Raw genomic sequence first — 57,671 nt, forward strand, 5'->3', positions numbered from 1 at the left:
ATTGCTGGAACTTTCAAACGTACCGGCAATATGGAAGAAGATATTAAAATCGCCGAACAGCTTAAAAACGATCCAAAAGAATCAGCTGAACATGTGATGCTTGTCGATTTAGCAAGAAATGATTTAAGCAGACACTGTAGCCATGTCGAAGTAAAATCATATAAAGAAGCACAGTACTATTCGCATGTCATTCATTTAGTATCCAAAGTATCGGGCAAATTAAAGCCCGGAGTCAATCCCTTTGACGTTGTTGGCGATACTTACCCAGCGGGCACACTAAGCGGCGCCCCAAAGCACATGGCCCTTACACTGATAGACAGATATGAAGGTCAACAACGTTCGTTTTACAGCGGTGCGATTGGCTATATGGGTTTCAATGGTGACTTTAATCATGCCATTATGATCCGTTCATTCTTAAGCAAACAAAATCTACTGAACTACCAAGCGGGCGGTGGTATTGTACTCGACTCAGACCCTGAGATGGAATTACAAGAAGTAAATAATAAAATAGCAGCTTTGAGAAAAGCTTTAGAATTAGCAGAGACGTTATGATTAGACCGTTAGCATATTGTGATAACTTATCACACATACGTAGTTCAATTGATTGTATCGACTACAGAATTATAGAGCTTCTTGCACAGCGCGCTGAATATGTTCAACAAGCCGCTCACTACAAATCGTCACTAGAGGAGGTAAAGGCTGAGCAAAGAGTCATCAACATGCTTGAACAAAGAAACGAATGGGCATACTCCTTTAATATTGAAGGAAAACTAGTTGAAAGTATATTTCAATCTATTATCAATCATTTCATTAATAAAGAAACAGAAATTTTCCATGAGCAATCATAAAATATTAGTAATCGATAATTACGATTCTTTCACGTACAATTTGGTACACCTATTACAAGAGTGCGATCAAGAGTATACCGTATGGAGAAATGATAAATTCAAATTAGAAGATGTAGCTGCTTTCGATAAAATTTTATTATCTCCAGGTCCCGGTATTCCTGAAGAAGCGGGCTTATTATTAGATGTCATTCGCGCATATGCTGATACCAAGAGTATTTTGGGTATTTGTTTGGGACAACAAGCAATTGCAGAGGTTTTTGGAGGCAAATTGTATAACATGCCTCGACCACTTCACGGTGTTGCGACAGATTTAATTATCACCGATCCCGCTGAATCATTATTTGAAAATTATAGCAATCACAGCAAAATTGCCAGGTATCACTCTTGGGCAGTCGAAGCTTCCTCCCTACCCGCATCTTTAAAAATAACAGCAACTGATGAAGATGGTGTTATTATGGCACTATCTCACACAACGCTGGACGTAAAGGGGTTACAATTTCATCCCGAATCTGTCTTAACAGAAAATGGGAAACAATTAATTGAAAACTGGTTAAAAAAATAGAAATGACAATTTTAGATAAAATAGTTGAAAGAAAGAGAATTGAAGTCGCTGAATCAAAATCCAAGGTATCGATTGAAGAATTAAGTCAATATCCACTCTTTGATAGAACTTGCTATTCACTAAAAGAATCTGTTCTTGATCCACAGCGTACTGGTATTATTTCAGAATATAAAAGAGCGTCTCCTTCCAAAGGCATAATTAATGACACCAACAGTGTTGCCGAGGTCGTCCAAGGGTATCAAGAAGCTGGAGCATCAGCTATTTCTGTGCTGACAGATGCCGATTTTTTTCAAGGAAGTTTAGACGATTTAAAAGTAGCCAGAGAAGTATTGACCATTCCATTACTGCGTAAAGAATTTATTATTGATAAATATCAAATTACCGAAGCCAAAGCTTATGGGGCTGATATTATATTATTAATAGCCGCATGTTTGAAAGTAGAAGAGATACAAGAACTATCAAGCTATGCAAAATCTTTAGGTCTAAATGTACTTTTAGAAGTTCATAACGAACAAGAATTAAAAGACAATTTATTTGATACAATTGATGCCATAGGTGTTAACAACCGAAATCTAAAAGATTTTTCAGTATCACTTACACATTCTTACGATTTAGTCAACAAAATTCCTGATCATTATATAAAAGTATCTGAAAGCGGGATCTCAGATCCGAGCACAATTCGTGAATTAAAAAATATTGGTTATCAGTCGTTTCTTATTGGTGAAAACTTTATGAAAAGTACCGATCCGGGCAAGGCATTAGCTAAATTTGTACAAGAAATATCAAAATAATTTAAAACGAATCTAAATAAGAGTATATTTGCTATCTTAAATCACAGATTAAGTAGCAGCTTCTTATTTTGGAAACAAATATTTTTATCATAAATAAAGAAAACTTTGAGCAAATATACCTGCAGTACTGGGAGGGTATGTTTGCTTTTTGTTTGAAAAACATTCAAGATGAAGAAGTCGCAAAAGAAATTGTGCAGGAAGTATTTAAGTCTTTATGGGAACGTCGCGATAGCCTTAGACTGAAAGAAGTAGAGCGTTATTTGATACGCGCCGTAAAACTAAAAACATTTGAATACATTCGTAACAAAGTTACTCGTCAGCAACATTTAGAAAATTTCACTACTAATAAACAAAACTATTATGTGGAATATCCATTGATTGCCGAGGAACTGTCACAAAAAATATCAAAATTGGTCAATGAACTGCCTACTCAATGCAAAAAGGTTTTTCAGATGAGCAGAGATCAAGGCCTTACGAATAAAGAAATTGCCACGAAACTGTATATTTCAGAAAGAGCTGTAGAATATCATATTTCCAAGGCTTTAAAAACGTTAAAAATGGAATTAACGGATTATATTAATTAAATGATAAAGAATTCCTGTATTTTTGTCATAAGTAAATATTGCGATGCAAGTTGATCATAAGTTGATAGAAAAATATCATTTGAACCAATGCACTCCAGAAGAACGAAATCTTGTGGAAGAATGGCTTATAGATGATACTTTAGACTTTCCCTCGCTTTCCATTTCTCAAGCAGACAAGTCCCATATCCAGTCAGAAATTTGGGAAAACATCAGTCCGCATCTCACGGAATCTCCCGTAATAAAAAATGAAAACCTGATTAAAAAACGGTTTCGTTATATCGCTATCGCTGCTTCTCTACTTATTATATTTGGTTTCTATATATCTAAAAATAATATAGATAAGGAGATCAGTTATGCCATATTTGACAATAGCACCGGTCCTAATTCAAAATATTTTGATAAGAATAACTATGAACTTATATTAGGAAAGCATGCTACCGCCAAAATTAATATCGAAACAGGAGAATTTTTCTCATTAGGTACCATGGTGATCATACCTAAGAAAGATTTTGAGTTTAATTTTACAGGTACTAGGGAGAAAAAAGAGCTGAAAAATGGGGAAACTTATTTTATCCTTAATTCTAAAAACACAGGTAAGCAAATTATTCTTTCCCAATCTGAACTTACTTTCTTAGCGCCTACGATACAAAACCAACTTAAATTACAGTTTAACAATATATAGTCGCCCATATTAATATCTTCTTTCATGCAATTAAAACCTATTTCTAAATTTCTACTTCTTTTATTAATAGTTGTTTTTATTGGCTGTTCTAGTCGGGACCAAACTAGTCGTCCGAACGACAAATACAGTCTCTATATCATGAATAAGAATTTAGGCAATACAATTGTCACAGTCAATTCTCTTGATTCAGGGATAGTTGATATTCTTAAGCAAGGTATCAATTTACCTACGCAATATTTTGATCGCAGCATTATCATTCATGACGGTTATTTCTATCACATAAAAAATGCAAAATTTCGCAAATTTGAAATTAAAGAAAATGCATTATCAGAAATAGCTGCCATCGCAATGCCAGATGAATATATAGAAAATATGAATTGGCAAGGAAAAGACACATTATTGATTTTTACAGTTGATAATAAAACCTACAGCAAACTGCATTATTATAAAATAGATGTTAAGAAGTTTGAAGTTCTACAAAAAGAACAAATAGCGTTACCCCCGGCCCCATCCAATTTTTCAACGGTATCAATTGGATTCAGCACCTTGCATAACAAAAATTTGATCCTCGGATATACCTATAATAAAGTCATCAATGAAACAGACTTTACAACAATTGACACGATGTATTTTGCGACACTAGATCCACAGACATTACAAATAAAGTCCATAAATAAAGATAGTAGATCTACTTATCCAGGCGGCATCAATACCGTACAATCCTATAGCTTCCATGATGAAATAGGGAATTTTTACTTTATGAGTTGTCCTGGAATTGCACTAGGAAACAATCTGACTAAACCGACAGCAATCTTTAGAATTGAAAAAAATAGTTCCATGATCGATCCTGACTATTGCATCAATTTAACCGCAGCCACAAAAAATCATGCCTATGGCATGTGGTATCTAGGAAATAATGAAGCAATCATCCGCAGTGAAAGAAAAGATCGCTATACTGATTTTAGTGATCATCATTCCACGTATCAATTTGAATATTATCGAGTAGATCTTTTGAAAAATAAGGTCACTAAGTTAGATCTCCCTTTTGATAAAGGCACCCGTAAGGAATCTGTACTTGTCGAGAATGGCAAAGCTTATATAACCATTGATGACAAAGATGATAATCATCAAATCTGGATATATGATATCAAGACAAAAAAAATCAATAACGGATTAAAACTGAACCATGAAACCAATTTCATTGTTCGTGTTGATAAATTGAATTAATTTTTATTAACAAAAACAGATCGTTATAAATTGGTATGCATTTCTCTAGGGTTGACTCTTATTAAATTTAGATTCAGCTATCAGATGTAGTAACGTCAATAGATTAAGATTAACCTACTTCTCCGATTTATAGTATATAGCTTCAGAAAAATATCAAGCTATGATTACTACATGACCTAATATCACAGTAAATAAACTGAACTCCTTCAAATATCTATCTTCAGAACATTCTGCTTTTAATTAAATCCCTCTTATAAATCATCACTATAGCTATAATAATAGCAATTGATAGTTCCTTATTTCACTTAATTACTCCAATATTTATAAAATATGGACTAATTATAGTGCTATCATTTAGGCGACTAGCATATTTATCCATATTTTTCACGCGCTGACCTTCGGTAAATGTAGAGTTACGCAACATCCTTATGTATAATTAATCTAAATAAAGGGATGTTAAAATTAAAAATTATATGGTTAAATCTATTCTTAATCATATCGCTTACTTCTTACGCACAGCAGAAAGGGGAACTTAAGGGAAAGGTAAGCACGAATTCAAATGAACCGATAGAAGGAGCAACTATTACCCTGATAGGAACAAGCCAAGTTACACAAGCAGATAAGAATGGATTATTTTCAATCAAAAACCTTGCTTTTGGCAACCATACGATACGGATTTCAGCTGTTGGGCATCAAGCCAAAGACAAAGCATTCCACATGAGCCAATTAACAACAGAATTGTCCACGATCCACTTGACCACACAACATACCACAATGGATGAGGTAGAGATTGTTGCACGGTCAGAAGCCCAGGAAGTACAACAACAACCCTTTAATGTTACAGCTATAGATGCCAAGAAATTGTACAATACGACTATGGATATTGGGCAAGCTCTTAATCGAGTTTCTGGCGTGAGATTACGCGAGTCTGGTGGTGTCGGATCAAACATGTCTTTTAGCTTAAATGGATTTTCCGGAAATCAGATTAAGTTATTTTTAGATGGTATACCGATGGATAATTTTGGATCATCTTTCCAATTAAACAATATTCCTATCAATTTTGCTGAACGTGTAGAAGTATACCGAGGAGTCGTCCCCGTATGGTTAGGAGGCGATGCTCTGGGTGGAGCAGTTAATATCGTGACAAAAAACCAACCAGGCAAATATATCGATGCTTCCTATTCATTTGGATCATTCAATACCCATAAATCTTCTGTCAATACCGGTTACGTAGCTGACAACGGATTTACAATGACATTATCTGCATTCCAAAACTATTCGGATAATAATTACTGGGTAAATGTAAGGTCATATAACTTCGATACGGAGAAATATTTTCCTGCCGAAAGAAGAAAACGTTTTCACGATACTTACAGAAATGAAACCTTGATCTATAATATAGGAGTTTCAAATAAAAAATATGCAGACCAACTTCTGTTTGGAATTACACTCGGTCAAAATAAAAAAGAAATCCAGACCGGTAATACCATGGAAGATGTATACGGTGGTAGAGAAAGTCTGGGGAATATTGTTCAACCTACATGGAAGTATATCAAGAAAAATTTATGGACAAAAGGTCTTGATGTTACTCTAAATGCACGTTACAATTTCGGTCAGGAAAGAAGTTTAGATACTGTACCTCGAAAATTCACTTGGACTGGAGAAAGTAGACCTAAAAATCCGGATCAACCCAATGCACCAGGAGGAGAAAATGAATTAACAGATTACCGCTATAAAAACAATAATGGCAATCTTACGGCTAACATTTCTTATGCAATCAATGATCAGCACAGCATCATGATCAATCATTTGTTGACAACATTTGATAGAAAGGGTAAAGATCATTATTATCCAGATTTAGAAATTAACAAACTTCCTCGAAAGACAACAAAAAATATTACAGGTATCGGATTCAGAACCGCTATACACGATCGATGGGATGCTAATCTTTTTGTAAAAAATTATAACCAACAAGGAAAATATTTCACAGAAGTCAGTAATCAAGTTTATGAAAACTTAGAAACGACGACCAATAAAATCGGATATGGTTTAGCAACGTCCTATTTTGTCAATAAGGATATTCAATTAAAAGCCTCTTATGAAAAAGCTTACCGACTTCCAGATAATACGGAACTATTTGGCGACGCTTTAGATATAAGCGCTAATCCGACTTTAAGACCCGAGAGCAGTGACAATATTAACTTCGGATTGTCTTATGCTTTGAAATGGAAGGAAAGCAATCAACTCATCATAGATGCCAATTACATCTACCGAAATGCAACAGACTTTATTCGCCAGAGCATTGGGCCACTAACGAGTAGCGGAAAAAGAGAAATTAAAAGTGCCAATTTAAGAAGTGTTCAAAATAATAGTATTGATATCAATCTGAAATATTATTATAAAAATCATGTATCAATTGGTGGGAATATGACATATCAGAACCTGATCAATACGACACAATTTGAAGATGGACAAACGGTAGAGAGCAATATTTACAAAGATCGTCTTCCCAATATGCCATATCTATATGGCAACGCAGACGTGGCTTACTATGTCCACCATGTTGGTAAACAAAATAACACCTTAACAATTGGGTATAATCTACAATATATCCATGAATTCTTTCTAACGTGGCCAAGTTTAGGGACACCATCCCAGAGATATAAAATTCCAGAACAGCTCTCACATGATATCAACATCATCTATTCTCTAGCCTCTGGAAAATACAACATCGCTTTAGAGTGTAATAATCTAACCGATGCCACACGCTACGACAATTTCGAAATGCAAAAACCGAGTAGATCATTCAACATTAAATTCAGATACTTTATACGTACAAAGTAATAACATTCAATAACAATCAAAATTCAATAACAAATAATAAAAATGAAAAAGTTAAACACTTTAAGAATGCTAACATTAGCATGTGGCGTTTTAGCCATTACTGCATGTTCAAAAGACAATCCTTCTGAAAGCGGGATTGATAATGGAAATTCTGAAAAAAAAGAAAAATTTGTTTTTATAGTAGACGGACAGGGTAGTTCTGAGTCTGGAACTTCAGGTAAATATATCTTATCTACAGACAATGTAAATGAGGGTTCCATCAGTATAGTAGGAAATGGTATGCCGGCAACAGAACATTCCTTTATCAATCAGAACAACTACATCTTTGGACTAACATATGGAGGTCAAGGCCCTATAACACCTTATAATATTGACAGCAAAGGTGAATTCCAGAGACTTAAAGATGAACAAGTAAATGCAGAATCTGCGGGTATCTATGGTCATTATGGTGACAAAAACATTATTTTAGGTACAACCAATAGAAGTATTGCAAACCCTGTTGCAACTTTAAGAAATTACGATGCACAAAACTTCTCTATAGCAAATAAAAACACAGTAGACTTATCTAAAGTACTAGGAGGCACCAGAATGGCCATCTGGACGGGTATATTTCAAGTAGGCAATAAATTATATGTTCCTTTTCAATCTGGCGACGGATCAAACAACTGGGGTGGTAATTTTACCACTACCGACACAACCTATATCGGGATATTCTCTTATCCAGAGTTGAAATTTGAAAAAACCATCAGAGATGGTCGTGGTTCACACATAGGAAACTGGTGGGCCCAGCAAGGTCTTGCTGTTGACGATAAAGGCGATGCATATGTGTGGTTCTCTGCAAATGAAGCATCATTAGCCTCTAAAAACAAATCGGGATTCCTAAGAATCAAGAAAGGAACAGATGAATTTGATAAAGACTATTACTTTGATATCGAATCATTAGGAAATGGAAAAATTGCTAGAGGAAGCTATCTTAAAGATGACAAATTTTTAATGACCATCTATAATAAAGGCCAGCAAGCTGAAGGTGTAGGTGGTGGATTAGTCAAATTATATATTGTAGATATCCAAACAAAAAAGATGACAGAAATCAAAGAAATTCCTGCTCATGAGCAACAAGGCTATAAGGATGTCGTATTTGTTGAAAAAGATGGTAGCAAGGCTTACTATACATGTCAAAACTTAGAAGACAAACAATATTATACTTACACGATTGACATCAAGAATGCAACAGCGAAAAAAGGTTTAAAATTTGTCGGAGTAGCAGGTGTTTCGTCAATGAGTAAAATCAATTATTAAAAAAATCCATTTATTCTGTCAAAGTATCCCTTTGACAGAATAAATTTTATCACTTCATACATATTACTGTAAATCATTATGCTCAGCAAAATTAATGCATGGTTACATCTTTGGTTGGGATTAGCGGCAGGTATACCTGTCGTCATCCTGAGTATTACTGGCTGTGTGCTTGTCTTCGAACATGACATCAAAGAATTAACCACCAACTATATTCGAGTAGAAGCACAAAAGTCCGAGGATCAACTCCCTCCTTCTGCCATATATAAAGCAGTCCAAGCCGCTATTCCAGACAAAGAAATCGCTAGTTCATGGTACTACGGTTTAGACAAATCCGTAAAAGTAAGTTTAGATCACTCTGACAGTTTAGTTTATGTAAACCCTTACACCGCCGAGATACTAGCCGTAGTCAACCACGAAGATTTTTTTCATTTCATGGATGAGGGGCACCGTCACTTATGGATGCCAAACAAGATAGGTCGTCAAGTTGTAGGCTGGAGTACATTTATATTCTTTTCGCTATTAATAACAGGACTTATATTGTGGTGGCCAAAAAAATGGAATAAAAGATCTCGGGAACAAAGTTTCAAAATAAAATGGCGCGCTAAATTTAAACGTGTTAATTATGACCTGCATAATGTTTTAGGTTTTTACGCATTGACAATAGCATTAGTGATGTGCCTTACTGGATTAGTGATGAGTTTTCCTTGGATGCGCAAATCCGTGGTATGGCTTAGTGGAGGATATCCAAACAAACCTAACGTCGAACAAGTGGAAAAAGAAACTCCAGATGACCAACCTTTAAATGATGCATTGCTCGTTGCGGATCAAATCTGGTATAAAGTACGACATGAATACGCTCGTCATAATAAAGAAGCAGTTATCGTACACTACCCTGAGGAAGAAGAAAAAACAGTTTATGCTTGTACGGATATGGCAAACGGAACATGGAGAGATTTAAATTTTGATCGCAATACTTTAGAACTCACCGGTCGAAAACAAGGACCTATCGATGATGCGAACACCACAGAATGGCTCATGCGGTCAAATTATGCCCTACATACAGGATTTATTGGTGGAATGACCACTAAAATCATCTACTTTTTAGCTTCACTCATTTGTGCAACTTTACCCATTACTGGCTTCTATATCTGGTGGGGGAAAAAGAAAAAAACAGTAAAAAAATCCAAAAAAGTTCCATCCATAACCACTTAATCTTGCTGACATGTTTCATCACTGTAGATACTTTATTAGTTTATTTTTAGTTTTCACCTTATTTGCTGCATATGCTCAAAATTCTACTACAATCGTTGGTCGTATCATAGATGAAAATGCAGCACCAATCCCATATGCACAAGTAAGTCTACATCATGCTCCTGATGGACGTGTCTCAAAAATTATAGTAGCAGATAGTATTGGAAATTTTACTTTTCCAAATACATCCAATGGAAATTACTATGTGCATATAAAAAACATGACCCACCAAGATCTCTTAACCCCACATTTTAGATTAAGCGAGCACATCAGCAAACACGATCTTGGAAAAATAATGCTTCAACAAAACAATGCCTATCTGGACGAAGTTGTTATCCATAAACGCAAACAATTTATTGAACAGCACCAAGATAAAACAGTATTTAATATCGAAAACTCAGCACTGGCAGACGGAAATAGTGGTCTAGAATTACTCACCAAGATTCCAGGAATCAGCTTGGATGATAAGGGCAGTTTCAGTTTAAAGGGTAAATCAGGAGCCTCTATCATGATCAATGGTAAACTGACCTATCTTTCTGCAGATCAGCTTGCCAATTTATTAAGAAGTACTTCATCAACAGATATTACCAAGATAGAAGTCATGACCAATCCAAACGCCAAACAAGATGCTGCCGGAACCTCAGGCATTATCAATATTGTCCTTAAAAAAGGGGTAAAGCAAGGATGGAATGGGACTGTCTCTGGTAATTTAGGTGCAGGTCGAGGACTACATCTGGGTGGAAGTTTGGACTTGAATTATAGAACCGATAAAGTAAACATCTTTGGAAATTACAATCAATACTTTCAAAATCTAGAGTATTACAATTCATTAACACGCTATTTTTATAAAGATTCACGAAAAGAACCAGAAACTTTTGCTCAACAGGAAAACAAGATACAGCCGAAACTTCGTTCTAATAATTTCAGAGTTGGGATGGACTTTTACTTAACGTCCAAACAGACTCTCGGCTTTCTAGTAAATGGAGGTTTTGGTAAATATCCTAAATATGAACCAACCACCAATCATTTTAGAAACTATACAACAAAAGATCTCATCTGGTCAGCTTCCACTATAACCGAGGGGAAAGAAAGATGGGAAGATATGCTTTACAACATCAATTATAATTGGAAATTTAATGAAAATGGTCACGAACTAAAAGTAGATGTAGATTTTATTGACCACTATTCCAAAATGGATCAAACACTTACTACCCAATATAGTAATGAAAATCAAAATAATATACGCCCCCTATCGTCACGTATCGGTGATATCCCGTCTGACAGTAAAGTATACGTCGCGAAAATCGATTATACCCTTCCATTTAGTGAAAGTTTTAAATTAGAAACGGGTTGGAAAGCAAGCCATATCCGGACAGAGAATGATTTACAGTATGATACTCTTCAAAACGAAAATTATGTTCCCGATCAATCGACAAGCAATCACTTCATCTATAAAGAGACAATACAAGCAGGTTATGTCAATATCTCAAAAACGTGGAATAAATTTTCAACACAAGTAGGATTACGAGCAGAACACACGTCCACCGATGGAGATCAAATCACTTTAAATGAGCAATTCTCTAAAGATTATTTAAAGTTTTTCCCTTCAGCATTTCTATCCTATAGCATCAATAACAATCACAAGCTGCAATTAAGTTACAGCTATCGTGTTGAACGACCTTCATTTTGGAGCCTAAATCCATTCCGTGTGTATACTGATCCTTTCTCCTATTCAGAAGGAAATTCAAAACTAGATCCCGCTTACGAGCATGCATATGAAGCGAACTACACTCTAGCCAACAAATACATATTTACGTTAAATTATGCAGACAGATCAAATGTCGTAAATGAGATCATTGGATTAGATCCTACCAATAATCAGATTACCTACGAAAGACCGGAAAATATTGGCTCATTCAAAAATTTCGGAATATCATTTATGGCACCTACCCAATTTTTTACTTGGTGGACAGCAACACATTTTGTCAACTACTATAGAAATGAATACGAGATTCCACAGGAAGATGCCTTGATCAAACGTTCAGGAAATACATTATCATTAAATACACAAAATAATTTTAAACTCCCAAAAAATTGGTCAATAGAGATTGGTGGAAACTATAATTCCGGATTGACTATTGGTCTAACTGATATCAAAAGTTATGGGGTTGTTTATTCAGGAATACAAAAGAGTATTTTACAAAAAAAAGCAACCATTAAACTTGTAGTCAACGATATATTCCATACTAATAATCGTCGCTATGAAACCATTTCAAATGCCGTTAGATTAATAGGAAGATCTAATCCCGATAGCAGAACAGCTATATTATCTTTCAATTATCGATTTGGAGGATCTGAAAATACAACAAAAAAACGATCAACAGGATCTGAAGATATAAAAAATAGATTGTAAAAAGATCTTAAAATAGCACAACAGAAATCTCTAAAGATACACAAAGAGCTATCAAGTTAAAAGTTGATAGCTCTTTGTGTATATCACCTGTTACAATTAGAGCTCATAAAATCATGATATTCCATTCTAATTATCATATGACATTCATATCAACTATAGCATAAATAGAACTATTTCAAATTTACTATCTTTGTAAAAAAATCAAATATGTCTGTTAAGATTGGTGAAAATATAGATTTAGGAGAATTTCCCTTGTTGCTGGCTCCAATGGAAGATGTGAGTGATCCACCATTCCGTTTTGTTTGTAAGCAAAACGGTGTCGATATGATGTATACCGAATTTATTTCTTCCGAAGGATTGATTCGTGATGCTGCAAAATCACGTAAAAAGCTGGACATATTCGAATATGAGAGACCAATAGGCATTCAGATCTTTGGTTCGGAAATCGAACATATGAGACAGTCTTCCGAAATTTGCACCCTAGCAAATCCAGATCTAATCGATATTAATTACGGTTGTCCTGTTAAAAACGTAGCCTGTCGTGGAGCAGGCGCGAGTTTATTACAAGATATCGATCGTATGGTAGCGATGACAAAAGCGGTGGTAGAAGGCACACACTTACCTGTAACTGTAAAAACACGTTTAGGTTGGGATGACAACACAAAGAATGTTTATGAAGTCGCTGAACGTTTACAAGACATCGGTATTAAAGCACTGTCCATTCATGGCCGTACACGAGCCCAAATGTACAAAGGGCAAGCCGATTGGTCAATGATACGCGATATTAAACGTAACCCACGCATCAAAATTCCGATTTTCGGAAATGGTGATGTAGATTCGTTAGAAAAAGCAGTAGCTTGGCGTCAAGAATACGAGGTAGACGGCATTATGATCGGTCGCGCATCTATAGGTTATCCTTGGATTTTTAGAGAAATAAAGCACTTTTTTAAAACAGGTGAACGCCTAGCTGGACCAACGATCGCCGAACGTGTGGAGGTCTGCAGAACACATTTAGTAAAGTCTATTGAATGGAAAGGTCCCAAAACAGGTATTTTTGAAATGCGACGCCATTATTCAAATTACTTCAAAGGGATACCAGATTTTAAAGAATACCGCATGAGATTAGTGAGTCTACAAACTTTCGAAGAGATTCAAGAAGTTTTAGATGAAATTCAACATAAATTTGTAGAAGAAGCGATCTTTTAAAATCGCTTCTTCTAATTTTTGGCCTTCATTATCCTAGCAATTGTTTTTCTCTCAATAAAAGCAGTTCCTATGATGTAAGCCATCAGCATGATATTGCCAATCCAAAAATTACGATCAAAGGCGGTATAATGAATATAAACAATAACTGTACCCACCAGCATATACGCTCCAATTTTTAAAACCTTATACGGTATTGGATAGTTCTTTTGTCCCCAAAAATAAGACAAAAGCACCATTACAAAGTAAGTTATGGATGTAACATAGATTGCACCTATGTAGCTATATTGGGGAATAAGTATATAACAAAGAATGATAGTAATCAAAGCCCCTATACCTGAAATATAAAGCCCATATCTTGTTTGGTCAGAAAGTTTATACCAGACCGACAAATTCATATAAATACCGAGCATAACATAGTTGAATAAAATAACAGGAATAATAAATAGCCCTGACCAATATTCAGCACTTTTGGCAGGAGATCCACCTTCAATAAAATACTTCAGCCATTCTATATTCACAGATAAACCAATCATGACCATCATCATGGCTATCACAAAATATTCCATGATCATTGCATATACCTTTCTAGAATTTTCATTTTTTGCATAGGAAAAGAAAAAAGGTTCGGCACCTAAACGGAAAGCTTGGACAAAAATGCTCAAAAAGACCGCAATTTTTGCGATAGCACCATAAATACCGACATCCCGATCAGCAATATTTTTCGGAAGCAACTCTGGCATCAGCATCTTGTCAAGATTTTCATTGATGATAAATGAAACATTAGCAATCAATATGGGGAAACTATAACGAAACATATCCCCTAGCAATACCTTATCAATTTTAAAATTAAAAGTTTTAATCTCCGGTAGCAACATCACTAAAGTCAGTCCACTAGCGATAAAATTGGATAAGAACACATAGCCGAGCCAAGAATCCACAAACCAAGATGAAAAATAAGGTGCAGTATCAGGAAAATGTTTAAGTAAATAAGGGATAAAAACGATGAATGTTAAGTTTAACAGAACAAAAGTAATGATATTGACTAGTTTCAATACTCCGTACCGCAGTGGTCTACCATTGGCACGCACCTTAGCAAAAGGAACCACAGCTAGGGCATCTACCACAAGCGTTAGACCAACAAAGTAGACGTAGCTCTTATACTCTCCTACAGAGTCTATATTGTCCTTGGCAAACCAAGCAGCAATATCATTAGAAAAGATCAGAATCGTAGATAGAAAAATCAACGAAGTAAAAATCGTCACAATAAAGCTGTTATTAAAAACTTTAGCCTTATCTTTTTCCTCTACTTTTTGTAAATATCTAAAGTACGTCGTCTCCATGCCGAAAGCAAGGAAAGCATTTATCATCGCAGCCCAAGAATACATGTTCGTAAATATTCCATAAGTGGAAGCTTCAAATTTACGAACGAAAATTGGGGTTAAAACAAAATTCAGGAGTCTGGAAACTATGGTACTAAGTCCATAGATCAGGGTTTGTCCAGCAAATTTTTTAAAAACAGACAAGATAATAAGGATTTATTTGGTTGATTTTTTTAACACTTCAAAATTATTAAAGTTCTTCCAACTCCCCTCTTCACAAGTCATTTCTTGTACCTCAGCCCGTTCGGGACCTTCTGCGCAAAAATCTTTCAAGCAATCTAAGGCAAAATCGTCCCCTTCAGCTTCAATATATACAGAGCCATCAGCTAAGTTTCTTACAAAACCCTTTATGCCCAATTGATCCGCAACAGCTTTAGTTGACAATCTAAAATAAACCCCCTGTACCTTTCCTTTAATAGAAATATTTACATGTTTCATATTAACAAAAGTACAGAAGATTTTGAGTAATTTACTATACTAATCGCTGTACAGTAACTTTATCTGTAAGTCTAAAGTGTTCCATATTCTTCAACAGAACAAGTCCTGGTTTTTTACCAACCTCAATAGATCCAAATTCGCGATCGATATTTAAAGCCTGCGCTCCATTAATAGTTGCCCACTGAATAGATTGTTGAAAATCCAGATTATCAAAATGTTTGTGCAACACCTTCAATTCATCTAGAATCGATAAAGTATCATTGGAAGCTAAACTATCTGTACCAATTACTATTTTTTGGTTATCATTTACAAAGTTTAGAACTTTTGGCAATTGATCTTCAATATAAAGATTAGCTTTTGGACATAAACACCATACGATATCACGACCCATCCGATCAACAAAATCTAGATCTTTTAAAGAGGTAAAAGTATTGTGCACGAGAATTAATTTATTCGGATGAGGCAAATACGGTAGATAAGATTGAATCGAATTTCTCGCTTGAGCCTTAAACAAGTCAGGATTTTTGCCAATAGTCTTAAAAAAATCGATAAAACCACCCGTTTTATACCGGAATAACTTATTCTCATCATCACTCTCTTGATTGTGAATACTTATAATATTTACATCAGAAACTGCCTTCTTAAATTTTTTAAGAAGAATTTTTGAACATGAATAAGGTGCGTGCGGCGTCAAAGAAGAGTGAGCAGGATCAAATTCATGAATCAGATCTTTCGCTTCTTGCAGTTTGCCATCTGCTTCTTCAGGCTCTACACCAAAAATTTCGACAAACGTGTGGTAAAGAATTTTACTCGATTCTTTGATTTTAGAAGTGTTATCCGAATTAACGTGATCCCCAACCGCCACAATTCCATTATTATACATCTCTGCGTCAGCCTCGGCCATAGCCTTATCAATAACTTTCAAAGATGCGCTTCTGCTTGTCATTACTGCAGAGAGAAAAGCTGGTAATCCAGTTTTTTGCGGAATCGTACCCTTCATGTGAGACAATTCTAAATGACAATGCGCATTAATAAATCCAGGAACAATTACTCCTTCAAATTTTTCAATGTGCTGGTCCTTCAATTCAGCTGCTTTACTTTCATAAATTGCTAAAATTTCACCTTCATCATTTACTTTTACCACACCATCTTTGATCGGCAAAGATGTAATTGGTAAAATATAGTTAGCGCTAAAATATTTCATTATCATAAAAACTTAAAAAATCACTTCTGCACTACAGGTTAATGCAAAGTAACTGTGGATACTAACGTTAAAATTCGTGCCAAAATATACTAAATATAATTCTGCGATTCAAAATCAAACCATCATAATATAGCATAAAAATTTACACATGATAAAATTTATAAAAACCTTTTAGCTACATTATGCTATAAAAATTTTAAATAAATTTCAAGTTTAATTAAAATCAATTTATTGCTAAATAATAACCGCAAAGAGCTAAATTATTAAATTTTAGCATATTAGTTCAAGGTAATAAATAAGTTTAATTTCAGCCAATTTATTATCAAAAAATTACATTTTTGGATGACTTTTAAAAAATTTGTAGCTATTTGCTGACGTGATGTCAGCGTTTATCGATCAAAATCCAAAATTTACTTATTCAATGGGATTTTGAACGCACAATATGCTAATCCATTTTTACCATTGCCCACCTCATCTGAATAACTATCGAGTATAGAGATCGAACTCCTATTCATTAAGCAAACTTGCCTAATAAATTAATTACAATTTTACTAAAAGATGAAACTGTCTCCTGAAGTATCAACTTAATATAAAGCAATTACATATAATATTTTTAGTCCTAGAAATATTTAATAACTTCGCAACATCAATAGGGGTGCCTTGTTCCAAGAACACGAATAAAGGCTGAGAATATACCCAACAATACCATGTGTATTGTGCACCTGATCCAGATAATGCTGGCGGAGGGAAAAGGTTAGTTAAATATCAATAAAAACTGTTGTAACCCCTTGCAAGAGTTTGTTTAACTCAAAATTCAATTAAAAAATCATGGTTAAAAATTTAATCAGCACAGTAGTACTAGTAGGAATTACACTTTCTGTATCTGCGCAACACCAATTGTCAATCAAAGTACTCGACATTTCAACAAAAAAAACATTGCAGGGTGCTAGCATTATTTTATCAGATCGTGTCAGTAAACATTCGAAATCTGACCAAAACGGCATCGCTAAATTTTCTGATCTATCAACAGGAAAATACGAATTAATGGTTTCCTATTTAGGTTTCAGCACAGAAAAAAAGCAAATTAACCTACTAGACAATCAGTCTTTTGAAATTTATCTTGAACCATCCAAAATAAAAACAGAAGAAGTTATTGTCCAAGCCACCCGCGCAAAAAACAATTCCTCCACAACTTATAAAAATCTAAGCAAAGAAGATATCGCAAAAAATAATTTTGGACAAGACATCCCTTATTTGCTCGATCAAACACCTTCTGTCGTAATCGGATCCGATGCAGGTGCCGGCATCGGATATACAAGTATGAAAATAAGAGGCTCTGATAATGCCCGTATCAATGTCACCTTAAATGGAATACCCTTAAATGATGCTGAAAGTATGGGGTCATTCTTCGTCAACCTTCCAGATTTTGCTTCTTCGACAGAGAGTATTCAGATTCAACGAGGTATCGGCACATCCACAAATGGCGCTGGGTCATTTGGAGCATCATTAAATATCCAATCCAATACATTGGAAAAAGATGCCTATGTGGAATTAAATAACTCTTATGGTTCATATAATTCTTGGAAAAACACGTTAAAAATTGGTTCAGGCCTATTAAACAATAAATTTGCATTTAACGTACGTCTTTCTCGTATTCTAAGCGATGGTTATATTGATCGTGCATCTGCTGATCTCAAATCATTTTATGTAGATGGAGGTTATTACAGTGACAAACAAATTTTAAAAGCGATTGTATTCTCAGGAAAGGAAAAAACTTATCAATCTTGGTACGGCACACCAGAACCAAGATTGAATAATGATATAGCCGGAATGCAAGACTACGCCATCAATGATGGTTATACAGAAGCCGAAACACAGAACCTATTAAATTCAGGCCGTACCTATAACAAATACTTATATAAAAATCAAACTGACAATTATACCCAGACACATCATCAGTTACACTACAGCAATTTTATCAATGATAAACTAACCTTCAATGCAGCCCTACATTACACGAGAGGAGCAGGTTATTATGAAGAGTACAGACCTGAAGATGCTTTTTCAAAATACAATCTGCCGCCAGTCATCATCGGAACAGATACCATCACCAAAACAGACTTAGTCAGAAGGCGATGGTTAGATAACCATTTTTATGGAGCTACCTATTCCTTCAATTACAATCCCTCCCAATCTATTAAATTAACATGGGGTGGAGCTGTAAATCAATATAAAGGAGATCATTACGGAGAAGTAATCTGGGCAAAATATGCATCTACTAGCAACTTGGGCGACAAATATTATTTAAATGATGCAACAAAAAATGATATTAGTACATTTCTAAAAGCAGATTTTGCGTTAGATAATTGGTTATTATTCGCAGATGTGCAGTATCGCAATATCTTTTACAAAGTTAGAGGTGATGATGATAAAATCAAAGGAATGAATTTTGAACGAACATTCAACTTTTTAAATCCCAAAGTTGGCTTCACTTACCTGATCAATGAACAGGCAAATTTGTATGCATCTTATGCTTATGCGAGCAAAGAACCCGTACGTAATGATTTTGTGGATGTAAAAGGGAACAATCCCAAGCCAGAAAAAATGCAAGATATCGAGCTCGGCTATCGCTTCCGAAATGATGCTTTTAACATCGGAACCAATTTTTATGGTATGTTCTATAAAGATCAGCTCATCCCAACAGGAGCACTTAATGATGTCGGTTCCGCTCTAAGGATGAACATTCCTGATAGTTACCGCATAGGGTTAGAATTTGACGCTGCTTGGAAAATATCGAATCAATTTGAGTGGAAAGCAACTGCTGGTCTAAGCCAGAATAAAATTAAAAATTATACAGATGAAACGAGCGGCGAATTTATCAAAAAGACAAATATTGCTCTTTCTCCTGCAACAATACTATCAAGTGAATTTTCTTATGCTCCAGTCCCTTCTTTTCAGATCGCGTTACTGTCTAAGTATATTTCAAGACAGTACCTAGACAACAGCTCTGCAAAAGAACGAAGTATAGATGCCTCTTTTGTCAACAATGTCAGAGCTAGCTATAGCTTCTCCATACTGGGCGTCAAAAATATAGATCTCGGTTTAACCATTAACAATATTTTAAATGAAAAATATCAAACTAATGGATATACATGGGATTATATGGACGGAAATTCACGAAAATACTTTAATTTCTACTATCCACAGGCAACAACTAATTATATGCTGAGCCTAAATGTCAAATTCTAATTAGAAAAAATACACGCTCATTAGTAGCGTGTATTTTTTTCCTCAACAAGTATCGACTTCTACGATCAGCAGTATATAAACTGCCATTGACATAAGTGAAATCATTAGTTGACATTTTTTTCTTATAATTGCCCTATGCGCGCAGTCATACAAAGAGTTTCCAGAGCACAATGTTCAGTCGACAATAAGATTACAGGTCAAATTGAAAATGGATTACTAATTCTAATCGGAATTGAGGAAGAAGATACCATAGAGGATATGAAATGGATGGCTCAAAAATTTATCAATCTGAGGATATTCAATGACGAAAACGGATTGATGAACAAATCCGTACAAGATATTGCGGGCAATATTTTATTCATTTCTCAATTTACATTATTCGCACAGACAAAAAAAGGAAATCGACCATCCTTTATTCGTGCAGCCAAACCAGATAAAGCTCAACCCATGTATATCGAAATGGCCGATTATCTCAGTACTTTGCTGCACAAAAAAATTCAGCTCGGCATTTTTGGTGCTGACATGAAAATTGATCTACTAAACGATGGTCCAGTAACCATTATAATGAATACACAGGATAAAGAAAATTTCTAATACGATGACCATAAAAGAAGCACAAGAAACCATTGATAAATGGATTACTACGACAGGCGTTCGTTATTTCAATGAATTGACCAATACTGCAATGCTCATGGAAGAAGTTGGAGAAGTTGCTAGAATAATGGCACGACAATATGGAGAACAATCCTTTAAGAAATCGGACAAAGAAGTAAATTTAGCCGATGAAATGGCAGATGTTCTTTTTGTTTTGATGTGTTTAGCAAATCAAACAGGTATCGACTTGACCGATGCGCTCGAAAAAAATTTAGAAAAAAAATCAATTCGTGATGCTGATCGGCATAAAAACAATGAGAAACTAAAAGAACAATAACAAGGTTGTTAGTGATTTAGGTGGAAAATTATTTTTAAAAATAAATACACTAGTTATCAGGTAGACTTTATATATTTGAGGATATTAACTTAAATATATAAACTTTATGGATAAAAATTCTACACAACGATCAACTCTATATCAAATATTACTAACGAGTGCATTAACCGTAACTAGCCTATATTCCTTCTCTCAAGAAGTCATTAGAGGTAAAGTAAGCAATAATGGCATACCATTAAGCAGTGTTACCATTAGGAACACGAGTAATAATACATCAACTAAATCATTAGAAGATGGGAGTTTTAATATTCCAGCATCATCTGGAATCAATACATTAGTCGTATCTCATATTGGCTTTACCACCAAAACCAAAGAAATTACAATTTCACAGGGTACTGACGGTCTAATCAATTTCGAATTATCAAGCGTTTCCTTGGATGAAGTTGTTGTTATTGGATCAAGAGCTCAAGGAAGATCCAATTTACAGACCGTCGCACCCGTAGATGTTATTGACATTAAAGGATTGACAAAAGATGTGGGTCAAGTATCATTAAACCAAATTCTAAATTACGTCGCACCATCTTTCAACTCCAATACACAAACCATATCCGACGGTACAGATCATATTGACCCCGCATCATTAAGAGGCTTAGGACCCGATCAAGTATTGGTGCTTGTCAATGGAAAACGTCGACATACTACATCATTAGTCAATATAAACGGTTCATTTGGTAAAGGATCAGTTGGGACAGATCTAAATGCCATACCAACATCAGCAATAAAAAGAATAGAAATTCTACGTGATGGTGCCGCCGCTCAGTACGGATCAGATGCCATTGCAGGCGTCATTAATATTGTCATTGAAGATAGTGTCGATGAACTACGTGCTTCCGTCACCTATGGTGGATATTTGTCCAAAAATGCAGAGAACAATTACGATGGGCAAAGTGTGCAAGCAAATGTCAATTACGGAATTCCAGTAACTAAAAACGGTGGATTTATCAATTTCTCTGGTTCATACGATTTCCGGCAGCCGACAAATCGGCAAAAAGAGTTTACAGGAACAATTTTCTCAGATTACAATAATCCAAGTTTATATCCTAACCCAACAGGGGTAGATATCACCAATGATGAACTTGCAAGACTCGGTAAAACACGTGCAGATTATGTTTCAAGAATTGGTCAAGCCGAGACAAAAGGGGGATCTTTATTTTTCAATTCAAAAATTCCCTTATCAGAACATTCAGAATTTTATTCATTCGGAGGATTAAATTACAGAAAAGGTACCTCTGCAGCATTTCGTCGACAACCAGCTCAAATTACCCAAAATATCAGTGAAATATATCCAGACGGTTTCCTACCATTAATCGTCACAGATAACTATGATAAATCATTAGCTACGGGAATAAAATCAGAATTTTCAGGTTGGAAAGTCGATCTATCCAATGCTTATGGATCCAATACAATTGACTTTCAGACCCAAAATTCTCTAAACGCCAGTTTGTTAAAAGCCTCTCCTACTACCTTTGATGATGGAGGATATCGCTTTATTCAAAACACAAGTAATTTAGACTTCACCAAATTCTTCGAGCAACCATTAGCAGGAATAAACGTTGCTTTTGGATTTGAACACCGTTATGAAAATTACCAAATTGTAGCTGGAGAAGAATCCTCCTATGCAGATTATGGAAAAGCAATAAAAATTGGTACTGATGCAAATGGCAATCCAATCTTAATACCCAATATCCAAGGAAATGTACAAACACGATTTGCCCAAAATGGCAAACCATATGCATCAGGAGCACAAGCATTCCCTGGATTTAGACCTGACAACGAAGTCAATGAAACACGCTCTTCAGTAGGTGCATATGCCGATGTAGAAGCCAATATAACCACGAGTTGGCTATTAACAGGAGCGCTACGTTTTGAAAATTACTCTGATTTCGGATCAACACTCAATTGGAAATTGGGGACACGTTATAAAATAGATGACATCTTTACATTTCGTGCAGCTGCAAGTACAGGATTTAGAGCTCCATCACTTCATCAACGTTACTTCAATGCAACCTCAAGCTTATTCAATGATGGTGTCATTACCAATTCTGGAACTTTCACAAACGATAGTAGGCCTGCACAATTACTCGGCATACCTTCATTAAAACAAGAGACTTCCCGTTCCTATAGTGCAGGATTAACAGCCAATTATGGCAAATTCAAGGCCACTGTTGATGGATATTTCATAGCCATAGATAACCGCATTATTTATACAGGAACATTTACAGGAAGCAATGCCTCAAATGCAACCGAACAAGACAAGGAGATATATGATCTATTAGCACAGTCCAATGCAACATCAGCACGTTTTTTTGCCAATGCAATTGATACAGAGACCAAAGGTATAGACGTAGTTTTGACTTACAATGAAGATATAGGAAAAGGTAAACTTCGGACCGACCTTTCAGCCACGTTCGTCAAGACCAATATTATAGGAGATATTCATGCGTCCGAAAAACTTGCTGGCAAAGAAAGTATTTATTTTGACAACCAATCGCGCATTTATTTAGAATCAGCAGTACCACGCACAAAAGTAAATCTGAGTCTGAACTACAGCTTAAATAAATTCAATGTGTTCTTGCGCAATGTTTATTTTGGAGATGTTGACGGTGCGACAAACACAGAAGCTGATTACCAGACCTTCAGAGGCAAAATCATTACAGATCTAAGCCTAGGTTACAGCATCACTAAAAACCTACGGTTCACCTTAGGAGCTAATAATCTTTTAGATATTTATCCCGATGAAACTAGAGAAGGATCCGGATTGAGAGGTGCCGGATATTTTATTTATTCCAGAACAGGACAACAATTCGGTAATAATGGTCGTTATATATTTACCAAATTAGCTTTAACACTTTAATCCATTCGTGGATGTAAAAAGGCTGTATCAAGATATTTGATACAGCCTTTTTATTTCTTTACCTTTAATGCATCATATTAATCCCTTCGGAAATGAATTTTACGAAATACCTACATAAAAGAAAACATTATGTGTTATTTACCATTTTACTTATTGGACTAGCACACGTGTCTGCACAAGACAGGGACAAAGAATTCAAATTTCAATATGATCCCAAAGATCTGGTCATGGAAAGTCTATTTCAAAAAATATACGTACTTGATTCTAGAAAAGACACCACCCATTATGGCATCATCAATAAAGGTTTTTTTGGTCAATCCGCAAAAGTTGTGGCTAATCCCTCTCTGGAAACTCAAATACAAAACTATTTAGAAATCATTACCCTTGAAAGTACGCAAAAAGATACTTTGCTTCTGCAGATTCGCCGACTGTCCTTTTCCGAAATAGGTGGTGGGCTCAAGGAAAAAGGATTTTTTGATTTTAGAGCCAATCTTTATCAAAAAAAAGGAAGCTACTATCACCCCATTAGTCGCATCGACAGCAGCTTTCAAGTATCAGGAATAGATGTTTCCAATAAATTATTAAAAAAAGGAAGCCTAATTATAGATACATTCATTCGGTCAAACCTCAAAACACCGACCATAGGATCTGAGGCTTTGACCATTCAAGATCTTCAGAACATCGATTATAAAGAAAAAGAACAATTACCTTTATATGCTGCAGAGCATCTTGTTGATGGTATCTATATGAACTACGAAAACCTCAAATTTCAAAAACCAGATTATCCACTTTTAGATGAAAAAGATAAAAAAGGAAGAATCAAGTACTATTATTATACGAATGAAAAAGGTAAAAAAGTAAAACTTAAAGATTCACAGATCTATGCTATAGTGGACAATGATGAAACGTTTATCTCCACGACCTATGGATACTATCCACTAGTCATGGAAAATGATGAATACTATTTTTACGGATTAGCGACTGAAAATAGTGCCAACATCTTCGTGTCCGCATCCGTTGGTTCAGGATTTGGAGGAGGAATGATCGGTGTTGGAATGGGTTCAGGACCTGCAAATGTTAGAAAATACAAAATAAAAATTGACCATTTAGACGGAAATTTTGAAAAAATACAACCCGTAAACGATTAAACATGAAAACATCAAGATTATATATATGGATAGTAAGTACAGCTGTAGTCATTCAATCCTGCAGTGTATCGCACCACTTAAACAAGCGATCAGAAACATTTGACAAAGCAGCAGTTGTCTCCGCACATCCATTAGCTTCAAAAGTAGGAGTCGATATTTTAAAAATGGGCGGAAACGCTATTGATGCTGCCGTAGCGGTACAGTTTGCATTAGCAGTCGTATATCCCAATGCTGGCAATATCGGAGGTGGCGGTTTTATGGTCTACCGAAGTAGCAAAGGCGAAATCAATGCCTTAGACTTTAGAGAAAAATCTCCTGAAAAAGGCCATGCCAACATGTATTTGGACAATCAGGGCAATGTGATCGAAAACTTAAGCGTCTATGGACACCTTTCAGCCGGTGTACCAGGTTCAGTAGCCGGAATGGTTGAAGCCCATCGTAAATATGGAAAACTAGATTGGAAAAAATTGCTCGCCCCAGCCATTGCATTAGCACAAAATGGCTTTCAAATAACCAAGCAGCAAGCAGAAGAATTTAACCATTTTAAAGCAAGTTTTGAAAAATACAATCCCCATGGCGCCCCTATCATCAGAGCCGAAACATGGAAAAAAGGTGATGTATTTCAACAACCAGAACTCGCCAGTACCATTACAAGAATCGCTGACCAAGGTCGCGATGGCTTTTATAAAGGCGTTACTGCAGACCTCATTGTTAAAGAGATGAAGAGCGCCAATGGTATTATCAGTCACAGTGATTTAGCCAATTATGATGCCGTATGGCGCAAGCCAATTACAGGATACTATCGTGGACATAAAATCATCTGTATGGCACCTCCATCAAGTGGCGGACCTGCATTAGTAGCACTATTGCAATCTGTGGCGCAGTTTCCATTGTCCAAGTGGGGATTTCAAAGTGATTCCACTATTCGCGTTATGGTTGAAGCAGAGCGCCGTATCTATGCCGATAGAGCAACATATCTCGGAGATCCAGACTTCATTCGCGTACCCGTAAAAGAATTGACAGATTCTATTTTCAATAGTAACAGGTTAAAATCGGTCAATTTCAACAAAGCAACAGCAAGTTCCGATGTAAGAGCAGCAAAATTTCCAGGCTATGAATCAGAAGAGACCACCCATTTCAGCATCGTAGATTCAGAAGGAAATGCCGTATCCATCACCACCACATTAAACAACTCCTATGGCTCTCGCGTTTTTGTATCAGGTGCCGGCTTTATTCTAAACGATGAAATGGACGACTTCTCGGTAAAACCGGGAGTACCCAATATCTACGGTCTTGTTGGTGGCAAAGCCAATGCGATACAACCTAACAAGAGAATGTTAAGCTCCATGACTCCAACCATTGTAGAAAAAGATCATCAACTCTATATGGTGGTCGGAACGCCGGGAGGGTCCACCATTATGACCTCGGTTTTCCAGACTATTGTCAATGTCATAGACTTTCATCAAGATGCGCAACAATCCGTCACATCACCACGTTTTCATCACCAATGGTTACCCGATCAAATTGATGTCGAGAAAAAAGCCATTACATCAAAAGTGAGAAAAAGTTTAGTAAACTCAGGATATAAAATTTCTCCACGTGGCAATATTGGTCGAGTAGAAAATATTATAGTATTACCAAACGGAAAACTGCAAACAGGAGCTGATCCTAGAGGAGACGATACCGCTGCAGGATATTAATGTATATCAAAATCATAAAATAAAAAAATCCCGTTACAAGCTGTAACGGGATTTTTTATTTTATTACGTTAAGAAGAATGATCTTACATCATTCCGCCCATGCCACCACCCATTGGAGGAGCACCAGCACCAGCATTTTCTTCTGGCTCATCAGCTAATACACACTCCGTAGTTAATAACATAGAAGCGATAGAAGCAGCATTTTCCAAAGCAACACGAGAAACTTTAGTTGGATCGATTACACCGGCACCAATTAAGTTTTCGAAAACATCTGTACGAGCATTGTAACCAAAATCGCCTGTACCTTCTTTCACTTTCTGAACGATTACGGCACCTTCAATACCAGCATTGAAACAGATCTGACGTAAAGGCTCTTCGATAGCACGTCTGATGATTTCGATACCGATAGTCTCGTCTTCATTAGCACCTTTTAAGCCTTTTAAAGCATCAGTTGCACGAATGAAAGCAACACCACCACCAGCAACGATACCTTCTTCTACAGCTGCACGAGTTGCATGTAAAGCATCATCAACGCGATCTTTCTTCTCTTTCATTTCAACTTCAGTAGTAGCACCAACATAAAGAACAGCAACACCACCAGACAATTTAGCTAAACGCTCTTGTAATTTCTCACGATCGTAATCAGAAGTAGTTGTTTCAATTTGAGAGCGGATTTGAGCAACGCGAGATTTAATATCTTCAGCATTACCAGCACCATTGATGATTGTTGTATTATCTTTATCCACAACAACTTTCTCTGCTTGACCTAAATCTTCTAATGTTGCATTTTCTAATTTGAAACCTCTCTCTTCAGAAATCACAGTACCACCAGTTAAGATAGCGATATCTTCTAACATCGCTTTACGACGATCACCAAATCCTGGAGCTTTAACAGCAGCCACTTTCAGTGAGCCACGGATTTTATTCACAACTAAAGTTGCTAATGCCTCTCCGTCTAAGTCTTCTGCAATGATGATTAATGGTTTACCCGTTTGAACTTGTTTTTCCAAAATCGGCAACAATTCTTTCATGTTACTGATTTTTTTATCATAGATTAAAATGTAAGGATTTTCTAATTCCGCTTCCATTTTATCTGAGTTCGTTACAAAGTATGGAGATAAGTAACCACGGTCAAATTGCATACCTTCTACTGTTTTTACTTCAGTTTCAGTACCTTTAGCCTCTTCTACAGTAATAACACCATCATTACCCACTTTTTCCATTGCTTGTGCAATTAAAGCTCCGATAACTTCATCATTATTTGCAGAAATTGATGCTACTTGTTTGATTTTATTATTGTCTTGACCAACAGTTTGAGATTGCGCTTTTAAGTTCGCTACCACTGCTGCTACAGCTTTATCAATACCACGTTTCAAATCCATTGGATTAGCACCTGCTGCTACAGATTTAATACCTGGAGCTACAATAGCTTGAGCCAAAACAGTTGCGGTAGTTGTACCATCACCCGCTTGATCAGCAGTTTTTGATGCAACTTCTTTCACCATCTGAGCACCCATATTTTCCAGAGCATCTTTCAATTCGATTTCTTTAGCTACAGTAACACCATCTTTAGTGATAACTGGTGAACCAAATTTTTTCTCAATGATGACATTACGTCCTTTTGGACCTAAAGTTACCTTTACTGCATTTGCTAATGTATCAACACCTTTTTTAAGTGCCTCACGCGCTTCAACGTTATATTTTACTTGTTTTGCCATTATTTTTAAATTTTTGAAATTAACATTTGATTCTTACTCGATATCAAGTAATCAAATCTGTTTACTTATGAATTCTATCCTTAAAAAATTAAATAACCGCGTAAATATCAGCTTCACGCATAATTAAATACTCTTTACCTTCAACAGTAATTTCAGTTCCAGCATATTTACCATATAAAACTTTATCACCAACTTTTACAGTTAAAGGTTCGTCAACTTTACCTGTTCCAACTGCTACAACGACTCCTTGAGATGGTTTCTCTTTTGCTGTATCAGGGATGTATAATCCTGAAGCTGTTTTTTCTTCTGCCTGAGCAGCTTCAACTACGACTCTGTCACCGATAGGTTTAATGTTTAATGCCATAATATATTTTATTTTTAGTTTTTTTTGAATGATATATAAACTTCATCAGCAATTATGCCAAAGCACCAAGAACAGACTTTTGAGACAAATTTGCATCGAAAAAGAATAGACTGGCAGGTTTCATTCACAATCGCTGTCAGGCTGTCACTTTCCAAAACTGACAGCAAAAAAAAAGCCTCCGATTTCTCGGAGGCTTTTAATTTCTATAGCACAACTTATTTTGTTGAATCTGTAACAGATTTCTGTGCAGGAGCTTGTTGAGCTGGCGCACCAGGCTTTTGTGTATTATTTAAGTTCAAGGGACTTGCTTGTGCAGGAGCCTCAATTTGATTACCCAAACCACCACCTACAGTAGCTGTTGTTGTTGGAGCCACAATATTGAATGCTAAACAAAAAACCATGATCGCAATCACTAATCCCCAAGAACCTTTTTCTAAAAAGTCACCTGTACGTTTTACACCCATAATATTAGTTCCACCAGCAAATCCTGATGATAAACCTCCACCTTTTGGATTTTGTATTAAAACTAAAAATGATAATAAAATACTAGCCAAAATTATTAGAGCAATTAATATTCCTTGCATTTCTTTATATGTATTAAGTTAATTTCTTTTCTAAATTTAAAATTTCCGACGCAAAGTACGCATTTTTTTCTGGATATTTCAAAACTAATTTTTTGTAAACCTCTATAGCTTTAGGATATAATCCCTGTTCAATATAAATACGAGCTAACGTTTCAGTTACCAAAGAGTATTGATCTTCCGAACTTTTACGCGCCTTATTCTCCAGATTAATCTTATCAGCAGGAGGTGGTTTTATCTGAGGATCCTCTTTGATAAATCGTTCAATCAAATGATCCGTATTTTTCTTCCCTACCTGAAAAGGAACTGTATTTTTAAATTCTTCGCTCAATTTTACTTCAGGAGACTGAAGGTGAAATATGTTCTCGCGAATTTGTTGATCCAATACCTGCGCATCAATTTTCTGTTTAAAACGCGTGACCTGCTGTTCTGCAGGTTGACCCTGATAAACTGGAGGTTTCAAAAATGGTTGATACGTCTCCGCATGATCTAAACGTGTTTTATGTAGCCACCAGAGAAAGCTATAAGGCATTAGCTCATCGTCATATACACTGACACGCTCTTCATCCTTCTCTTCTGCTCCTGAAAGTAAACGCTCCTCATGATCAATAACAGAAACCGTAGCTACTTCCATAACCTCTACTTCATTCGTATCATCCTCTCGGTCAACATCACTATTTTCTAACCGAAAGAAATCATGAGCAACACCAGATTGAATCAGCGCATCCAATTCTTCCTTTCCCGTATCTTCCTTTTCCGCCTCTTCATATACATCGACCACCAGCTGATCGTCTAAAACATCCTCAACAGTATCTTCAAAAGCGATATAGTCATCCACAGACTCGATCTCATCAACCATTTCAGCAGGAGCAGCCTTATGCAAATATTCATATAACCAATTGGGATTGGCTGCATATAATAAGGTAGAAGAAATATTATGCACCTCCCTATTTAACAAATAAAGATGTCTTTCGTACGCAAAACGAAGAGACTGCGCATATGGAAATTTGGCAATCAAGGACAATAAATCAGATTCCGAAAGCAACAAAGGATTATTGATTGCTTGATGAAATAAGTTTATATCTTCTGAAATTCGTTTATTTTCCATAGTTTAATCCACTACCAGTTAGCAAATGCCTTATTGTACACATCTTCCGTCAACATCATAATAATTTCTTTATTCAATGTTTCCTCTTGAGCCGATTGCAATTGTCCAGAAAAATCTTTAAATCTGGTGAAAGACTGTTCAAAATTGTCCTTTTCTATGATTTTATTATGATAACTTACTTTAATCGTTATGGAAAGACGATTTAATGCAGCACGGTCCGTTCCTGCCTCAACAGCAGCAGGACTAATGCTATAATCCGTAATAAAACCTTCAAAAGTAGCATCAGCATTATCATTGACCTGACTTAACCGCGATTGATTACGGATACGCTCTTTTAACGCCTCCGTAAAATTTTGACTTAAAGTCGGATAAACCATTGAAGCAATATTCTCAAAGTACAATACGTTCACAGTTTTCATGCCGTCAGGGATTGATCCCCCCGTAAAACTATATTTCACACCACAACTTGTTACAAAAAATAACATCGCTATAGTCATAAAAACAGGCAACAAACTTGATTTAAGTTTCTTCATAAACGCAATTTATAAATCTAAATTTAAGTCTTTAATTTTTCTGTACAAAGTTCTTTCCGAAATACCCAGCTCTTGTGCAGCAGCCTTACGTTTACCACGATGTTTTTTAAGTGCTTTCTTGATTAAATCAGATTCCTTCTCTGTTAAAGATAAAGACTCCTCTACCTCTTCAGCATCTTGGGTATCATAATTTAAATATCCATCTTGACCATTATTGCCTTTCATCACGTTAGGCTGATGAATGGTCAACGTTTGTGGAGAAGCCGCTAGATGATCTTGCAGACGCTCAGTACCTGGTTCCACCTCTTGGTACAGACGATTGATATAAGGCGAATTTTCATCAAAAGTTGCAGGATTTACACCATTTTGAATCAGTTCAACAACCAATTTTTTCAAATCGACCATATCCTTTTTCATATCAAACAGCACCTTATACAAAAGATCACGTTCCGAAAAATCGTCTTTTCCGCTTTGATTAGCAACTACAGCAGGGAGTGTCGAACGACTTTCCGAAGGAAGATAATTTTGCAAAATGCGAGCATCCACAACACGCTCCTTTTCAAGAACAGCAATTTGTTCCGCAATATTCTTCAACTGACGTACGTTACCAGGCCAGCTATAGGTCATCAACAATTTTTGAGCATCTTCTGTTAACTGTATACTAGGCGAACGGTATTTATCAGAAAAATCAACAACAAACTTTCTAAATAACAAATAAATATCTTCAGGTCGTTCACGCAACGATGGTATCCGCAACGGAACCGTATTGAGCCTATAATACAAATCCTCACGGAACTTGCCATTTTGGACCGCATTAAACACCTCAACATTGGTTGCCGCAACAACGCGAACATTCGTTTTTTGCACTTTTGAAGATCCTACACGAATGTATTCACCCGATTCCAAAACCCGTAATAGGCGAGCTTGCGTACCTAAAGGTAACTCTCCTACTTCATCCAAAAAGATAGTACCACCGTCAACAACCTCAAAATATCCCTTTCTTGCCTCATGCGCCCCAGTAAAAGAACCTTTTTCATGACCAAACAATTCAGAATCAATTGTTCCCTCAGGAATAGCACCACAATTTACGGCAATAAAAGCCCCATGTTTACGCGAGCTTAATTGATGAATAATATGTGAAAAAACTTCCTTACCACTACCACTCTCACCCTGTATCAATACCGAAATATCTGTAGGAGCTACTTGTCGCGCAATATCAATAGCCCTATTAAGTAAAGGTGAATTACCTATAATTCCAAATCGATTCTTAATATCTTGATTATCCATCCTCTAAATTTAATAATAAAGAACCTATATTAAATCCTAATTAGTCAACTATTTTACCTAACAACGTAGCAGAAGTACATGACTCAATAAATACAGTAACGTAATCACCAGCCTTAAAGCGTTCATCTACAGGAAAAATAGCCATTGCATTCTGATCATTACGACCAGCAAAATCTTTATCCGAACGTTTTGAAAAACCCTCTATTAAAATCCGTTGGTTTTTACCCACAAATTGTTGTAAACGCTCAAAACTATGTGCACGCTGTTTGGCAACGATTTCCGTTAAACGGCTTTTCTTTACCTCTTCCGGTATATCATCAGCATAACGTTTAGCCGCTAATGTTCCCGGACGCTCTGAGTAAGCAAACATAAAAGCATAATCATACTTAACATAGTCCATCATGCTTACCGTGTCTTGATGCTCCTCTTCCGTTTCTGTACAAAATCCAGTGATGATATCCGTTGAAATACCACAGCCCGGGATGATGCGATTGATCGCATCGATGCGGTTAATATACCACTCCCTATCATATGTACGATTCATTAATTCAAGTACTCTAGAATTTCCAGACTGTACCGGTAAGTGAATGTATTTACATATATTATCATGACTTGCCATCGTATAAAGGACTTCGTCTGTGATATCTTTTGGATGTGAAGTAGAAAACCGTACACGCAACAATGGATTGACCTCTGCTACTAGTGCCAACAGATTTGCAAAATTAACAGGAGCAATCGCATCCTGCCCCTCCACCGTAGGAGCTGTATATTTATACGAATCGACATTCTGACCCAATAGAGTTACCTCACGATATCCAGCATTAAATAGATCCTGCGCTTCTTTCACAATCGATTCAGCATCGCGGCTACGCTCTCTACCTCTTGTAAATGGTACTACACAAAAAGAACACATGTTATCACACCCGCGCATGATCGATATAAATGCAGTAATACCATTTGTATTTAGACGAACAGGATTAATATCAGCATAGGTTTCCTCACGAGATAGTAATACGTTAACAGATCGATTACCACCATCAACCTGAGCAATCAAATTAGGTAGATCACGATAAGCATCAGGTCCGACGACAACATCCACTAATTTTTCCTCTTCCAAAAATTTAGCTTTCAGTCGTTCTGCCATACAGCCCAATACACCGACGATCATGCCTGGATTGCTTTTTTTAGCAAATTCAAACTCTTTCAATCGATTACGTACACGTTGCTCAGCATTTTCGCGAATAGAACAGGTGTTGATAAATACAACATCAGCCTCTTGATAATTCTTAGTCGTCACAAATCCATCTTCAAGTAAAATAGAAGCGACTATCTCACTATCCGAAAAGTTCATTTGACAACCATAACTTTCGATATATAATTTACGTCCATGACCTTTATCAACATTATTTTCAATTAATAATGCCTCACCTTGACGTGCTTCGTCATGTTCCTTAGTTGTATGCGTTAAATCTAACATAGCTCAAAATTCAAAGACTACAAAGTTAGGAATAAATATTGGATTGATGACAGTTTGTCATATTAATATTGCATGTATATGAATATAAAATCCAACAAAAAAGCGCTGATGATACATCAGCGCTTTTATAAAAATATAAATTATTTTGTAGACCTATTTAGCTTGGTTTTTAGCTTCTTGTTTCATTTGGCTACCAGCAACGATCACGATCTCTACACGACGATTGGCAGCACGACCTGATTCAGTATCATTACTCTCCAAAGGCTCAGAGAAATTTCTACCTTCTGTACGGATACGAGATGAAGATAAACCTTGAGAAACAGCGAAAGCACGAACTGCATTGGCACGATTTTCAGAAACTTTTTGATTTGCATCTAAAGATCCAATATTATCCGTGTGACCAATAACTAAAATATCTGTACCTTGTTCTTTATTTAAAGTTGCCACCAAGTTTTTGATATTTTCTCTAGCAGAAGCCTTCAAGTCAGACTTGTTAAAGTCAAATAAGATACCTGAATCAAACTTCACAACGATACCTTCACCTGCTTGTGTTACTTCAGCTCCTTCAACAGTTTTAGCGATTTCAGCAGCTTGCTTATCCATTTTCTTACCAATCAATATACCAGCAGCACCACCGATAGCAGCACCAGCGATAGTACCGATAGCAGTACTTCCTGCTTTATTACCAATTAAAGCTCCTAAAGCACCACCTGCAACACCACCAATTACGCCACCTTTTGTTGTATTATTTGTATTTTGAATTGTTGAACAGCTTCCAAATAACATTGCTGATGTAGCCACCGTAAGACCAAAAACAGCTAATTTCTTATTCATTTTCATAATTTTAATATCTAAAGTAATATTTTCTTGTATTCTATAGCAACAGTAAACAAACCAAATGCCAAAAAACAAATATTGCCCTATAGGAGCGGATATTAGTAACAAAAATATAGACAGAAATCGACAGCTGCACAACTAAACTTCATTATTTCTCTTGTGTTTTCACCTCAATATCTGGCAATGTAAGCCCCTCGGGTCTTCCATTTTTATTAAAATCAGCTAAAGAACGCTGTACATACTCTAGAAAGTCATAATGTTGCCAATGTTCAACAGTTTCATACGAAGGTCTGTAAATGCGCATAAAAGATTCTAAATCTTTATCATCCAACTTTGTTATTTCTCGAACAGCATCCTTCGAAAAAGCTTTATCAACCTCAAGTTGTCTTTTTTCACTGTCCAAAAAACGACCAAAACGCTTCGCATTCTTTGCTTCACGTCCGAAAAGATTATAGAGAGCAGTAGCAGGACTAGCTAAATAAGTACCGAATTTATTATTACCACCATTATAGACACCCTTTTTCTGATAATCCCGCATCGCTTCATTGAGTTCCGCTTCCTTCGTCTTCCGCTCAATAATAACCGTTTCTAATTTAATTCCCGGCTGGAGTTCTACATAGAAATCTTTCAGATCTCCGATTAAAGTTTTCGCCTCTGAATAGCCTACCTTTGAAAAAGACAAACTATCACCAATAGAAGCCTCAATTAAAAACACACCAAAAGAATTGGAAACAACAGATTTTTTTGTTCTAATATTTAATACATTCACATCAGGAAGACGTAAAGAAGTACCCTTTTCAAACACCATCCCCGAAATGCGCTGTATTTGTTGTGCATAAACATGTGTTCCCGAAAAAAACAAGAACACCAAGCTCAGGATGCTGATATGGCAAATTAATTTTCTATACATATATTAATAAAAGTAATCATTGTTTGACATATCATATGTTAAAAAAGTTTAAATATTTAAGATGCTTACTTATACGGATAGAAGACAAAATTTGCTCCTTCTGGCACCACAACAAACAAACACATGAAATCTTGAGCACGTTTATATTTTTTTATAAAGGCATCCTTTCTATCTTCTTTAATAATGTTTGACTCGACAAACTCTTCAAAAGTTGAAGCATTGATACTCCAGTTTGTTTTAAGTTCCACATGATCAAGAATTAGCTCACCGACATTCACGACATGCTGGTGGGCAATAAAAATGGGATAAGCAGACAATCCCTCAGCCATGATTTCTAGCGATATTTCTTTGATTGAATCACTATAATAATCCAAATCAATCTTTAGACTTTTTAGAGGACTTGATTTTTGGCTTTCATCTTCACTATTTTTCGATGCTCCAAACCATTCTTCCATTTCCATAGTTTATCCCTTTAGTTTTAATAAAACAACATTTTCGACGTGCTGTGTATGCGGAAACATATCAACAGGTTTAATCCGAACCACATCATATTTCTCAGCCAACAATGTCAAATCACGTGCCTGAGTTGCCGCATTACAACTTACATAAACGATTTTTGGCGCCTCCATTTCTAACAATCTTGCCACCACATCAGTATGCATGCCCGCACGAGGAGGATCAGTGATCACCACATCAGGCTTACCATGCTGTGCGATAAAATGAGCTGTTAACACATCCTTCATATCGCCAGCGTAAAATTTGGTATTTTTAACACCATTGATCTCCGAATTGATTTTTGCATCCTCAATAGCTGAAGGCACATATTCCACACCAATTACTTCTTTTGCATATTTAGCAACAAAGTTGGCGATCGTACCCGCACCTGTATACAAATCATAAACAAGCTCGTGACCAGACAATCCTGCAAAATCTCTTGTTATTTTATATAATTCATAAGCTTGCGCCGAATTTGTCTGATAGAATGATTTTGGTCCAACTTTAAACTTAAGGCCTTCCATTTCTTCATAAATAAAATCACGACCGTTGTAGATCTCTATTTCCTGATCGAAAATCGTATCATTCTTTTTCTGATTGATAATATAAAGAAGAGAAGTTATAGACGGAAATTTTTCCTGGATGAATGACATTAACAGTTCCACCTGTCCTTCTTCTGGATAAGCAAATACCACGATCACCATTAATTCTCCTGTTGAAGAAATACGGATGATTAAATTACGCAGTACACCACTATGTCCGCGCAGGTCATAAAAAGAAATATCATTTGCGATCGCAAACTCACGCACACTGTTACGCAGTACATTCGAAGGATCTTCTTGCAAGTAGCAATGATTTACATTTAAAATCTTATCAAATCTGCCCGGTACGTGAAACCCAAGAGCATCCATATTCATACCATCCACATTATCATCAACAGAAGTCAACCATTTCTTATTGGAAAAAGTATATTCCAATTTGTTACGATAATATTCGGTTTGTCCAGAAGCCAATATAGGTTCCATAGACGAAGTATCCACTTTGCCTATACGTGTAAGCGCATTTTCAACAGACTGTTGTTTAAACAATAATTGCGCATCATACGTCATATGCTGCCATTTACATCCACCGCATACTCCAAAATGCTCACAGAAAGGTTCAACACGGTGTTCAGAAGCTTTCTTCAATGTCTGAATACGACCTTCACCAAAACTTTTCTTTTTACGCAGTAACTCCACATCAACCACATCACCCGGAATTGCTTTTTCTACAAACAATACCAAATCATCTGTTTTACCAACACCCTTGCCTTCTTCTGCAATATCAATAATCTCGATATCGTTGAATACTAATCTTTCTTGTGAACTTTTTCTTCTCATATTGGCGCAAAATTACGCTTTTTTGATCAGAATTTTAATGAATAGTTGCGTGAACTAAATAAGGAAGAATTTCCTTTTGGAAAGAAATAAAATTTTTACGCACATCCGCTTCCGTAACAGCTGTAAATGCAAACGAGAAAACAATATTTTTACTTGTTTTAATTAAGAACGTCAGCTTCTTTTCAGGAATAGAAGCCGCAATATTATCATGCTGAATAAATGAGCTAAGTAATAAAAGCTCGAGATCATCAGACAGTGTTTTTAAATATTCTTGCGCGTTGGCAGACTCCCGAATAAATTCCCAGCCCACAAACTCATTACACACCGTATAAGTCAAACGGCTTACTTTTAGAATGGTATTACCAAGAAAAACGGCTAAGTCCTCTTCTCCCACATTCTTTTTTAAGATATCCTTGACATTCTCTTGAATATATTCCATCAAGATCGCATGCAGAATTAATTCTTTACTATCAAAATATTTGTAAAATGTAGCTTTTGCCACATTAGCCCGCTTTGCCAATTCATTCACACTGGTTTTATTATAACCATATTTGCGAAACAGCTCACGAGCAGCTCTTTTGATAGATTCAATAATCTTTTCCGCTTCCATAATATTAGCTTAAAAAATGAAGTGGAGAAACGGGACGATAAGCCACCTGTTGATCTACGAAAAACATAAAACAATTAGCAAGAATACTTTTAAAAAAAACAATCACATTATCTACACCCTCTGTAAGCACGCGCTTGACAAAGACCGCAAATAATGTGACAAAATAGAGTATTCTTTCTAACATTTAAATGATCTCACTTTCAAATTGAGATAAGAATCGTACATCATTCTCAGAGAACAATCTCAAATCTTTAATCTCATATTTCAAATTGGCCACACGCTCGATACCCATACCAAAGGCAAAACCTGAATATTTTTTACTATCGATACCACAGTTATCTAACACGTTAGGATCCACCATACCGCAACCCAATATTTCTACCCAACCCGAATACTTACACAACTGACAACCTGCACCTTTACAAATTGTACATGAAATATCCATCTCAGCAGAAGGTTCTGTAAAAGGGAAATAAGAAGGGCGGAAGCGCACTTGAGTTCCCTCTCCGTATAATTCTTGAACAAAGTGAAACAATGTTTGTTTCAAATCAGCAAAAGAAACCTGCTCATCAACGTAAAGCCCCTCAACTTGGTGGAAGAAACAATGCGCACGAGAAGATATCGCTTCATTACGATACACACGACCCGGCATGATAGCACGGAAAGGTGGCTTGCCGGCCTCCATTAAACGAACCTGAACAGACGATGTATGTGTTCTTAAAGTAATATCATTGCCTTCTTGTTTCTTAATAAAGAACGTATCTTGCATATCACGAGCAGGATGTTCCGGCGGAAAATTCAAAGCCGAAAAATTATGCCAGTCATCCTCAATCTCAGGACCTTCCGAAACAATAAAGCCTAGTTTCTTAAAGATCTCAACAATCTCTTTGCGAACCAAAGAAAGCGGATGACGAGATCCCAATTTAAGACCCTGACCAGGCAAAGTAAGATCACCTTCACTTTTTTGAACCTGCGCTTTACTTGCTCCAAATTTTTCTTGAGCTTCTTGGTATGTTCGTTCAGCAAACTGTTTAAACTCATTCAATACCATACCTAAAACACGTTTCTCTTCTACTGAAACCGTTTTAAATTCATCAAACAAATTTTTAACAATACCTTTTGAAACTAAAAATTTCAATCTGAAATTTTCTACATCAGCTGAAGAAGTTGGGGCAAATTGCTTAATTTCCTCAGTATACTGCGTTATTTTATCTTGCAACATAATTATTCAAAGATACACCAAAATATTATAAAAGATAAACGGTTTTCATAAGAGAGCTTGAAATTTATTCACTCAGCTCAAAAAATAATCATAAAAAAAGAGCATCACTTTTAGGTGATGCTCTTGTTAAAAACAAATAATAACGTTAAAACGGTAGCGGATCACTATCGTTTTCATTTTCTGTAAAATCAACCTCAATTTCCTTATTTTCTATTTTTTCAGCATGTGTTTGTGCTGGAGCAGCAGCAGTAGGCTCAAAATCTGATTTACGACCTAACAACGTGAAATTCTCCGCAACAATTTCTGTTGAGTAACGTCTTATGCCTTCTTTATCTTCATAGGAACGCGTCCTGAGTCGTCCCTCAATATATACCAATTTACCTTTTGTCAGATATTTTGCGGCTACATCCGCTAATCCGCGCCATAGAACAACTGTATGCCACTCCGTTTGCTCTACTCTTTTTCCATCTCTATTAAAATTCTCTGATGTTGCTAATGGAAAACTTGCAACAGAGACATTATTATCTAAATATCTAATTTCTGGATCTTTGCCTAAATGGCCTACTAGAATAACTTTGTTGACTCCTGACATAATATTAAAGTTGTTTGGTTATAATTTAGCTGTTTCTAAAAAAGAAAAAATGAGCTTATGTTTAGCTAATTTATCCAAATCTTTTAATAAAACATAATTCCAATTTATTTTTTTTTGTTCCAAACCCCTAGGATCTAATAACCTATAGAAAGTCGCATATATATGCTGATGGCTCAAAATATGTTTTTTATTCGTCTGCAATAAAGTGAGCGCAGCGTCGGATCCAAATACATCCAAAAACTCTTGATGGTCTACGATAGACATTCCTTCCAGAGGCTCGCTTGTTTCAATCATAGGAAACTCATATAAATTTTCCCAAACATCTGAAGCCCCCCTCTTAGACATCAAAATCTCCTCATCCTTTTGAATGATGAAGTAATGAAAATAGCGATTCCTACTTTTCTTGGCTTTTATTTTCACCGGTAGATCTGCCACAACATCATGCACTCTGGCATAGCAGTCCAATTGAAGTTCACATTGTTGGCACAGAGGCGATTTTGGCTTACAATGTAACGCCCCAAAATCCATAATCGCCTGATTATACAACGCAGGATAAGTTAAGTCTAAATTTTCTTTAGCCAATTGGCTAAAAATCTTTTTACCTGCAGGAGTATTGATAGGTGTATCAATACCGAAATAGCGCGCCAGAACACGAAAAACATTACCATCTAAAACCGCTTGAGGCTCATCATTAGAAAAAGAAGAAATTGCTGCCGCAGTATATTCCCCAACTCCAGGTAGCTTAATCAACTCATCATATGAATTAGGGAATATCCCCTGATATTCATCACGTACTATTCCCGCAGCCTTATACATGTTTCTTCCACGAGAATAGTATCCCAAGCCTTGCCATAAGTACAAAATATCATCTTCCGAAGCATTCGCAAAAGACAATACATCAGGATAGCGCTCCGCAAACCGCAGGTAGTACGGCATCCCCTGCTCTACCCGAGTTTGTTGTAAAATAATTTCCGACAGCCAGATTTTATAAGGATCTCGTGTATTTCGCCATGGCAAATCACGTTGATGTTCGTGATACCACTCGATTATTTTCTTCGCAAATGACATCCTACAAAAATGCGCTTTTTTAACGCATCTATCAAATTATTGCCTCGCAATTATTTACCCATCTCCCGATCCAGGATCAGTTTCAATTCAGCAACTTTTTCAGGATTTCGATCAGCAATATTTGTCCTTTCACCCTTGTCAACATTCAGGTCATATAATTGATCCACATCATCATTCCCAAGTTCAATATTCACAAGGTTATTTTTTTTCGCTCCTTTACTCGCTTTGATAAATTTATAATGACCCTTCAAAACACTTAATGCGCCCGCAGATTTGATCAAATAAGCTCGACCAACCTGATCACTCCCGATCAAACTCTTCCAGTGATTTTCACTATCGATAGCCTCTCCCCGAGCATACTTGACATTCAAAAAAGAAGCAAAACTACTCAATAAATCCACTTGACAAATAAGTGCATCAGACGTAATACCTTTCTTGATAATTTTTGGCCATGTAATGATAAATGGCACACGAGTTCCAGCCTCAAACGCCGAATATTTTCCCCCACTATAAGGTCCAAATGGATTATGTCCATTCAGTTGTGCAACTGCACCATCCTCATAGCCATCATCTAGCACCGGACCATTATCACTTGAAAAAATAATAATAGTATTTTCATAAACATGGTTGTCTTTTAGCGTTTTGACCAATTGTCCAACCGTATAATCAAGTTGCAGAATCGCATCCCCCCGATATCCCAGTCCACTTTTACCTTTAAACATGGTAGCAGGCATACGCGGTACATGAGGTTCAGTAGCATTATAAGTTAAGAAAAAAGGTTGTTGATAATGATCTTGAATAAAACGAATTGCTTTATCTGCAAAAGTCAACGTAAGCTCTTCATCCACCCATTTTGCATCTTTTCCTCCCGACATCCATCCAATTCTACCAATACCATTCACAATAGTATGATCATGACCATGATTCAATGAATTTTTCATTTTCAACAATTCAGGATGCTCCTTGCTTGTAGGTTGATCACCCACCTTTTGATGATAAGAAACCACAATCGGATCATTTTTGTCTACACCAAGTACACGATGATTTTCCAAAAATACAGTTGGCACACGGTCTGCGGTCGCGGGGAAAATAAAAGAATAATCATAGCCGACTTCCAAAGGTCCTGGTTTTATAGTACCATTCCAATCCTTATCCACCTCATCTCCCAGGCCCAAATGCCATTTTCCTATCACAGCAGTTTGATAACCCGCCTTTTTAAAGACCTTGGGCAAAGTAATCCGATCTTGAGGAATGATCAATTTGGCATCGCCAGGTAGAATACCAGTTCCGGACTGACGAAATGGATAGTTGCCCGTCATTAAGGAATATCGAGACGGCGTACAAGTCGCAGCAGTCGCATGCCCATTTGTAAACCGAATACCCTCAGCAGCCAAAGCATCCAAATTCGGTGTCTTGATTTTATCCGCACCATAACTACCGAGATCGCCATAACCCAGATCATCCACATAGATCAACAGCACATTCGGTTTATCCTGTTGCCCCATGACCGCTGCAAAGGGACTAATTATGGCCAATAGACCAATTAACAAAGCTGTTTTTTTCATGGGATATAAGAGGATTGGTTTGATTGAACCTCAAACTTAGATAAAATTCAGTTTGTATGCAATCATAATCTCATTCAATCTATTTGCTTATTATTTCTTCTATTGAGCAAAACAGTTCTCATAAATCATTCGTCAGTTTCGCTATTACTTTAATTTTTTACTACTATTTACCCGCTTATATCCCATTAATAGGTTAAAAACGATCGTCGTAAACATCATAAACAAACAGACTCAAATTTAATAGTAGAAAAGAATATTAAAAAACATAATTTCGCAAGAAATTAGTTACTTAAAAATGAAAATAAAAATCTTTAGAACGCTTATTCTTTTATTTGTTCTTGTCAGCAGCTCTTCTGCACAAGAGAAAATGTTCAAAATCCAGTTTGGTTTAAATATTGACAGCACAACAGAAGCAGAGTCTGTCGCAGATATTTATCTGACTAAAGATTATTTAAGAATAGAAAACAAATTTATAGATACAAGTGTCCAAATCTCTGATTTTAAGAAGCAGATCGCATACATATTAGATTACAGCAATAAAAACTATTATGAGCAAGGACTTACGACAGAAGATGCCGTAATCTCTCCCGAAGATTTTCAAATTGAATTCATCACCAATGCCTCCAAATCAATCGCTGGATATGCCTGTAAAAAAGCAATTATTAAGATCCCGATTGGAACAGAAGACGAAAAACCATTTATTGAAGTCTGGTATACCACAGCACTGCCAAAAATGTATTGGGGAGAATACACCTACTTAGAGAAAATACCAGGAGCAGCACTATCCATTTCAGCTTATGAAATGGAAATGAAAGCCATCCATGTGACAGCATCGGTGGTCAACCCTGCCCTATTTGAAGTACCCCAAGATTTTGAACAAGTTGAGGAAGAAGCGTTCACATTTGAGACGACAGAGCTAGGAGAAAACAGGCAGTCTTATTACGATGAAGACACCGAACTTATTGGAGTAGCAGACACGATTGGCAATGCAATAACTCCTGCAAAATATAGTTTAATCAATTCCTTTATAGCAGGCTACGCAGTCGTAGCCGACGGAAGCAATCACTATGGACTTATCAACAATGACGGCAAAGAAATTATTCCCTGTCAGTATGAACATTTAGCACGTACTGAAGATGGGCTATTCCTATTTTCAAAAAATGATCGATATGGCTACATGAATATCCATGCACAAGTAGTGATTCCCGCAACCTACACTTATGCCCGGGAATTTGAAAACGGTCATGCTGTAGTCACTACAGACCAAGGATCTGGCGTCATTGACAGCAGTGGAAAGATTATTATTCCAATCAAATTTGAACTCATCCACGAATTTTCAGCCAATACTGCTGTGATCTCAGAGCAAGATAAATACTATTTAATTGATCAACAAGGAAAGAAAATAAGCGAAGCATATGATTTCTTGTCCAATGGCGGAGAAAATTTATGGCTCACTATGCAATCAGAAAAATATGGATTTATAGATGCAAAAGGAAAGCAGGTCATCCCATCAAAATACATATATGCTGCCCCATTTGATGCAGGACTCTCCTTAGTTTCCGAAAATGGGGAAGATTTTTTCTATATCGATAGCAAAGGTAAGTTTGTCCAAAAAATGGACAGCGAGTAAAAATACTAAAGTGAGACATGAAGCTGTCTCATTTTTGTTTTAGCAGAGGTTTCTGTTTATTTGTAGCAAAATCACAACATGGAAAAATTGAGCTTTAAAATCGCAACATTACATCGAGGAAGATATATGTTGCTCATGATGCTGTTTGTGTTGATGCTTGTTTACATCGTATCAAGACTCCCATTATCAGAAGTCGTGAAAATAATGGGCTCTTTATTTTCACTGCCCCTGGTCCTTTTCATCGCTGTAAAATGCTCCAAACAACATTCCATTTGGACCATTTATAATGGTGAATTAATAATGGAAAACAGCAGTTCCAGTCAAACGATCGCATTGGACAACATTGACTATGTGCGCAATCTAAGAAGATCAGGAGGCAATTTGATCATTATAAAATTAAAATCAGGCAGTCATATTAGAGCCTGGCGCAACAAGCTGTTTGAATCTGAAGATGATCTCAAAAGTTTCTGCCAAACGCTAAAAGACAATGAAATAGAATATTACGATATGTAGTCACCAATTAAAAAAGAGAAATAGTGTAACCTGAGTTACACTATTTCTCTTTTTTGTTGCTTTACTTTGTATCACATTAGATAGATCATTATGCTGGAAATAATTCAAAAACCCTGGCCCTGGTATATATCAGGTCCTTTAATTGCGCTTATCATGTTCCTATTGCTCAAGCAAGGTAAAGATTTTGGCATGTCCAATAACTTGAGAACGATGTGTTCAATTGCCGGAGCAGGCAAAACAAGTTCATTTTTCAGATTTGACTGGAAAGCACAAATTTGGAATTTATTAGTTGTATTAGGCACTATAATAGGCGGCTTTATAGCACGCTTCTATCTCAGTGATGGCGCTCCACCTGCTATAAACCAAGATAGCATAGCAGACCTACAAGCATTAGGTATTATTGACAAACTTCAGGGCTATATGCCCGACAGTCTCTTTCTATTTGATGGTACTCTTTTCCAATTCTTATTGCTGAGTATTGGCGGATTATTGATCGGATTTGGAACACGATATGCTGGAGGATGCTCTTCGGGACATGCCATATCTGGACTTAGTAATTTCCAATTACCCTCATTAATTGCTGTGATCGGATTCTTTATCGGCGGGATCATCATGATTCATTTTATTTTCCCTCTCATCTTTTAAACATAGCTATGAAACAGTTAAAATTTATATTAATCGGAATATTATTTGGCATCATCCTATACAAGTCGGAGGCAGCATCATGGTACCGCATATATGAAATGTTCCAGTTTAGATCCTTTCACATGTATGGAATTATAGGAACTGCATTAACAACTGCCATCCTCATTGTTCAAGTCATAAAAAGGAAGAACATAAAAGATAATAATGACCTTCCAATCCAATTTATCGATAAAAAGAAAAGCATTACACGCTACCTACTTGGAGGTACCATCTTTGGATTAGGTTGGGCTTTGACAGGAGCTTGTCCCGGGCCTATGTTTTCGCTCCTAGGTGCTGGATATTGGACATTAGGGATTGTGCTTATCTTTGCTCTGATCGGAACATGGCTTTACGGCCTAATCCGTCATAAGTTACCACATTAATATCAGCATATGATAACAGTTCAGCAAGCATTTTTAGGAAGTTTTGAAAAAGAATTGATTGCAGAGATTGAACAAGTCTCTGTCATTAAACAGTTCAAGGCAGGAGAAATCATTATTGACATTGGTCAATACATTAAATTTATGCCCCTCCTCTTAGATGGAGTCATTAAAATCATTCGAGAAGATAAAAAGGAGGGCGAACTGTTGTTATATTTTTTAGAGAAAGGCGATACCTGTGCCCTATCTATAGCCTGCTGTGTAGGCTCAAAAAAAAGCGAAATCCGCGCCATTGCCGATGTCGATACCACCGTCGCGATGATTCCCAATCAGTACCTCGATAGCTGGATGGGAACCTATAAAACTTGGCGCAATTTCATTCTAGAAAGCTATTCCGATCGACTCAATGAGCTGTTAACTACAGTCGATAATATTGCCTTCTCACAGATGGATGTTCGCATCATGAACTATTTGAAAGAAAAGGCATCCATTAGCAAATCACAAAAGATAGAGATCACCCATCAGGTCATTGCCAATGACCTCAATACATCTCGTGTAGTCGTATCCCGAATTTTAAAATCACTAGAAAACCAAGGAAAAATCCTTTTAAATAGAAATAACATCAATCTAATTTAATTGTCATTTCAATGCTTAAAATATCGAAGGTAACCTATGTTACCTTTCATCCTTTTTTAAGACGTTACCTTTGATAAACAAACAATTAATCATGGAGTTATCACTTATTTTTGGATATATTTTAGCAATTGCAGTAGGCCTCTCAATGGGTATTATGGGAAGTGGTGGCAGTATATTAACACTACCTATATTTGTCTATCTATTTCATCTGGCACCAGCACAAGCATTAGACTATTCTTTATTTACGATTAGTACAATATCGATCATTGGATCAATTTCTCACTTACAAAAAAAAGAGATCGATCTCAAAATGAGTTTATTTTTTATTCTACCATCATTCATATCTGTTTACATGACCAAGCAATACATCCTTCCTCGTATTCCTGATCATTTTCAAATTTATGAGATGATGATTCATAAAGATCAGATCATCATGACCCTGTTCGCGATCATCATGATTGCATCAGCATTAGCGATGATCAAAAAACGCGATGATCGACATCAAATTAAAACCTCCAGAAATAACACCGCGTTGATGATATCCATTGGTTTTTTGATTGGTATATTAACAGGATTAGTAGGTGCAGGTGGAGGTTTTATCATTGTTCCAGCTCTTATACTTTTGTTCGGCAATACCATTAAACAAGCCACCGCAGCCTCTCTATTTATTATAGCCATCAATACAGCCTTTGGTCTGTTGAGCAATTTCAAACAGCTGAATCAAATCAATTGGACAATATTAATTATCTTTACAGGAATCACACTAATAGGATTGATGATTGGAATCCAATTAAAAACAAAATTAAAATCCGAAAAATTAAAAGTAGGATTTGGATATTTTCTTGGAGCAATAGGTTTAATCATAGCCAGTATAGAAATCAATCAATTTATAAATTTATAAAGGAATAAATTATGTTTTTTCAACACATTTTCGAATCTTCATTAGCACATGCAAGTTATCTCATCGGCTGTCAAGCAAAAGGAGTAGCAATTGTGATCGATCCTAAAAGAGATGTAGACACGTACTTAGCTATAGCCGAAAAAAACAACTTAAAGATAACGCATATTGCAGAAACCCATATTCATGCCGATTATCTATCCGGCTCATTAGAATTAGCCGCTTTAACAGGCGCAAAACTCTATCTTTCTGACGAAGGGGGAGCAGATTGGCAGTATGATTTTGATCACGTGGGCTTAAAACATCAGGATGAAATAAAAATTGGAAATCTGATATTTAAAGTTTTACATACACCAGGTCATACCCCTGAAAGTATCAGTTTCCTATTAACAGACACACCTGCGACAGACGCGCCCGTCATGTTGTTTACAGGAGATTTTGTATTTGTAGGTGATATTGGACGTCCAGATTTATTAGAAAATGCTGCCGGACTGATCGGAACAAAAGAAATCGGAGCACATCAAATGTTTGAATCATTAAAAATCTTTAACCAGCTTCCAGACTATGTACAAGTATGGCCAGCACATGGCGCAGGATCTGCCTGTGGAAAAGCCCTAGGGGCAGTTCCAAGTTCAACTGTTGGATATGAAAAGATAAGAAACTGGGCTTTAAAATATGGAAATGATGAAAAAGCATTTACGAAGGAGCTTCTAAGTGGACAACCAGAGCCTCCAAAATATTTTGCGATGATGAAAAAGCTTAACAAAATCAAGCGACCATTGCTAACATCAGTACCTACTTACAAAGAACTAGACGCAACAGAATTGATATTGCATCATAAAAATGATGTAACCATCATTGATACCCGCAACAAACAAGAATTTGCACAAGGATTCATACCCAATAGCATCAATATCCAGAATAATAAAGCTTTCAGCAATTGGGCAGGCTGGATTTTAGATTATCATAAACCATTTATTCTTATTGTAGCAAAAGATCAATTAGAAGATGTCACCCGCAAATTGATGCGTATAGGTCTCGATCAAGCCATTGGCTATATCACACCTCAATCCTTGCAAACAGTTGGTATCAAACTTGATCAGCAGGAAATTATTGATTTCAATGAGATGAATACAGCATTAAACAATCCCAATGCACAAATTTTAGATGTTCGAAATGAAAGTGAATATCAGGCAGGGCACCTTCCCCATGCAACCCATGTCTTTGTTGGAACACTGCTGGAAAATTTAGATCAGATAGATCCAAGTAAACAACTGTATCTACATTGTCAGTCCGGTGACCGTGCGACCATAGCCATGTCACTACTTGACAGAGCCGGGATCAAAAATATCAAAAATTATAGTCCAGGGATGAAAGAATGGGTCGAGAAAAATGGTACCCTAATAAAATAGAAAAGCGGATTAATCCGCTTTTCTATTTTAAAGACTACGCTCCGGAATTTTAAAATACCGCAGTACATCCGTTTTCTTATCGACAATATCTCCCTTTTTATTGGTTTCCAGTCGATGATTAACAACTGAAATATATTGATAATTATCAGCATCAGATTCATAAATCGTGACTGTTGCAAACTCATCACCCAATTCATCAGCCTCCAGATAGGTCTGTAGATCTGTAAAATCCTTTTTTCCTAAATTCTGCTCCAGTGCCTGCTTATCTGATATATACGCGATCTGTTTCTCAATTTCCCTTTTTTGCATCCATTCATTACCCCTTTCAGAAAAAGGTTCAGTTGTTTTACCCGACCAAGCTAAGACAATAGGGTAGACAATAATAGTCGCAGCCTCAATACCCCACAAGATCCATAAAGGCCAACCACTCACCACACTTTTCTTAAGAGAAAAAGTACCAACAGCATTTAATTCTTGAATTCCACTAAATGTATCCATTGGGTGAAATAGGAAATATAAAAAACCATCCAGATTAAAAGAAGACTTCAACCACATGTCCCCTCCCATTGTACCTTCAGCATTAAACATTAAGGAGACAAATAAGCACCATTGGGCATAATACGCAACCAAAGTGCAGATGAAAGTAAATAGTAGTGCAATACCCCTATTTCTAACTTTTCCGATTTTTAACAAAACGTCCAAGACGTAAAATAAGCCATAAGCTAAACCAAATGTGATCAAAAAGTTAAAATATACAATTGGTATAAACCACTGCAAAGCAATATATACGATGGCTAAAATAACAGATGCACACACTCCCGCAATAATAGCAAACAGTACACCTCCGATTGGAGCCTTCCCCGAAGATTTATAATAAGTTTCTTCCATACAAGTTTAATTAGATCTAGACCTAAAATAACAATTGGAATAAATAAAAACAACCTTATATCAAACAAATATTACAAAACAGGCTGCACCTCCCTTCCCCATATTCCTAATGAATTTTGTATGTTTGAACCATGAATTTGAAATACCTTTATACATTAATCTTAGGACTATTCCTGATCCAAACAACAACAGCGCAACGAAAAGGCTATTGGCAACAGGCCGTAGATTATAAAATGAATATTGATGTCAACGAAAAAACATATCAATATGACGGAAACATGCAACTGAAATACAGCAATAATTCAGGACAATCACTCAAAAAAGTGTATTTCCATTTGTATTTCAATGCCTTTCAGCCGGGTTCGATGATGGACAATAGACTTTCCAACATCGCAGATCCAGATAAAAGAATGGCCACCAATATCGGCACAAAGGAAAAACCAAAATACCAGAGTCGAATTGCAACCCTGACCCCAAAACAAATTGGTTATCAAAAGATAAAGTCATTAACAATAAACGGTAACAATACCAGTTACAAAGTCGATGGTACTATTTTAGAAGTTACCTTACCTAATGAAATCGAAGATGGCGAAACGGCCACCTTTGATATGACTTGGGAGGCACAGGTACCAGAGCAAATTAGAAGATCTGGTCGCAATTCGAAAGAAGGAGTCGCACTTTCGATGGCACAATGGTATCCAAAAATGGCACATTTTGATGAATTCGGATGGCACCTTGATGAATATATCGGTCGCGAATTTATAGCTCCATTTGGCAACTTTGACGTCACCGTTAATATCAATAAAAATTATATCCTAGGTGCATCCGGCGTATTGCAAAATCCAACAGAAGTAAAAGGATATGCAGCAAAACCAAAAATCAGAGCAAAAGATAATAAAGTCCAATGGCATTATATTGCTAAAAATATCCATGATTTTGTTTGGGCTGCAGACCCCAAATTTGTCGTTGACTCAGCCAGCAGCAAACAGGGCATTCATGTATACACGGTATATATTCCAGAAAGTGACTCCGTTAAAACAAACTGGAAAACAGCTTTAGGACTAGCAACAGAATTTTTCGATTTCAATGCCAAAACATTTGGAGCCTATCCATGGCCCACTTATACCATTATCCAAGGAGGTGATGGTGGCATGGAATACGGTACGGCAACATTGGTCACTGGAGGTCGCAATTTAAAAAGCCTAGTAGGTGTTATTTTCCACGAAGCCGCCCACTCTTGGTATCAACACTTATTCGGCATCAATGAGACCGTAGACGAGTGGTTTGATGAAGGGTTCACTTCTTATGTAGAAGAACTTGCGATGCAAAACTTATTTGAAAAACGAGGAGCCATTGAAGCTAACCCTTCCATAGATGCTTATCGTGCGTACTACAAACTAGCCCTGTCGGGAAAAGAAGAACCTGCCAGCCTGCTTGCCGATTACTACAATACCAACTATGCCTACAGTAATGAAGCTTACAATAAAGGACAGGTACTAGCCGTACAATTGGGCTATATCATTGGAAAAGACAATCTGGACAAGACATTCTTAGAATTTTATAAACAATGGAAATTTAAACATCCAACGCCAAATGATTTTAAAAGAATTGCTGAAAATATATCAGGAATCAATCTAAAATGGTACTTCAACCTCTTTATCAACACTACTCGTAAGATTGACTATGCCATCAAAACAGTTAGCGATAAAGAAATTACCTTACAGAACAAATCCGACTTTGCAATGCCTATTGATTTATTAGTAACCTATGAAGATGGCACAAAAGAACTTTTCTATATCCCACTACGTGAAATGAGAGGCGAAAAACCAGCAGAAAACTTCAAAATTTACGAAGGTATTAAAAGAACAACATTGGAAGACTGGAACTGGACACAACCATCCTATCAGATCAATCTAACAAAAAAACCGGCAAAAGCGATTATAGATCCATCATTACGCTTAGCCGATGTCGAATCCAGCGATAATACCTGGGAAAAGAAATAACATAACAACAAGAGGCTGGTCAATAAACCAGCCTCTTTGCTTTAACATCAATCCTCGCGGCTTCCATCATCAGCCATACGCACAATTTTGGGTGAGAAACTAGCGATAATATCCACCAGATCTTCTTGCGCAGCCATCACCTCGTGAATATTTTTATAAGCCATTGGGGCCTCATCCAGTCCAGCACCGATCAATGTGATACGATGATCTGACAACATGGATTTCAAATCTTTACGTGCTATCGTTTTTATAGCTTTCGTGCGGCTCATCAATCGACCCGCGCCATGTGAAGCCGATTGAATAGCCTCTTCCTTACCTTTTCCTCGGACTAAGAAACCAGGAGTTGCCATCGATCCAGGAATGATACCCAGCACCCCTTTACCTGCAGGAGTTGCACCTTTACGATGTACGATGACCTCCTCCCCTTTCCACAACTCTTTCCATGCAAAATTATGATGATTTTCAACCATCGCCAATCGTTCAGCACCTAAAGCCTTACTGATTTTCTCGTGAATGACTTCATGACAAGCCGAAGCATAGTCACCCGCAAGGTTCATCGCTAACCAATATTCTTGACCTTCCGCTGTATCAAGTCCCATATAAGCCAAATTTTGAGCCTCGTAAGGCAAAGGACAAAGCTTTTTAGCCAGTTTAGTATAATGATCCGCAATAGTTGCGCCCAATCCCCTAGATCCCGAATGAGTCAATAAAGCAACATATCGTCCTTTCTCCATACCAAGCTCCGCATCTGCCTCCTTAAACTCCATCACCCCAAATTCAACAAAGTGATTTCCTCCACCAGAAGAACCTAATTGTGTCCAAGCCTTATCCTTTAATTGGCGAATAAAATCATTCGTTTCAAAAGCCTTACTCGCTAGCACAGCATGATCGGCACGTTCATGTTTCAAGTAACCATGTCCAGCACCAAATTTGGTATGATCCATAATTACCTTCTTATAAAAATCATGATGCGCATACAGATGCTCTTCAGGGACATCAAAAATAGACAGTGCCATTCGACAACCGATATCAACACCCACACCATAAGGAATGACCGCATGATGAGTCGCCAATACCCCACCGATTGGCAAACCATATCCTTGGTGCGCATCCGGCATTAATGCCCCCGCCACTGCAACAGGAAGTTTCATCGCCAGATCCATTTGGCGCAAGGCACCTTCTTCAATCTGAGACTCACCATAGATGCTGTAGTCTTGCTTCCCCTCTTTTAAAGAGATTGTAGCTTTAGCCACTTCATCAACATTTAAAAGAGCTTGCGCAAGCGGTTTAAATACTTCATCCTCCATATACATTTCTGGAGCAGCCAGTACTTCCGCAAACTTCAACAACATCTCCTCTCGGGTAAACCCCAATCTCTTTTTATTAATTTTTAACGCTTCCCCTAAAGCAAAATTCTCTTCATATCCCAAAGCAATTAAATCATTGCCATTTATTCTTTTATTTTCCATGATACTATTCATCAATGATGTTCCGTTTAAACCGCATCTTACAGATTTGATCTATCTTTACATCGGTTATTATTTTTCCTTAAGCAAGGAACAGCACCTCTTTATCGCTATCCCTTGCGCCTCTTTATGTCTATCTACCAATTCAGTTTTAAGGTAAAGCGGTAGATGTATTATTTCACGAACAACTGCTTCAGCTGGTCCACGATCTGACCATTACCGGAAACCGATATATTGTTTATTTTTTCAGCTATCTTCTCCACATATTCCATCTCTTTCAATTTAAACAACATCGCATTATCCTCCATCAATTTAGCCGTATTCAACAAGCTTCTTGTAGAAGCCGTTTCTTCACGCCGCGTGATGATATTTGCCTGAGCTTTTTTCTCCGCGACCAGCACCTGATTCATAATCTCCCGGATATCTCCTGGCAAGATGATGTCTTTAACACCGGCATGAAACACCTTTACCCCCAGTAATTCAATCTGCGAGGCAGTATCCTCCAGCACATGTGCATTGATGGCCGACTTATTATCCATCAGCTCATCCAAAGTCATTCGACCTATGTAAGAACGCAACGCTAATTGCATCAACATATACAACTGCTTCTCAAAATCTTTATTTTCAAGCATTGCTTTCAGCACATCCACAACTTGGTACTGTATCGAAAAATTAATCCTAATCTGCGCCTTATCTTTAGTCAAGATTTCTTGACCAGCAATATCCATAGTCGTCAATCTTGTATCCACTTTTGAAATACTGATTGATGTCGCATTTTTCCACCAGTAGTAGGTACCCGCATTCAATATCTTTGAAAAAACTCCATCAAGAAATAGCAGCCCTCTCTCCGAAGGCTCTAACTTAAACTGTCGTATATAGTAAGCCAGCGTCTGCTTCTCCAACAATTGTTTGTGCACTCCCTCACCTATTTCTATATCCGTGATATCCTCCTTTTGGAAATGATAAGTTAATAAACCCTTCCAGAAAAAATGTCTGCCTGCTGCTAGTACCTGCTTATAGTTGTTATTGACAAAAACTAGACAGATCTCATGATCGGCAACTTCCACCAATGCTACATGGTCCGAAAAACCGGTAAGCTGCATCAATACATCAACATCCAAGCTTACTGGAAAAGGCTTCGACAAATCATATAATTCTAGTTTTTCACCAAAACCTATCCAGTATTTTCCAGCAGGCAATACGCGGGTATACCGATTGTTTTTAACAACTAATCCCAATTGATTGATATCTATAGTTACTCTTTTCATCTTATTTTAATTTTTTATTCTACTCTTCCATACCCAGTACAAAACACTGCGCTTGATCAGAATATACTATTGTTCTAAATACATTTTTCCGCGATCAAAAAGATGATCCTATTATTTATAAACGCTTCGATTCCTGTCTATTGAATATGACCGGAATATAAAAGGGGCCTAAAAGAAAAATAAAATGATGACACCTCATCCTTAAAGAATATACACCCCATTCGTGTATTCATTTAAGGATTGCAATATCCTCAACCCTATCGTTGCTTTTAGCACCTACTTTATACTACAAAGGCCCCATTCAATTGTCTCATCTTTAATAAAAAGAAAAGACCAAACGAGAGACGAAGCGCTTACGAAGTGGAGACTTTTTTAAAGAAAGTCTAAACTTGAACATGGAACTTTCGTTCCTCCAACCGATGGACACACTTTTGAGATGTGCGTGGGACTCGAACCCACCATTTTGCTGTACTCTACCTCCTGAGTTACTCCGTCCAGGACGGAGGTAGGATTCGAACCTACGACCGCAACATTTGACAATAGTGATTTTCTTAAAGTCAGCATATTACTTTCAACTGAAGCAATACTACCCTGCTATACAGAAACAGGAGACCAGGACTCTTAAATCATGCACTACGCCATATACCCTTTCAGGTATATATCTTAAAAAGCTAATCGCTTATTTATTCAAAGAACTATTTGTCTTGATCGACATTACAAATATGCAAGCCCCACCACGCAATCTGTCTGCGCAGTAAAAAAGAATTTAAAAAAATCAATCAAAAGCAACATACCAAACTGATAATCAATTACATTAATTTAATAAAAATTAAATAAACCAGATCAAAAACACTTTATACGCAAATACATTGCGCAGAAAATTTGAATTCTGTATCTTTAACTTCATACCATAATATCAAAAACAGCATGTCCACCAATAAACTTGCATTAATTCGCTACAAAACCATTGACAACTGCTTATGTCAACGTCATCGCAAATGGACCTTAGAAGATCTTATAGAAAAAGTCTCCAATGCCCTTTATGAGCTGGAGGGTATCCATAATGGCATCAGCAAAAGAACGATTCAAGGAGATATACAAGTCATGCGGAGTAATAAGTTAGGATACAATGCCCCGATTATTGTTACAGATCGAAAATTTTACAGCTATAGTGATCCTACATACAGCATCAGCAATTCACCCATCACCTCCTTAGATATGAAGAAGATGAAAGAAGCCGTAGACTTACTCAAGCATCTCAATGGTTTCTCTTATTTTGACGAAATGAGTGATATGATCTTACGTTTAGAAAATAGCCTCATTCAATCGGAAGGAGCTCAAAAGCCTGTCGTACAAATGGAAAGTAACAAACTCTTAAAGGGTTTAAACTGGATCAGCATACTTCATCACGCTATACTCGAAGAAATCCCTTTACTCATCACCTACAAATCCTTTAAGTCACTCGCTCCTATACAAGACGTATACTACCCATATTTGCTAAAAGAATACCGCAATCGGTGGTTCTTAATCTGCAAACCTAAGAAAGGAAATCTCTTAATTACGCTTGCTCTAGACCGTATAGTTGATATTGATGAAATGGCAAAACATGGCTTTATACCTTACGAAGGCATCGATTTCGATCGCTACTTTGCCGACACCATTGGGGTTACAAAAAGTCAAAAAGACCGTGGACAAAAAGTAATCTTAAAAATTGACAGCTTCAATGCCCCCTATGTAGAGACCAAGCCATTACATAGCTCTCAGCAGATCATCAACAAACATGATAACGGCAGTATCATGATTCGTCTTGATGTCGTCTTAAACTTTGAGCTGGAAAGAGAAATTTTGGGATTTGGAGAAAATATAGAAGTCATTGCCCCAAGAAATCTACGCGACCGAATAAAAAAGAGAATCAGTAAAAATCTACAGCAGTACAGCAAAGAAACAGAATAAATCCATTTAACTCTGGATTTTCCTTTACCTTTGCCTTCAAATAAAACAGACCCATGATCTACTTTCACATTCCATTCTGTAAGCAAGCCTGTCATTACTGCGACTTTCATTTTAGCACCTCACTGAAATACAAAGATGAAATGCTCAACATGCTATACAAGGAAGTCGAACTTAGAGCCGATTATCTGGAAGATAAAAACATCCAGTCCATTTATTTTGGTGGTGGTACCCCCTCTATATTAGAACCCGAAGATATCGCTAGGCTGATCGACAAAGTGTCAAAACATTTTGAGATCGACTCGCAAGTAGAGATTACCTTAGAAGCCAACCCGGACGATCTCAACCGGGAAAAAGTAGCAAAACTCCGTCAAACAGAAATTAACCGCTTTAGCATCGGTATTCAATCTTTTTTTGAAGAAGATCTAAGATGGATGAACAGAGCGCATAACCAAAAAGAAGCCGAATCTTGTATTATGCGCGTACAAGATGCCGGATTTGAAAACATCACCTGCGATCTGATCTATGGATTTCCATTATTAACCGACGAAAAGTGGAAAACCAACATGCAGAAGCTATTGGATTTTCAGATTCCGCACATCTCATCCTACTCGATGACCGTAGAAAAGAAAACAGCACTTGATCATATGATCAAAACAGGAAAAGCGCCGGCCATAGATAGTGATCAAGCTGCCGATCAAATGCTGATGCTGATCGACCAGCTGAAAACAGCAGGATTTGAGCAATATGAAATATCCAATTTTGCTAAAGATGGTATGTATGCCAAGCATAATACCAACTACTGGAAAGGAAAACATTACTTAGGTATTGGTCCATCTGCACATTCATTCAATGGTACATCACGCTCATGGAATATCGCGAACAATGCCAAATACATCCATGATATGGCACAAGATAAGCTACCGTTAGAAACTGAACAATTATCTTTACTTGATCGCATTAACGAATACACCATGACCTCACTGCGCACCATGTGGGGTATCAATCTTGCCTTAGTGGAAGACAAATTTGGAGCAGAGGTCAAAAAACAACTATTGATAAACTCCGAAGCATTCATTTATAATAAGCAATTAACTCAAGTGGACAACCGGCTTACCCTTAGCGACACGGGCAAACTAATGGCCGATCACATTATGTCTGAGCTATTTATTATTGATGAAAATTATCAATATGAATAACAATATTATGAGCAGTTACTTGCCATTGGTTTGTAACTTCAACAGCTCCTGTTCTGCTAATTTTCGGGTCTCTAGCTTGATATCGTCCTTTCTGCGCTGTAGATTTTCTCCAATACTTGAAATCAAACCTTCATTCAACGGAACAAGCTCCCTTCTAGAATCCCATTGGCTGATATAAAAATCATCCGATTTTTCATCAAAAAGAATATCGTAATCATCCAATCGACGTTGTTCCTCATATGCACCTATCACGTAATAAGGAAAATATCGATTTGGTTTTTCAACTATTTCCAGCTGCAAAGGCTTATATTCATATTGAGAAGAACTA

Annotated in this window: 52 protein-coding genes (2 of these 52 cut by a window edge); 28 read left to right on the forward strand and 24 right to left on the reverse strand. The window is 36.7% G+C overall.

Annotated elements, in window-relative coordinates; translation table 11 throughout:
- The 12 genes from B3P23_RS17615 to dusB all read left to right on the forward strand — a co-directional run.
- On the forward strand, positions 1-552 hold the 3' end of the coding sequence (locus B3P23_RS17615) for an anthranilate synthase component I family protein (protein ID WP_094771484.1). It extends 852 nt beyond the left edge of the window; the window shows 552 of its 1,404 coding nt (coding positions 853-1,404); the start codon falls outside the window, past its left edge; its stop codon occupies positions 550-552.
- Positions 549-848 carry a chorismate mutase gene (locus B3P23_RS17620; protein ID WP_045754375.1) on the forward strand — a complete coding sequence of 100 codons (300 nt, stop codon included), beginning with the start codon at positions 549-551 and terminating at the stop codon, positions 846-848. The genes B3P23_RS17615 and B3P23_RS17620 overlap by 4 nt, the downstream gene beginning before the upstream one ends.
- Entirely contained in the window at positions 835-1,410 is a 576-nt protein-coding gene (locus B3P23_RS17625; protein ID WP_045754374.1) for an anthranilate synthase component II, read from the forward strand. The genes B3P23_RS17620 and B3P23_RS17625 overlap by 14 nt, the downstream gene beginning before the upstream one ends.
- Positions 1,411-1,412: 2 nt before the next feature.
- Positions 1,413-2,201 (forward strand): indole-3-glycerol phosphate synthase TrpC, encoded by a 789-nt coding sequence (trpC, locus tag B3P23_RS17630; RefSeq protein ID WP_094771452.1) that lies wholly within the window; start codon positions 1,413-1,415, stop codon positions 2,199-2,201.
- 68 nt (positions 2,202-2,269) lie between these two features.
- Entirely contained in the window at positions 2,270-2,785 is a 516-nt protein-coding gene (locus B3P23_RS17635) for an RNA polymerase sigma-70 factor (RefSeq protein WP_293928440.1), read from the forward strand.
- Between the two features lie 43 nt (positions 2,786-2,828).
- Positions 2,829-3,467: a hypothetical protein gene (locus B3P23_RS17640; protein WP_248754947.1), complete on the forward strand. Its 639-nt coding sequence runs from the start codon at positions 2,829-2,831 to the stop codon at positions 3,465-3,467.
- Positions 3,468-3,605: 138 nt separating this feature from the next.
- Complete coding sequence (locus tag B3P23_RS17645) at positions 3,606-4,694, forward strand: hypothetical protein (RefSeq protein WP_293928442.1); 1,089 nt, start codon at positions 3,606-3,608, stop codon at positions 4,692-4,694.
- A gap of 453 nt (positions 4,695-5,147) precedes the next feature.
- Positions 5,148-7,538, forward strand: a complete 2,391-nt coding sequence (locus B3P23_RS17650) for a TonB-dependent receptor (protein WP_293928444.1) — start codon at positions 5,148-5,150, stop codon at positions 7,536-7,538.
- Between the two features lie 42 nt (positions 7,539-7,580).
- Complete coding sequence (locus B3P23_RS17655; RefSeq protein ID WP_084405354.1) at positions 7,581-8,837, forward strand: DUF4374 domain-containing protein; 1,257 nt, start codon at positions 7,581-7,583, stop codon at positions 8,835-8,837.
- 78 nt (positions 8,838-8,915) lie between these two features.
- Positions 8,916-10,049: a PepSY-associated TM helix domain-containing protein gene (locus B3P23_RS17660; RefSeq protein WP_045754366.1), complete on the forward strand. Its 1,134-nt coding sequence runs from the start codon at positions 8,916-8,918 to the stop codon at positions 10,047-10,049.
- A 10-nt stretch (positions 10,050-10,059) separates the two neighbouring features.
- Positions 10,060-12,501 (forward strand): outer membrane beta-barrel family protein, encoded by a 2,442-nt coding sequence (locus B3P23_RS17665; RefSeq protein WP_293928447.1) that lies wholly within the window; start codon positions 10,060-10,062, stop codon positions 12,499-12,501.
- A gap of 207 nt (positions 12,502-12,708) precedes the next feature.
- Complete coding sequence (gene dusB / locus B3P23_RS17670) at positions 12,709-13,707, forward strand: tRNA dihydrouridine synthase DusB (RefSeq protein WP_293928449.1); 999 nt, start codon at positions 12,709-12,711, stop codon at positions 13,705-13,707.
- Between the two features lie 11 nt (positions 13,708-13,718).
- Here the strand turns inward: dusB and B3P23_RS17675 are convergent, their stop codons facing one another.
- Genes B3P23_RS17675 through B3P23_RS17685 form a run of 3 tightly spaced genes read right to left on the reverse strand, consistent with a single transcriptional unit; the run spans position 13,719 to position 16,728 of the window.
- Positions 13,719-15,230: an oligosaccharide flippase family protein gene (locus B3P23_RS17675; RefSeq protein ID WP_293928451.1), complete on the reverse strand. Its 1,512-nt coding sequence runs from the start codon at positions 15,228-15,230 to the stop codon at positions 13,719-13,721.
- Between the two features lie 12 nt (positions 15,231-15,242).
- Positions 15,243-15,524 carry an acylphosphatase gene (locus B3P23_RS17680; protein ID WP_045754362.1) on the reverse strand — a complete coding sequence of 94 codons (282 nt, stop codon included), beginning with the start codon at positions 15,522-15,524 and terminating at the stop codon, positions 15,243-15,245.
- Between the two features lie 34 nt (positions 15,525-15,558).
- Positions 15,559-16,728 (reverse strand): amidohydrolase family protein, encoded by a 1,170-nt coding sequence (locus B3P23_RS17685; protein ID WP_248754955.1) that lies wholly within the window; start codon positions 16,726-16,728, stop codon positions 15,559-15,561.
- 828 nt (positions 16,729-17,556) lie between these two features.
- On the opposite strand from B3P23_RS17685, the gene B3P23_RS17690 reads away from it, so the two are divergent.
- The 6 genes from B3P23_RS17690 to ggt all read left to right on the forward strand — a co-directional run bounded on the left by B3P23_RS17690 (position 17,557) and on the right by ggt (position 26,670).
- On the forward strand, positions 17,557-19,977 hold the full coding sequence (locus tag B3P23_RS17690) for a TonB-dependent receptor (protein WP_293928455.1): 2,421 nt from the start codon (positions 17,557-17,559) through the stop codon (positions 19,975-19,977).
- 135 nt (positions 19,978-20,112) lie between these two features.
- Positions 20,113-20,571 (forward strand): D-aminoacyl-tRNA deacylase, encoded by a 459-nt coding sequence (dtd, locus tag B3P23_RS17695; RefSeq protein WP_293928457.1) that lies wholly within the window; start codon positions 20,113-20,115, stop codon positions 20,569-20,571.
- 4 nt (positions 20,572-20,575) lie between these two features.
- Positions 20,576-20,908 (forward strand): nucleotide pyrophosphohydrolase, encoded by a 333-nt coding sequence (locus B3P23_RS17700; protein WP_108159201.1) that lies wholly within the window; start codon positions 20,576-20,578, stop codon positions 20,906-20,908.
- A gap of 106 nt (positions 20,909-21,014) precedes the next feature.
- Entirely contained in the window at positions 21,015-23,822 is a 2,808-nt protein-coding gene (locus tag B3P23_RS17705; RefSeq protein WP_293928461.1) for a TonB-dependent receptor, read from the forward strand.
- Positions 23,823-23,914: 92 nt separating this feature from the next.
- Positions 23,915-24,970: a hypothetical protein gene (locus B3P23_RS17710; protein WP_045754357.1), complete on the forward strand. Its 1,056-nt coding sequence runs from the start codon at positions 23,915-23,917 to the stop codon at positions 24,968-24,970.
- Between the two features lie 2 nt (positions 24,971-24,972).
- A complete protein-coding gene (gene ggt, locus B3P23_RS17715; RefSeq protein WP_293928463.1) occupies positions 24,973-26,670 on the forward strand; it encodes a gamma-glutamyltransferase in 1,698 nt (565 codons plus the stop codon).
- A gap of 83 nt (positions 26,671-26,753) precedes the next feature.
- Here the strand turns inward: ggt and groL are convergent, their stop codons facing one another.
- The 16 genes from groL to B3P23_RS17795 form a co-directional block, all read right to left on the reverse strand.
- A complete protein-coding gene (gene groL, locus B3P23_RS17720; protein WP_248755918.1) occupies positions 26,754-28,391 on the reverse strand; it encodes a chaperonin GroEL in 1,638 nt (545 codons plus the stop codon).
- 85 nt (positions 28,392-28,476) lie between these two features.
- Complete coding sequence (locus B3P23_RS17725) at positions 28,477-28,752, reverse strand: co-chaperone GroES (protein ID WP_045754354.1); 276 nt, start codon at positions 28,750-28,752, stop codon at positions 28,477-28,479.
- 215 nt (positions 28,753-28,967) lie between these two features.
- Positions 28,968-29,336, reverse strand: a complete 369-nt coding sequence (secG, locus tag B3P23_RS17730; protein WP_045752853.1) for a preprotein translocase subunit SecG — start codon at positions 29,334-29,336, stop codon at positions 28,968-28,970.
- Positions 29,337-29,349: 13 nt separating this feature from the next.
- Positions 29,350-30,441, reverse strand: a complete 1,092-nt coding sequence (locus tag B3P23_RS17735; protein WP_293928467.1) for a hypothetical protein — start codon at positions 30,439-30,441, stop codon at positions 29,350-29,352.
- An 11-nt stretch (positions 30,442-30,452) separates the two neighbouring features.
- A complete protein-coding gene (locus B3P23_RS17740; RefSeq protein ID WP_045752851.1) occupies positions 30,453-30,974 on the reverse strand; it encodes an LptE family protein in 522 nt (173 codons plus the stop codon).
- A 9-nt stretch (positions 30,975-30,983) separates the two neighbouring features.
- A complete protein-coding gene (locus tag B3P23_RS17745) occupies positions 30,984-32,261 on the reverse strand; it encodes a sigma-54 interaction domain-containing protein (protein ID WP_293928470.1) in 1,278 nt (425 codons plus the stop codon).
- Between the two features lie 40 nt (positions 32,262-32,301).
- Positions 32,302-33,738, reverse strand: coding sequence for a tRNA (N6-isopentenyl adenosine(37)-C2)-methylthiotransferase MiaB (gene miaB / locus B3P23_RS17750; protein ID WP_045752849.1), 1,437 nt, complete (start codon positions 33,736-33,738; stop codon positions 32,302-32,304).
- A 153-nt stretch (positions 33,739-33,891) separates the two neighbouring features.
- Positions 33,892-34,572 (reverse strand): OmpA family protein, encoded by a 681-nt coding sequence (locus B3P23_RS17755; RefSeq protein ID WP_248754961.1) that lies wholly within the window; start codon positions 34,570-34,572, stop codon positions 33,892-33,894.
- Positions 34,573-34,723: 151 nt separating this feature from the next.
- Positions 34,724-35,485 carry a hypothetical protein gene (locus tag B3P23_RS17760; RefSeq protein WP_045752848.1) on the reverse strand — a complete coding sequence of 254 codons (762 nt, stop codon included), beginning with the start codon at positions 35,483-35,485 and terminating at the stop codon, positions 34,724-34,726.
- A gap of 65 nt (positions 35,486-35,550) precedes the next feature.
- Positions 35,551-35,946, reverse strand: a complete 396-nt coding sequence (locus B3P23_RS17765) for a hypothetical protein (RefSeq protein WP_045752847.1) — start codon at positions 35,944-35,946, stop codon at positions 35,551-35,553.
- 3 nt (positions 35,947-35,949) lie between these two features.
- The gene (rlmD, locus tag B3P23_RS17770) at positions 35,950-37,359 is read right to left on the reverse strand and encodes a 23S rRNA (uracil(1939)-C(5))-methyltransferase RlmD (protein WP_094771460.1); all 1,410 of its coding nucleotides are present in this window, start codon (positions 37,357-37,359) and stop codon (positions 35,950-35,952) included.
- Positions 37,360-37,393: 34 nt separating this feature from the next.
- Positions 37,394-37,969, reverse strand: coding sequence for a TetR/AcrR family transcriptional regulator (locus B3P23_RS17775; RefSeq protein ID WP_045752845.1), 576 nt, complete (start codon positions 37,967-37,969; stop codon positions 37,394-37,396).
- A gap of 184 nt (positions 37,970-38,153) precedes the next feature.
- Positions 38,154-39,191: a phenylalanine--tRNA ligase subunit alpha gene (gene pheS / locus B3P23_RS17780; RefSeq protein ID WP_045752843.1), complete on the reverse strand. Its 1,038-nt coding sequence runs from the start codon at positions 39,189-39,191 to the stop codon at positions 38,154-38,156.
- A gap of 145 nt (positions 39,192-39,336) precedes the next feature.
- Positions 39,337-39,783, reverse strand: a complete 447-nt coding sequence (locus tag B3P23_RS17785) for a single-stranded DNA-binding protein (protein WP_094771461.1) — start codon at positions 39,781-39,783, stop codon at positions 39,337-39,339.
- A gap of 18 nt (positions 39,784-39,801) precedes the next feature.
- A complete protein-coding gene (mutY, locus tag B3P23_RS17790) occupies positions 39,802-40,851 on the reverse strand; it encodes an A/G-specific adenine glycosylase (RefSeq protein ID WP_293928475.1) in 1,050 nt (349 codons plus the stop codon).
- A 50-nt stretch (positions 40,852-40,901) separates the two neighbouring features.
- Positions 40,902-42,416 carry a sulfatase family protein gene (locus B3P23_RS17795; RefSeq protein ID WP_293928477.1) on the reverse strand — a complete coding sequence of 505 codons (1,515 nt, stop codon included), beginning with the start codon at positions 42,414-42,416 and terminating at the stop codon, positions 40,902-40,904.
- A gap of 295 nt (positions 42,417-42,711) precedes the next feature.
- On the opposite strand from B3P23_RS17795, the gene B3P23_RS17800 reads away from it, so the two are divergent.
- The 7 genes from B3P23_RS17800 (at position 42,712) to B3P23_RS17830 (ending at position 48,569) form a co-directional block, all read left to right on the forward strand.
- Positions 42,712-44,046: a WG repeat-containing protein gene (locus tag B3P23_RS17800; protein WP_293928479.1), complete on the forward strand. Its 1,335-nt coding sequence runs from the start codon at positions 42,712-42,714 to the stop codon at positions 44,044-44,046.
- Between the two features lie 78 nt (positions 44,047-44,124).
- Positions 44,125-44,559 carry a hypothetical protein gene (locus tag B3P23_RS17805; protein ID WP_094771465.1) on the forward strand — a complete coding sequence of 145 codons (435 nt, stop codon included), beginning with the start codon at positions 44,125-44,127 and terminating at the stop codon, positions 44,557-44,559.
- 90 nt (positions 44,560-44,649) lie between these two features.
- The gene (locus tag B3P23_RS17810) at positions 44,650-45,204 is read left to right on the forward strand and encodes a YeeE/YedE family protein (protein WP_293928483.1); all 555 of its coding nucleotides are present in this window, start codon (positions 44,650-44,652) and stop codon (positions 45,202-45,204) included.
- 8 nt (positions 45,205-45,212) lie between these two features.
- The gene (locus tag B3P23_RS17815) at positions 45,213-45,626 is read left to right on the forward strand and encodes a DUF6691 family protein (protein WP_045752443.1); all 414 of its coding nucleotides are present in this window, start codon (positions 45,213-45,215) and stop codon (positions 45,624-45,626) included.
- Positions 45,627-45,635: 9 nt separating this feature from the next.
- Complete coding sequence (locus B3P23_RS17820) at positions 45,636-46,259, forward strand: Crp/Fnr family transcriptional regulator (RefSeq protein ID WP_293928485.1); 624 nt, start codon at positions 45,636-45,638, stop codon at positions 46,257-46,259.
- A gap of 91 nt (positions 46,260-46,350) precedes the next feature.
- The gene (locus B3P23_RS17825; RefSeq protein WP_293928487.1) at positions 46,351-47,160 is read left to right on the forward strand and encodes a sulfite exporter TauE/SafE family protein; all 810 of its coding nucleotides are present in this window, start codon (positions 46,351-46,353) and stop codon (positions 47,158-47,160) included.
- Between the two features lie 11 nt (positions 47,161-47,171).
- Positions 47,172-48,569: an MBL fold metallo-hydrolase gene (locus B3P23_RS17830; protein WP_293928489.1), complete on the forward strand. Its 1,398-nt coding sequence runs from the start codon at positions 47,172-47,174 to the stop codon at positions 48,567-48,569.
- A 27-nt stretch (positions 48,570-48,596) separates the two neighbouring features.
- Here B3P23_RS17830 and B3P23_RS17835 read toward each other — a convergent pair whose 3' ends face one another.
- Positions 48,597-49,457 (reverse strand): hypothetical protein, encoded by an 861-nt coding sequence (locus tag B3P23_RS17835; RefSeq protein WP_293928491.1) that lies wholly within the window; start codon positions 49,455-49,457, stop codon positions 48,597-48,599.
- Between the two features lie 131 nt (positions 49,458-49,588).
- Between B3P23_RS17835 and B3P23_RS17840 the strand changes: the two genes are divergently transcribed.
- Positions 49,589-51,460, forward strand: coding sequence for a M1 family metallopeptidase (locus tag B3P23_RS17840; protein ID WP_094771468.1), 1,872 nt, complete (start codon positions 49,589-49,591; stop codon positions 51,458-51,460).
- Positions 51,461-51,507: 47 nt separating this feature from the next.
- On the opposite strand, the gene B3P23_RS17845 is transcribed toward B3P23_RS17840, so the two are convergent.
- From B3P23_RS17845 to B3P23_RS17855, 3 genes are all read right to left on the reverse strand, one after another.
- Entirely contained in the window at positions 51,508-52,929 is a 1,422-nt protein-coding gene (locus tag B3P23_RS17845) for an RtcB family protein (protein ID WP_260947519.1), read from the reverse strand.
- Between the two features lie 170 nt (positions 52,930-53,099).
- Positions 53,100-54,194 (reverse strand): slipin family protein, encoded by a 1,095-nt coding sequence (locus B3P23_RS17850; RefSeq protein ID WP_293928496.1) that lies wholly within the window; start codon positions 54,192-54,194, stop codon positions 53,100-53,102.
- A gap of 372 nt (positions 54,195-54,566) precedes the next feature.
- Positions 54,567-54,758: a hypothetical protein gene (locus tag B3P23_RS17855; RefSeq protein WP_293928498.1), complete on the reverse strand. Its 192-nt coding sequence runs from the start codon at positions 54,756-54,758 to the stop codon at positions 54,567-54,569.
- Between the two features lie 363 nt (positions 54,759-55,121).
- Here B3P23_RS17855 and B3P23_RS17860 point away from each other — a divergent pair, with 363 nt between their 5' ends.
- Both B3P23_RS17860 and hemW read left to right on the forward strand, forming a co-directional pair.
- Positions 55,122-56,147: a helix-turn-helix transcriptional regulator gene (locus B3P23_RS17860; protein ID WP_045752450.1), complete on the forward strand. Its 1,026-nt coding sequence runs from the start codon at positions 55,122-55,124 to the stop codon at positions 56,145-56,147.
- Positions 56,148-56,200: 53 nt separating this feature from the next.
- Entirely contained in the window at positions 56,201-57,343 is a 1,143-nt protein-coding gene (hemW, locus tag B3P23_RS17865) for a radical SAM family heme chaperone HemW (RefSeq protein WP_293928500.1), read from the forward strand.
- 15 nt (positions 57,344-57,358) lie between these two features.
- Here hemW and B3P23_RS17870 read toward each other — a convergent pair whose 3' ends face one another.
- Positions 57,359-57,671, reverse strand: partial view of a hypothetical protein gene (locus B3P23_RS17870; RefSeq protein WP_293928502.1) — the end only. It continues 632 nt past the right edge of the window; 313 of the gene's 945 nt are visible here — the last part of the coding sequence; the start codon falls outside the window, past its right edge; the stop codon is at positions 57,359-57,361.

Source organism: Sphingobacterium sp. UBA6320 (assembly GCF_002440335.1).
Classification (GTDB): Bacteria; Bacteroidota; Bacteroidia; order Sphingobacteriales; family Sphingobacteriaceae; genus Sphingobacterium.

Excerpts from the sequence above, each read along its gene's own strand:
- B3P23_RS17620 (WP_045754375.1), top strand. The coding sequence starts at position 549 with ATGATTAGACCGTTAGCATATTGTGATAACTTATCACACATACGTAGT.
- B3P23_RS17625 (WP_045754374.1), top strand. The coding sequence starts at position 835 with ATGAGCAATCATAAAATATTAGTAATCGATAATTACGATTCTTTCACG.
- trpC (WP_094771452.1), top strand. The coding sequence starts at position 1,413 with ATGACAATTTTAGATAAAATAGTTGAAAGAAAGAGAATTGAAGTCGCT.
- B3P23_RS17640 (WP_248754947.1), top strand. The coding sequence starts at position 2,829 with ATGCAAGTTGATCATAAGTTGATAGAAAAATATCATTTGAACCAATGC.
- B3P23_RS17645 (WP_293928442.1), top strand. The coding sequence starts at position 3,606 with ATGAATAAGAATTTAGGCAATACAATTGTCACAGTCAATTCTCTTGAT.
- B3P23_RS17650 (WP_293928444.1), top strand. The coding sequence starts at position 5,148 with ATGTTAAAATTAAAAATTATATGGTTAAATCTATTCTTAATCATATCG.
- B3P23_RS17655 (WP_084405354.1), top strand. The coding sequence starts at position 7,581 with ATGAAAAAGTTAAACACTTTAAGAATGCTAACATTAGCATGTGGCGTT.
- B3P23_RS17660 (WP_045754366.1), top strand. The coding sequence starts at position 8,916 with ATGCTCAGCAAAATTAATGCATGGTTACATCTTTGGTTGGGATTAGCG.
- B3P23_RS17665 (WP_293928447.1), top strand. The coding sequence starts at position 10,060 with ATGTTTCATCACTGTAGATACTTTATTAGTTTATTTTTAGTTTTCACC.
- dusB (WP_293928449.1), top strand. The coding sequence starts at position 12,709 with ATGTCTGTTAAGATTGGTGAAAATATAGATTTAGGAGAATTTCCCTTG.
- B3P23_RS17680 (WP_045754362.1), bottom strand. The coding sequence starts at position 15,524 with ATGAAACATGTAAATATTTCTATTAAAGGAAAGGTACAGGGGGTTTAT.
- B3P23_RS17685 (WP_248754955.1), bottom strand. The coding sequence starts at position 16,728 with ATGAAATATTTTAGCGCTAACTATATTTTACCAATTACATCTTTGCCG.
- B3P23_RS17690 (WP_293928455.1), top strand. The coding sequence starts at position 17,557 with ATGGTTAAAAATTTAATCAGCACAGTAGTACTAGTAGGAATTACACTT.
- dtd (WP_293928457.1), top strand. The coding sequence starts at position 20,113 with ATGCGCGCAGTCATACAAAGAGTTTCCAGAGCACAATGTTCAGTCGAC.
- B3P23_RS17700 (WP_108159201.1), top strand. The coding sequence starts at position 20,576 with ATGACCATAAAAGAAGCACAAGAAACCATTGATAAATGGATTACTACG.
- B3P23_RS17705 (WP_293928461.1), top strand. The coding sequence starts at position 21,015 with ATGGATAAAAATTCTACACAACGATCAACTCTATATCAAATATTACTA.
- B3P23_RS17710 (WP_045754357.1), top strand. The coding sequence starts at position 23,915 with ATGAATTTTACGAAATACCTACATAAAAGAAAACATTATGTGTTATTT.
- ggt (WP_293928463.1), top strand. The coding sequence starts at position 24,973 with ATGAAAACATCAAGATTATATATATGGATAGTAAGTACAGCTGTAGTC.
- B3P23_RS17725 (WP_045754354.1), bottom strand. The coding sequence starts at position 28,752 with ATGGCATTAAACATTAAACCTATCGGTGACAGAGTCGTAGTTGAAGCT.
- secG (WP_045752853.1), bottom strand. The coding sequence starts at position 29,336 with ATGCAAGGAATATTAATTGCTCTAATAATTTTGGCTAGTATTTTATTA.
- B3P23_RS17735 (WP_293928467.1), bottom strand. The coding sequence starts at position 30,441 with ATGGAAAATAAACGAATTTCAGAAGATATAAACTTATTTCATCAAGCA.
- B3P23_RS17740 (WP_045752851.1), bottom strand. The coding sequence starts at position 30,974 with ATGAAGAAACTTAAATCAAGTTTGTTGCCTGTTTTTATGACTATAGCG.
- B3P23_RS17745 (WP_293928470.1), bottom strand. The coding sequence starts at position 32,261 with ATGGATAATCAAGATATTAAGAATCGATTTGGAATTATAGGTAATTCA.
- miaB (WP_045752849.1), bottom strand. The coding sequence starts at position 33,738 with ATGTTAGATTTAACGCATACAACTAAGGAACATGACGAAGCACGTCAA.
- B3P23_RS17755 (WP_248754961.1), bottom strand. The coding sequence starts at position 34,572 with ATGAATAAGAAATTAGCTGTTTTTGGTCTTACGGTGGCTACATCAGCA.
- B3P23_RS17760 (WP_045752848.1), bottom strand. The coding sequence starts at position 35,485 with ATGTATAGAAAATTAATTTGCCATATCAGCATCCTGAGCTTGGTGTTC.
- B3P23_RS17765 (WP_045752847.1), bottom strand. The coding sequence starts at position 35,946 with ATGGAAATGGAAGAATGGTTTGGAGCATCGAAAAATAGTGAAGATGAA.
- rlmD (WP_094771460.1), bottom strand. The coding sequence starts at position 37,359 with ATGAGAAGAAAAAGTTCACAAGAAAGATTAGTATTCAACGATATCGAG.
- B3P23_RS17775 (WP_045752845.1), bottom strand. The coding sequence starts at position 37,969 with ATGGAAGCGGAAAAGATTATTGAATCTATCAAAAGAGCTGCTCGTGAG.
- pheS (WP_045752843.1), bottom strand. The coding sequence starts at position 39,191 with ATGTTGCAAGATAAAATAACGCAGTATACTGAGGAAATTAAGCAATTT.
- B3P23_RS17785 (WP_094771461.1), bottom strand. The coding sequence starts at position 39,783 with ATGTCAGGAGTCAACAAAGTTATTCTAGTAGGCCATTTAGGCAAAGAT.
- mutY (WP_293928475.1), bottom strand. The coding sequence starts at position 40,851 with ATGTCATTTGCGAAGAAAATAATCGAGTGGTATCACGAACATCAACGT.
- B3P23_RS17795 (WP_293928477.1), bottom strand. The coding sequence starts at position 42,416 with ATGAAAAAAACAGCTTTGTTAATTGGTCTATTGGCCATAATTAGTCCC.
- B3P23_RS17800 (WP_293928479.1), top strand. The coding sequence starts at position 42,712 with ATGAAAATAAAAATCTTTAGAACGCTTATTCTTTTATTTGTTCTTGTC.
- B3P23_RS17805 (WP_094771465.1), top strand. The coding sequence starts at position 44,125 with ATGGAAAAATTGAGCTTTAAAATCGCAACATTACATCGAGGAAGATAT.
- B3P23_RS17810 (WP_293928483.1), top strand. The coding sequence starts at position 44,650 with ATGCTGGAAATAATTCAAAAACCCTGGCCCTGGTATATATCAGGTCCT.
- B3P23_RS17815 (WP_045752443.1), top strand. The coding sequence starts at position 45,213 with ATGAAACAGTTAAAATTTATATTAATCGGAATATTATTTGGCATCATC.
- B3P23_RS17820 (WP_293928485.1), top strand. The coding sequence starts at position 45,636 with ATGATAACAGTTCAGCAAGCATTTTTAGGAAGTTTTGAAAAAGAATTG.
- B3P23_RS17825 (WP_293928487.1), top strand. The coding sequence starts at position 46,351 with ATGGAGTTATCACTTATTTTTGGATATATTTTAGCAATTGCAGTAGGC.
- B3P23_RS17830 (WP_293928489.1), top strand. The coding sequence starts at position 47,172 with ATGTTTTTTCAACACATTTTCGAATCTTCATTAGCACATGCAAGTTAT.
- B3P23_RS17835 (WP_293928491.1), bottom strand. The coding sequence starts at position 49,457 with ATGGAAGAAACTTATTATAAATCTTCGGGGAAGGCTCCAATCGGAGGT.
- B3P23_RS17840 (WP_094771468.1), top strand. The coding sequence starts at position 49,589 with ATGAATTTGAAATACCTTTATACATTAATCTTAGGACTATTCCTGATC.
- B3P23_RS17845 (WP_260947519.1), bottom strand. The coding sequence starts at position 52,929 with ATGGAAAATAAAAGAATAAATGGCAATGATTTAATTGCTTTGGGATAT.
- B3P23_RS17850 (WP_293928496.1), bottom strand. The coding sequence starts at position 54,194 with ATGAAAAGAGTAACTATAGATATCAATCAATTGGGATTAGTTGTTAAA.
- B3P23_RS17855 (WP_293928498.1), bottom strand. The coding sequence starts at position 54,758 with ATGCTGACTTTAAGAAAATCACTATTGTCAAATGTTGCGGTCGTAGGT.
- B3P23_RS17860 (WP_045752450.1), top strand. The coding sequence starts at position 55,122 with ATGTCCACCAATAAACTTGCATTAATTCGCTACAAAACCATTGACAAC.
- hemW (WP_293928500.1), top strand. The coding sequence starts at position 56,201 with ATGATCTACTTTCACATTCCATTCTGTAAGCAAGCCTGTCATTACTGC.